The 57671-nt window shown below is 69.0% G+C and carries 51 protein-coding genes, 2 tRNA genes and 3 pseudogenes (1 of these 56 running past the window's edge); 32 read left to right on the forward strand and 24 right to left on the reverse strand.

The genetic code is table 11. From position 1 onward, the window contains the following. Positions 1-618, forward strand: a 618-nt coding sequence (locus GEV28_RS02285; protein ID WP_291408054.1) for a serine hydrolase, incomplete at its 5' end; no start/stop codon positions are given. A 119-nt stretch (positions 619-737) separates the two neighbouring features. On the opposite strand, the gene GEV28_RS02290 is transcribed toward GEV28_RS02285, so the two are convergent. Further along, entirely contained in the window at positions 738-1025 is a 288-nt protein-coding gene (locus tag GEV28_RS02290; protein ID WP_291408056.1) for a helix-turn-helix transcriptional regulator, read from the reverse strand. A gap of 646 nt (positions 1026-1671) precedes the next feature. On the opposite strand from GEV28_RS02290, the gene GEV28_RS02295 reads away from it, so the two are divergent. The 3 genes from GEV28_RS02295 to GEV28_RS02305 all read left to right on the forward strand — a co-directional run bounded on the left by GEV28_RS02295 (position 1672) and on the right by GEV28_RS02305 (position 6448). Continuing rightward, the gene (locus GEV28_RS02295) at positions 1672-3252 is read left to right on the forward strand and encodes an ABC transporter ATP-binding protein (protein WP_291408057.1); all 1581 of its coding nucleotides are present in this window, start codon (positions 1672-1674) and stop codon (positions 3250-3252) included. Beyond that, positions 3245-4996 (forward strand): ABC transporter ATP-binding protein, encoded by a 1752-nt coding sequence (locus tag GEV28_RS02300; RefSeq protein WP_291408059.1) that lies wholly within the window; start codon positions 3245-3247, stop codon positions 4994-4996. Before GEV28_RS02295 ends, GEV28_RS02300 begins: the two co-directional genes overlap by 8 nt. 693 nt (positions 4997-5689) lie before the next feature. Continuing rightward, a complete protein-coding gene (locus GEV28_RS02305; protein ID WP_291408061.1) occupies positions 5690-6448 on the forward strand; it encodes a nucleotidyl transferase AbiEii/AbiGii toxin family protein in 759 nt (252 codons plus the stop codon). A gap of 84 nt (positions 6449-6532) precedes the next feature. On the opposite strand, the gene GEV28_RS02310 is transcribed toward GEV28_RS02305, so the two are convergent. Beyond that, entirely contained in the window at positions 6533-6892 is a 360-nt protein-coding gene (locus tag GEV28_RS02310; protein ID WP_291408063.1) for a VOC family protein, read from the reverse strand. A gap of 52 nt (positions 6893-6944) precedes the next feature. Here GEV28_RS02310 and GEV28_RS02315 point away from each other — a divergent pair, with 52 nt between their 5' ends. Further along, positions 6945-7529, forward strand: coding sequence for a TetR/AcrR family transcriptional regulator (locus GEV28_RS02315; RefSeq protein ID WP_291408065.1), 585 nt, complete (start codon positions 6945-6947; stop codon positions 7527-7529). Between the two features lie 414 nt (positions 7530-7943). Further along, positions 7944-8069: pseudogene (locus GEV28_RS02320) on the forward strand (response regulator transcription factor); the annotation flags it as partial. A 10-nt stretch (positions 8070-8079) separates the two neighbouring features. Here GEV28_RS02320 and GEV28_RS02325 read toward each other — a convergent pair. Beyond that, the gene (locus GEV28_RS02325; protein ID WP_291408067.1) at positions 8080-8880 is read right to left on the reverse strand and encodes an SDR family oxidoreductase; all 801 of its coding nucleotides are present in this window, start codon (positions 8878-8880) and stop codon (positions 8080-8082) included. After that, on the reverse strand, positions 8877-9929 hold the full coding sequence (locus tag GEV28_RS02330) for an MFS transporter (RefSeq protein ID WP_291408069.1): 1053 nt from the start codon (positions 9927-9929) through the stop codon (positions 8877-8879). The genes GEV28_RS02325 and GEV28_RS02330 overlap by 4 nt, the downstream gene beginning before the upstream one ends. Before the next feature lie 109 nt (positions 9930-10038). Between GEV28_RS02330 and GEV28_RS02335 the strand changes: the two genes are divergently transcribed. After that, positions 10039-11049 carry a peptidylprolyl isomerase gene (locus GEV28_RS02335; RefSeq protein WP_291408071.1) on the forward strand — a complete coding sequence of 337 codons (1011 nt, stop codon included), beginning with the start codon at positions 10039-10041 and terminating at the stop codon, positions 11047-11049. A 97-nt stretch (positions 11050-11146) separates the two neighbouring features. On the opposite strand, the gene GEV28_RS02340 is transcribed toward GEV28_RS02335, so the two are convergent. Continuing rightward, positions 11147-12385, reverse strand: a complete 1239-nt coding sequence (locus GEV28_RS02340; RefSeq protein WP_291408073.1) for a VCBS repeat-containing protein — start codon at positions 12383-12385, stop codon at positions 11147-11149. Between the two features lie 176 nt (positions 12386-12561). On the opposite strand from GEV28_RS02340, the gene GEV28_RS02345 reads away from it, so the two are divergent. Next, positions 12562-13287: an SDR family oxidoreductase gene (locus GEV28_RS02345; RefSeq protein WP_291408075.1), complete on the forward strand. Its 726-nt coding sequence runs from the start codon at positions 12562-12564 to the stop codon at positions 13285-13287. Continuing rightward, positions 13284-14348, forward strand: a complete 1065-nt coding sequence (locus tag GEV28_RS02350; protein WP_291408076.1) for an S-adenosylmethionine:tRNA ribosyltransferase-isomerase — start codon at positions 13284-13286, stop codon at positions 14346-14348. Before GEV28_RS02345 ends, GEV28_RS02350 begins: the two co-directional genes overlap by 4 nt. 197 nt (positions 14349-14545) lie before the next feature. On the opposite strand, the gene GEV28_RS02355 is transcribed toward GEV28_RS02350, so the two are convergent. The 3 genes from GEV28_RS02355 to GEV28_RS02365 form a co-directional block, all read right to left on the reverse strand. After that, entirely contained in the window at positions 14546-15181 is a 636-nt protein-coding gene (locus tag GEV28_RS02355; RefSeq protein ID WP_291408078.1) for a GyrI-like domain-containing protein, read from the reverse strand. After that, positions 15165-15698, reverse strand: a complete 534-nt coding sequence (locus GEV28_RS02360; RefSeq protein ID WP_291408080.1) for a PadR family transcriptional regulator — start codon at positions 15696-15698, stop codon at positions 15165-15167. Before GEV28_RS02360 ends, GEV28_RS02355 begins: the two co-directional genes overlap by 17 nt. Positions 15699-15911: 213 nt before the next feature. Then, on the reverse strand, positions 15912-16355 hold the full coding sequence (locus tag GEV28_RS02365) for a helix-turn-helix domain-containing protein (protein ID WP_291408082.1): 444 nt from the start codon (positions 16353-16355) through the stop codon (positions 15912-15914). Between GEV28_RS02365 and GEV28_RS02370 the strand changes: the two genes are divergently transcribed. The 4 genes from GEV28_RS02370 (at position 16354) to ppk2 (ending at position 19666) form a co-directional block, all read left to right on the forward strand. Next, positions 16354-16917, forward strand: a complete 564-nt coding sequence (locus tag GEV28_RS02370; protein ID WP_291408083.1) for a dihydrofolate reductase family protein — start codon at positions 16354-16356, stop codon at positions 16915-16917. The genes GEV28_RS02365 and GEV28_RS02370 overlap by 2 nt on opposite strands. Positions 16918-17193: 276 nt before the next feature. Next, positions 17194-17763: a hypothetical protein gene (locus GEV28_RS02375; protein ID WP_291408085.1), complete on the forward strand. Its 570-nt coding sequence runs from the start codon at positions 17194-17196 to the stop codon at positions 17761-17763. Positions 17764-17874: 111 nt separating this feature from the next. After that, positions 17875-18963: an EamA family transporter gene (locus tag GEV28_RS02380; protein ID WP_291408199.1), complete on the forward strand. Its 1089-nt coding sequence runs from the start codon at positions 17875-17877 to the stop codon at positions 18961-18963. Continuing rightward, positions 18935-19666 (forward strand): polyphosphate kinase 2, encoded by a 732-nt coding sequence (gene ppk2 / locus GEV28_RS02385; protein ID WP_291408201.1) that lies wholly within the window; start codon positions 18935-18937, stop codon positions 19664-19666. Before GEV28_RS02380 ends, ppk2 begins: the two co-directional genes overlap by 29 nt. On the opposite strand, the gene GEV28_RS02390 is transcribed toward ppk2, so the two are convergent. Next, complete coding sequence (locus GEV28_RS02390) at positions 19663-20598, reverse strand: helix-turn-helix domain-containing protein (RefSeq protein ID WP_291408087.1); 936 nt, start codon at positions 20596-20598, stop codon at positions 19663-19665. The two genes, ppk2 and GEV28_RS02390, sit on opposite strands and share 4 nt — an antisense overlap. 97 nt (positions 20599-20695) lie before the next feature. Here GEV28_RS02390 and GEV28_RS02395 point away from each other — a divergent pair, with 97 nt between their 5' ends. Then, on the forward strand, positions 20696-21727 hold the full coding sequence (locus tag GEV28_RS02395; protein WP_291408089.1) for a saccharopine dehydrogenase NADP-binding domain-containing protein: 1032 nt from the start codon (positions 20696-20698) through the stop codon (positions 21725-21727). A gap of 321 nt (positions 21728-22048) precedes the next feature. Here the strand turns inward: GEV28_RS02395 and GEV28_RS02400 are convergent, their stop codons facing one another. Continuing rightward, on the reverse strand, positions 22049-22456 hold the full coding sequence (locus GEV28_RS02400) for a helix-turn-helix domain-containing protein (protein WP_291408090.1): 408 nt from the start codon (positions 22454-22456) through the stop codon (positions 22049-22051). Between the two features lie 27 nt (positions 22457-22483). Here GEV28_RS02400 and GEV28_RS02405 point away from each other — a divergent pair, with 27 nt between their 5' ends. The 4 genes from GEV28_RS02405 (at position 22484) to GEV28_RS02420 (ending at position 26451) form a co-directional block, all read left to right on the forward strand. Next, positions 22484-23104, forward strand: a complete 621-nt coding sequence (locus GEV28_RS02405; RefSeq protein WP_291408092.1) for a hypothetical protein — start codon at positions 22484-22486, stop codon at positions 23102-23104. Between the two features lie 947 nt (positions 23105-24051). After that, a complete protein-coding gene (locus GEV28_RS02410) occupies positions 24052-25002 on the forward strand; it encodes a Fic/DOC family N-terminal domain-containing protein (RefSeq protein WP_291408094.1) in 951 nt (316 codons plus the stop codon). Between the two features lie 361 nt (positions 25003-25363). Beyond that, a complete protein-coding gene (locus GEV28_RS02415) occupies positions 25364-25849 on the forward strand; it encodes a hypothetical protein (RefSeq protein ID WP_291408096.1) in 486 nt (161 codons plus the stop codon). Positions 25850-26040: 191 nt separating this feature from the next. Then, positions 26041-26451, forward strand: coding sequence for a nuclear transport factor 2 family protein (locus GEV28_RS02420; RefSeq protein WP_291408098.1), 411 nt, complete (start codon positions 26041-26043; stop codon positions 26449-26451). Positions 26452-26778: 327 nt separating this feature from the next. On the opposite strand, the gene GEV28_RS02425 is transcribed toward GEV28_RS02420, so the two are convergent. The 5 genes from GEV28_RS02425 to GEV28_RS02445 all read right to left on the reverse strand — a co-directional run bounded on the left by GEV28_RS02425 (position 26779) and on the right by GEV28_RS02445 (position 30292). Further along, complete coding sequence (locus GEV28_RS02425; protein ID WP_291408100.1) at positions 26779-27675, reverse strand: nucleotidyl transferase AbiEii/AbiGii toxin family protein; 897 nt, start codon at positions 27673-27675, stop codon at positions 26779-26781. A gap of 15 nt (positions 27676-27690) precedes the next feature. Continuing rightward, the gene (locus GEV28_RS02430; protein ID WP_291408102.1) at positions 27691-28353 is read right to left on the reverse strand and encodes a type IV toxin-antitoxin system AbiEi family antitoxin domain-containing protein; all 663 of its coding nucleotides are present in this window, start codon (positions 28351-28353) and stop codon (positions 27691-27693) included. Between the two features lie 305 nt (positions 28354-28658). Continuing rightward, positions 28659-29132 carry a helicase-associated domain-containing protein gene (locus GEV28_RS02435; RefSeq protein WP_291408104.1) on the reverse strand — a complete coding sequence of 158 codons (474 nt, stop codon included), beginning with the start codon at positions 29130-29132 and terminating at the stop codon, positions 28659-28661. A gap of 83 nt (positions 29133-29215) precedes the next feature. Further along, positions 29216-29989, reverse strand: a complete 774-nt coding sequence (locus GEV28_RS02440) for a hypothetical protein (RefSeq protein ID WP_291408106.1) — start codon at positions 29987-29989, stop codon at positions 29216-29218. After that, on the reverse strand, positions 29990-30292 hold the full coding sequence (locus GEV28_RS02445; RefSeq protein ID WP_291408108.1) for a calcium-binding protein: 303 nt from the start codon (positions 30290-30292) through the stop codon (positions 29990-29992). It abuts the gene before it with no gap. A 423-nt stretch (positions 30293-30715) separates the two neighbouring features. On the opposite strand from GEV28_RS02445, the pseudogene GEV28_RS42090 reads away from it, so the two are divergent. Beyond that, positions 30716-30967, forward strand: a pseudogene (locus tag GEV28_RS42090) (tyrosine-type recombinase/integrase); the annotation flags it as partial. Between the two features lie 145 nt (positions 30968-31112). On the opposite strand, the gene GEV28_RS02450 reads toward GEV28_RS42090, so the two are convergent. Further along, positions 31113-31185, reverse strand: a tRNA-Lys gene (locus tag GEV28_RS02450). A gap of 103 nt (positions 31186-31288) precedes the next feature. Between GEV28_RS02450 and GEV28_RS02455 the strand changes: the two genes are divergently transcribed. Both GEV28_RS02455 and GEV28_RS02460 read left to right on the forward strand, forming a co-directional pair. Continuing rightward, on the forward strand, positions 31289-32512 hold the full coding sequence (locus GEV28_RS02455) for an MFS transporter (protein ID WP_291408110.1): 1224 nt from the start codon (positions 31289-31291) through the stop codon (positions 32510-32512). Between the two features lie 192 nt (positions 32513-32704). Next, positions 32705-34072, forward strand: coding sequence for a diguanylate cyclase (locus GEV28_RS02460; protein ID WP_291408112.1), 1368 nt, complete (start codon positions 32705-32707; stop codon positions 34070-34072). Positions 34073-34245: 173 nt separating this feature from the next. Here the strand turns inward: GEV28_RS02460 and GEV28_RS02465 are convergent, their stop codons facing one another. Both GEV28_RS02465 and GEV28_RS02470 read right to left on the reverse strand, forming a co-directional pair. After that, positions 34246-35688: an FAD-binding protein gene (locus GEV28_RS02465; protein ID WP_291408114.1), complete on the reverse strand. Its 1443-nt coding sequence runs from the start codon at positions 35686-35688 to the stop codon at positions 34246-34248. Between the two features lie 190 nt (positions 35689-35878). Then, positions 35879-37345 (reverse strand): carboxypeptidase-like regulatory domain-containing protein, encoded by a 1467-nt coding sequence (locus GEV28_RS02470; protein ID WP_291408116.1) that lies wholly within the window; start codon positions 37343-37345, stop codon positions 35879-35881. Positions 37346-37646: 301 nt separating this feature from the next. Between GEV28_RS02470 and GEV28_RS02475 the strand changes: the two genes are divergently transcribed. Then, a complete protein-coding gene (locus GEV28_RS02475; protein ID WP_291408118.1) occupies positions 37647-38081 on the forward strand; it encodes a helix-turn-helix transcriptional regulator in 435 nt (144 codons plus the stop codon). Positions 38082-38084: 3 nt separating this feature from the next. On the opposite strand, the gene GEV28_RS02480 is transcribed toward GEV28_RS02475, so the two are convergent. From GEV28_RS02480 to GEV28_RS02490, 3 genes are all read right to left on the reverse strand, one after another. After that, entirely contained in the window at positions 38085-39221 is a 1137-nt protein-coding gene (locus GEV28_RS02480) for a hypothetical protein (protein WP_291408119.1), read from the reverse strand. Next, a complete protein-coding gene (locus tag GEV28_RS02485; RefSeq protein WP_291408203.1) occupies positions 39218-39763 on the reverse strand; it encodes a sigma-70 family RNA polymerase sigma factor in 546 nt (181 codons plus the stop codon). Before GEV28_RS02485 ends, GEV28_RS02480 begins: the two co-directional genes overlap by 4 nt. A 149-nt stretch (positions 39764-39912) precedes the next feature. Then, positions 39913-41247 carry a hypothetical protein gene (locus GEV28_RS02490; protein ID WP_291408121.1) on the reverse strand — a complete coding sequence of 445 codons (1335 nt, stop codon included), beginning with the start codon at positions 41245-41247 and terminating at the stop codon, positions 39913-39915. Positions 41248-41348: 101 nt separating this feature from the next. On the opposite strand from GEV28_RS02490, the gene GEV28_RS02495 reads away from it, so the two are divergent. Further along, positions 41349-42002 (forward strand): TetR/AcrR family transcriptional regulator C-terminal domain-containing protein, encoded by a 654-nt coding sequence (locus GEV28_RS02495; protein ID WP_291408123.1) that lies wholly within the window; start codon positions 41349-41351, stop codon positions 42000-42002. Between the two features lie 536 nt (positions 42003-42538). Here GEV28_RS02495 and GEV28_RS02500 read toward each other — a convergent pair. Next, positions 42539-44260: a bifunctional metallophosphatase/5'-nucleotidase gene (locus tag GEV28_RS02500; protein ID WP_291408125.1), complete on the reverse strand. Its 1722-nt coding sequence runs from the start codon at positions 44258-44260 to the stop codon at positions 42539-42541. A gap of 138 nt (positions 44261-44398) precedes the next feature. On the opposite strand from GEV28_RS02500, the gene GEV28_RS02505 reads away from it, so the two are divergent. From GEV28_RS02505 to GEV28_RS02520, 4 genes and pseudogenes are all read left to right on the forward strand, one after another. Beyond that, positions 44399-44830 carry a MarR family transcriptional regulator gene (locus tag GEV28_RS02505; RefSeq protein ID WP_291408205.1) on the forward strand — a complete coding sequence of 144 codons (432 nt, stop codon included), beginning with the start codon at positions 44399-44401 and terminating at the stop codon, positions 44828-44830. Positions 44831-44849: 19 nt separating this feature from the next. Next, a tRNA-Ser gene (locus tag GEV28_RS02510) sits at positions 44850-44934 on the forward strand. Between the two features lie 793 nt (positions 44935-45727). Next, positions 45728-45919: pseudogene (locus GEV28_RS02515) on the forward strand (dihydrofolate reductase); the annotation flags it as partial. A gap of 199 nt (positions 45920-46118) precedes the next feature. After that, a complete protein-coding gene (locus GEV28_RS02520) occupies positions 46119-46976 on the forward strand; it encodes a S1 family peptidase (protein WP_291408127.1) in 858 nt (285 codons plus the stop codon). Positions 46977-47934: 958 nt separating this feature from the next. Here the strand turns inward: GEV28_RS02520 and GEV28_RS02525 are convergent. After that, positions 47935-49455, reverse strand: a complete 1521-nt coding sequence (locus GEV28_RS02525; protein ID WP_291408129.1) for a M28 family metallopeptidase — start codon at positions 49453-49455, stop codon at positions 47935-47937. A gap of 149 nt (positions 49456-49604) precedes the next feature. Here GEV28_RS02525 and GEV28_RS02530 point away from each other — a divergent pair, with 149 nt between their 5' ends. Then, positions 49605-50585, forward strand: a complete 981-nt coding sequence (locus tag GEV28_RS02530) for an NAD(P)H-quinone oxidoreductase (RefSeq protein WP_291408131.1) — start codon at positions 49605-49607, stop codon at positions 50583-50585. Between the two features lie 38 nt (positions 50586-50623). Here the strand turns inward: GEV28_RS02530 and GEV28_RS02535 are convergent, their stop codons facing one another. Continuing rightward, a complete protein-coding gene (locus GEV28_RS02535; RefSeq protein ID WP_291408133.1) occupies positions 50624-51832 on the reverse strand; it encodes a cysteine desulfurase-like protein in 1209 nt (402 codons plus the stop codon). Between the two features lie 161 nt (positions 51833-51993). Between GEV28_RS02535 and GEV28_RS02540 the strand changes: the two genes are divergently transcribed. The 4 genes from GEV28_RS02540 to GEV28_RS02555 form a co-directional block, all read left to right on the forward strand. Further along, on the forward strand, positions 51994-52560 hold the full coding sequence (locus tag GEV28_RS02540) for a bacterial proteasome activator family protein (RefSeq protein ID WP_291408208.1): 567 nt from the start codon (positions 51994-51996) through the stop codon (positions 52558-52560). 334 nt (positions 52561-52894) lie between these two features. Next, on the forward strand, positions 52895-56422 hold the full coding sequence (locus GEV28_RS02545; RefSeq protein ID WP_291408135.1) for a beta-ketoacyl synthase N-terminal-like domain-containing protein: 3528 nt from the start codon (positions 52895-52897) through the stop codon (positions 56420-56422). Beyond that, a complete protein-coding gene (locus GEV28_RS02550) occupies positions 56419-57174 on the forward strand; it encodes an alpha/beta fold hydrolase (RefSeq protein WP_291408137.1) in 756 nt (251 codons plus the stop codon). Before GEV28_RS02545 ends, GEV28_RS02550 begins: the two co-directional genes overlap by 4 nt. Beyond that, positions 57164-57671, forward strand: the beginning of a protein-coding gene (locus GEV28_RS02555; protein WP_291408140.1) for a lantibiotic dehydratase. 1823 nt of this gene lie beyond the right edge of the window; the window shows 508 of its 2331 coding nt (coding positions 1-508); it begins with the start codon at positions 57164-57166; the stop codon falls past the right edge of the window. The genes GEV28_RS02550 and GEV28_RS02555 overlap by 11 nt, the downstream gene beginning before the upstream one ends.

Below are 57671 nucleotides of genomic sequence, written 5' to 3' on the forward strand. Positions count from 1 at the left end.
CTCGTGACCGCCGAGGACTATCTTGCGGTCCTCGACGGGTTCCCGACCAAGTTCGCGCCCGGCGAGAAGTTCTCGTACTGCAATGGCGGCTACGTCGTGCTCGCGCTGATCGCCGAGCGGGTGAGCGGCACGCCCTACCACCAGCTTGTCGAGGAACACGTCTGCGCGCCCGCAGGAATGCGCGACTCCGCGTTCCTGCGCTCGGACGAGCTGCCGGAGCGGACAGCGATGGGATACCTGTCCATGGACGGCGTCTCCCGGACGAACGTGCTCCACCTTCCGGTCCGAGGCTGCGGGGACGGTGGAATCTCTGCCACAGTGGCGGACTTCACGTCGTTCTGGCCTGCGCTGTTCGGCGGACGAATCGTGTCACCGAAGTGGGTAGCGGAGATGGTGCGGCCGCGCAGCGACGTGCCCGAGGAAGAGATGCGTTACGGCCTCGGTTTCTGGCTCCACGAGTCCGGCGACTCGGTGAGGCTGGTGGGAGGCGACGCCGGCATCTCGTTCATCAGCGTGCAAGATCCGACCTCGAAGCTCACCTACACCGTGATCTCCAACACGTCAGACGGCGCTTGGCCGATCGCCCGCTACCTCAGCGAGCTCTACGCGGCGGGCTGAAGTGCGCTCGGCGTCATGGATCAAGTGTTCCGGGCACCGCCACTCTGATCAGCCCTGCCACGAGAGGTTCCCAGCCGTCAGCGCGATGAAGCGGGTCACCTCAGCGGGCCTACTTTCCCCTAGGTCGCTCGCTCGACCAGGCGAACGTCCGCTGCGAGTGCATGGGCGATGCGCTGGAGCGTGCGAGCTGTCGGGCTCGTAGAACCTCGCTCGATGCGGCTGATGTCACCTTGATCCATGCCGCAGCGTTCAGCAAGCTCGGCCTGCGTGAGGCCATGCCTCTCCCGAAGTTCGATAACCTGAACGGCGACGTCGTACGCCTGCTCGAAGAGCGCACGCTGCTGCCGGGCCTCGGGCGAGAGCCGAGCACGCCGCTCGGCGGTGACTTCGTCATAGCTACGCGCCATCACAGTCCTCCACCTGTGTCATTATGGGGAGTTCCCCATGTCAAGTCAACCTCGTCGCAGTCGTCGTGCGGATGCCGTGCGGCACGTCCTCGAGCACTACGACCGAATCGCCGCGGCCGTCGCCGAACAGCCCGATCGGCTGGTGCTCACCACGGCGAACCGCACCGGGGAAACACGATCACGACGCCGAATGGTGTCGTCCTGATCGACTGGGACACCACACTGATCGCCGCACCCGAGCGGGATCTGTGGGCGCTCGTCGGCGAAGACCCGCGACTATCGATGACTACGCGACAAGAACCGGCGTCCAGCCGCGCGCGAACGCGCTCGAGTTGTACCGGCTGCGCTGGGACCTCACCGAGATCGCGATCTACGTCGGCGACTTCCGGCGCCCGCACCGAGAATCGGCGGACACCCGAGTTGCCTGGTCGGGACTCACGCACTCCCTCGACCCGGCCCGATGGCCAGCAATCCGCTGAACCACCAGTCGGGCCCGTCGACGGCCAGCAGCTAGGGTGCAGGAGTGGCCGACGCACCCCAGGACTCGGGCGCTCCTGAGAGTCGCAGTCCCGGGCGGTACCTGTGGTGGCTGGTCGCCAGACAGCGTCGGCGGGTAGCGGCGGGCGCCCTGCTGGGTAGCGCGTGGATGGTCGGGCTGACGCTACCGCCCTTCCTGCTGGCCCGCGCGATCGACGACGGCCTCGCGCCTGGGGACTCGTCCGCACTGGCGGGCTGGACGGCCGCGCTGCTGGGGATCGGGATCGTGAACGCGTGGCTGGCGATCATGCGGCATCGCACCATGTCGAAGATCCGGATGGAGGCCACCTTCCGCACGGTCGACGTCGTCGTCCAACACTCGGTCCGGCTGGGCGCCGCACTGCGCCGCCAGATCACGGCGGGGGAAATCGTCACGATCGGGATCACTGACGTCCAGCGGATCAGCCAGACGCTGACAATCACCGGCCCGGGGGTCGGCGCGGTCCTAGCGTATGTCCTGGTGGCCGCGCTGTTGCTGTCCGTCTCGCTCGTGCTGGCGGCCGTCGTACTGGTGGGCGTGCCGCTCCTGGCGGTGCTGGTCGGCCCCTTGCTGGGGCGGTTGCACGGCGTGGAGACGACGTACCGGGAGCACCAGGCCGGGCTCGCCACTCGATTGGGCGACATCGTTGGCGGGCTGCGCGTGCTGGGCGGCCTCGGTGGCAAGGACGTCTTCGCCGAGCGGTACCAACGCGGGTCGCAGACGCTGCGGGCGGAGGGCTACCGGGTCGGGGCGGTCACGAGTTGGATCAGCGCCCTCGGCGTCGGGCTGCCGGTGTTATTCCTCGCGGCCGTGACCTGGCTAGCGGCTCGGATGGCCGCACAGGGCGACATCACTGTGGGCGAACTGGTGGCGGTCTACGGCTACGTGGCGGTCCTCGTGGTGCCGGTGTCGTCCTTCATCGAGGGCGGCTACGACCTCAGCCGTGGCCTGGTGTCGGCCCGGCGGGTCGTCCGGCTACTCGCCCTCGAGCCTGACGGCACGCACCGGGAAGCGACGGCGAACGCGCCCGAGGCGCCGTCGGCGTTGCACGATCCGGCCTCCGGTGTACGGGTCGAGCCCGGCACGCTGACCGCACTCGTCAGCGCTCGGACGGCCGAGTTGGCCGCCGTCATCGACCGGCTCGGCGGGTTCGCCGCGTCAGCGGCACGGTGGGGGGACGTGCGCATCGACGACATTTCCACCGAAGCGGTCCGCAACCGCATCCTGGTGGCAGATACCGAGGCCGACCTGTTCACCGGCACGCTGCGCGACGTGGTCGCCGGCCGGCGGGAGCCGGACGACGAGGCCATCACCAGCGCCGTCCACGCAGCCATGGCGGAGGACGTCGTGCTCGGGCTGCCGGACGGACTCGACTCGATCGTCGACGCACAGGGCCGCAACCTCTCCGGCGGGCAGCGCCAGCGCGTCCGCTTCGCCCGCGCGCTGCTGGCCGACCCCGAGGTGCTGCTGGCGGTCGAACCGACATCCTCGCTCGACGCGCACACCGAAGCGGCCGTCGCGGATCGGCTGCGGGCCACTCGATCTAGCCGGACGACGGTCGTGACCACCACCTCACCCCTGCTGCTCCGCCAGGCCGACACCGTGTTCTACCTGGTCGACGGCAAGGTCGACGGCGCCGGAAGTCACCGTGACCTGCTCCGCGATCGGCCCGGCTACCGCTCACTCGTCTCGCGGGGCTCCGATGACTGAGCGCGGGCAGCTGCCGATCGCTGAACCGGCCGAGGTGCGCCGAGCAGCCGTCCGACTGATCCGCCGGGACGGCCGCGTCTTTGCCGCCTTGATCGCGCTGAACGCTCTGGCCGCCGGCGCCGGGCTGATCGGTCCGTGGCTGCTCGGCCGCATCATCGACGAGGTTAGGGCAGGCGGAGGGGTCGATGTCGTCGACCGGTTGGCGCTGGCCATCTTGATCTCGGCCCTGGCCCAGCTCGCCCTGACCCGCTACGCGCGGAATGTCGGTCACCGATTCGGTGAGCGGACGGCGGCACGCGTCCGCGAGCAGTTCGTCGAGCGGGCGCTGGCGCTGCGCAATTCCGTCGTCGAGCGCGCCGGTACCGGTGACCTGACGGCGCGGGGAACCGCCGACGTCGAGCGGGTCGCCGTCACACTGCGCGATGCCGGCCCCGACGTGTTCATCGCCGGAGTCCAGGCGCTCCTGATCGTCGGCGCGATCTTCGTCCTGGACCCCGTATTGGGCGCGTGCGGACTGGTGGGCCTCGTCGGCATCGGGTTCGCCTTCCGCTGGTACCTGCGCCGCGCGCGCACTGCTTACCTCGCCGCCGAAGCGGCAACCTCGGCACTCGCCGAGCAGGTCGCCGCCACGGCGGCAGGGGCGCGGACGGTCGAGGCGTTCGGACTGCAGCGGCGCCGCATCGCGGAGTGCCGGCAGGCGATCGAGCGATCCCGCCGCACCCGGCTACGGACGCTGTTCCTGCGCAGCGTGCTCTTCCCGGCCGTCGACGTCTGGTACGTCATCCCCGTAGTCGGTGTGCTGCTCATCGGCGGAGTGCTGCTCGACCAGGGCGCGGTAAGCCTGGGCACGGTGGTCACGGCGGCCCTGTATCTGCGCCAGCTGTCGCAGCCGCTGGACACGATCCTGCTGTGGATCGAGCAGCTACAGAGCAGCGGAGCCTCGTTCGCCCGCGTGGAAGGTTTGGCGCAGGTAGTGCAAACGGCACCGGCCGCACGTTCGGGTCACGCACCTGACGACGGCCGGATCGTCGTCGCCGGCACGCGGTTCGCGTACGACGGCGGACCGGACGTCCTGCGCGGAATCGACCTGGCGGTCCGGCCGGGCGAACGGCTGGCCGTCGTCGGACCGTCCGGCGCCGGCAAGACCACCTTGAGCCGGCTGATCGCGGGCATCGACGAGCCACGCACCGGCACGGTGACGGTCGGTGGGGTGCCGGTCGCCGAGCTGGCACCCGAGCAGCTGCGGCGGCACGTCGTCCTGGTCACTCAGGAGCACCACGTGTTCCTCGGCACCGTCCGGGACAACCTGCTGATCGCCGCGCCGGCAGCCGACGACGAAATACGGGCCGCTCTCACCGCCGTCGAGGCCGACTGGTTCCACGAGCTGCCGCACGGCCTGGACACCGAACTGGGCGACGGGGCGCTGTCCTTGGACGGTGCACAGGCTCAGCAGCTGGCGTTGGCTCGCGTCGTGCTGGCCGATCCGCACACGGTGATCCTCGACGAGGCCACCGCCCTACTCGATCCGCAGACCGCGCGCCATACCGAGCGTGCGCTAGCCGCCATTCTCGACGGACGGACGGTGATCGCCATCGCGCACCGGCTGCACACCGCCGAGGACGCCGACCGCGTCGCGGTGATGGAGGACGGCCGGCTCAGCGAGCTCGGAACCCACGATGAACTACTCGCTGCGGACGGCGCTTACGCCGCATTGTGGCGCTCCTGGCACGGTTCCGGCGTGTAGAAACAGTACTTTTTTGGTACTGTTCCTGCATGCCTGGGAAGTACTGGGACGCAGTGATGGACGTAGCTGTCGAGCAGGGCGGCTACGTCACACCAGCGCTTGTACCGACAGTGCCGGCAGTCGAGCTGCGCAAGATGGTGTCCCGCGGGACTCTCGAGCAGGCAGCCCACGGCGTCTACCGAGTGCCGGTCCTGCCGCGTGAGCGATTTGACGAGTTCATCTTGGCCCGCCTGTGGGCGCGCGGTCGAGGAGTCATCTCACATGACTCCGCACTCCTCGTGCACGACCTGTGCGATATCAATCCCACGCGCGTCCACATCACGATCCCTAAGTCCTATCGGATCAGCCGAGCTGGCGGGGATCTCTACAAGATTCATCGCGCCGACCTTGCCGTGACCGAGGTACTACCAATCGACGCTGTCGTGGCGACAACAATTCACCGGACATTGTCGGACTCGATCGGTACAGTGCCCACGTCCTTAGCTCGGCAAGCGATCCACACTGCTGCCGAGCGCGGGGCAATCCCGGGCCGAGAACGCGACAGGCTGCTCGGCCAGCTGACCAGGGGAGCACGAAGTGAACCGCCCGACAGGCGCCAAGTAGTTCCAACGCTTGCTGCAGCGCCACGCCGCTGAGATCGGACAACTCCCCCAGCGGGTGCTACACCTTGTTCGGGTTGGCGTGATGTGCGCGATGCTGGACGCCGTCCGCCACGACGACGGCGGGCATTTGTTCATTGTCAAGGGTGGTACAGCGATGCAGCTGCGCCTGGGCATCCGTGCACGTGCCACAACCGACCTCGATGTGATCTTCCGGGGCAGGATGAATGCTTGGCTGGAGCGATTTGATGATGCGACTGCCAGTCACGCCTGGCACGGATTCACCGTCGAGCGCAAGGCCCCACCAACCGAGATCGATGTTCCCGGACTCGGCTACCAGCCTTGGCGGGTCGCGTTGCAGATCCGCTACGAAGGCCGCGACTTCGGATCGACCAGTCTCGAGGTCGCAATCGACGAACCCACTGGCGCACACCATGAGCTTGTGGAGCCGGAAGGGATCGTGCTTGCCAAGTTCGCCATCGACCCGCCTCGCTTGGTGCCCTGCCTCGACGCTCCCTATCAGATCGCACAGAAGCTGCACGCATGCACCGAGCCGCTTCCTGATGGCAATGATCGGGTTCGCGACCTGATCGACATCTGGCTCCTTGAGGGTCTTCTCACGTCTGAAGATCTACCGGTCGTTCGCGCCGCGGCCCTCGACACATTCGCGCGACGCGCCAAACATGCCTGGCCGCCGAGCGTGACACCGTCGCACTCGTGGGCGCGCGACTACCCGCTGCTCGTACGCGAACACCCGGACGCGCCTGCAGATCTCGGGGACGCCGTTGACTACCTCGTGGATCTCATCGACCGGATAAACCAAGCCGACCCGGTCAACCGGCGAGCGTCATGAGCGCGGATTCGGGGGTCGTCGCCCGTCTCGCTCAGTCAGGTGACCCGCGAGCTCGTTACGGAGTACGTGCCGATGCTGACGGTGCTAGGCGTGGTCGGCCGACTCCGTGCCCTGGTCGAAGACATGGATGGTGTTGCCCGCCGGGTCGGTGAACGCGGCCGAGCGACCGTCCGGCACGGCGATGACCTCGCCCACCCAGGTGAAGTCGGGATGCTCCTTGACGAAGGCGTCGACGTCAGGAACCTCGCAGAACATGCCGGACTTCCACCTCGGATGGTCATCGGGCGGGACGTCGAGCATGAGCTGAATGGGGGATCCCGGAAGGTCGAAGGCGACCGTCGAGTCGCCTTCCCGCCATGATTCGGCCAGGCCCAACTCGTCCCGATAGAACGCGAGCGCGGCTGGAAGGTCGTCGACTGCCTGGTACATGAACATTAGCTTCATGGTTCGACCATAATTGGATTACGGAATCCCGTCAATCAGTTACGCTGGCAGGATGCGGCAGTGGGTCCCGGTTCCCGGCTCGACCAAAGCACGGCTGATCGAAGCAGCGTTGCACCATTTCGAGCAGTCCGGGTACGACGCGTGCAACGTTGCGGACCTGGCCGCCAAGGCCGGCGTGACCACGGGGTCGCTTTATCACCACTTCGGCTCCAAGCTCGGGCTCTACACCGTTGCCCGCGACGACGTCGAGAAACGGATCACCGATCGCATGGAAGGCGCCGCGGCGACCACCGGCGGCGACGGAGCAGCGGCCGTACACGCGGCGTTGCTGGTCGCGTACGGGGCCGCGGTCCGGTTCAACGCGTGCCGACTGTTGGGCGAGCCGCCTCCAGTTGACGGCATTGACCCGGTCGCGGACACGGTACGTTCCTTGCTGCCCGAACGACTCGCCGTGGCCCCAGCTGTCCTTGCCGCGGCGTGGCGCGCCGCGCTGCTGAGCGTGGCGGACGGCGCCACGAACGAGTCGGCGCTGGCGGCGCTGCAGTTTCTGCTGGGTGGGGTCAGTTCGCCTGTCGACCCAACCAGTTCTGCGGTGACGACGCGCCCGCGGCTCGCTGGTAAGGACCCGGTGACCTAGGCCGGCGCGAGCGGGACCGGCGGCTGCATGCCGAGTCGATCGTGTGACTCAGTCGACGCAGGCCACGCTCTGCGCCCTGATGCCGCCGAGGCGACCCTCGGCGATTCCGCTGACCCGCACCCGCTCCCTGCAGGTTCTCCAGCTCGCTGGTCAGCTCGGCAACCACGAACTCCGCCTCGAAAGCGCCGGAGTCTGCCGAGGCGACCCCACGAACTCTGCGGCGCTGGTCCGGTCAGCCGGTGGTGTGTGTTGGGACGCTGGGCACCTGCGTGCAGCCGTGCACGCAAATGAGAGGTGTTCTCGTTTGCACGCGTAGGTGCGTGCAGGTCCCCAGCGTCCCAACACACCCTTGACCGGGCGCCCTATGCGTGGATTTGCCGGACGCCATCGAATCCGCCGGGCTAGAAGGCGCCGTACGTCTCCGAGGCCACCGTGAAGGTGCACGTCGGCCGCATCCTGGCCAAGCTCGGCCTCCGCGACCGGGCGCAGGTGGTCGTCTTTGCCTACGAGAACGGCGTCATCCGCCCCGGTGAGGACTAGCCATCTTTCGTCACATCGAGTCGCAGGCGAACTCTGCGAAGGTGCGCGGCTGACGGCCGATCACATCCGCAAAGTCGGTGGTGGTGAGGTCGCCCCACCCGGCCGAGAAAGCCGCCGCGTACTCCGCACCCATGGATGCGAGCCACTCGTCCAGCCCGCCCTGCACCATCGCTTCGTAAGCCTGCTCAGGCGTGAGCGGATGATAGGTCGCGCCCACCTCCGCCGCGGCGTCGTGGAGCGAGATGCTGGCGGGCCCGGTCAGGGTGTAGGTCCGCCCGGCGTGCGGAGCGGGATCGGCCAGGACGTGTGCGGCGAACTCGGCGATGTCGCCCACGTCGATCAACCCCACCCGGGCATCGCCGTTCGCGCCATAAAGGACGCCGTCGTTGACGGCGCCGATCATGTTCTGCATGAATGACGCGGGCTTGATGATCGTCCAGTCGATGCCGGACCCGGCGAGCTCTGCATCGGACAATGCATGGAGGCGCCCGTTGCGCGTTGGCGCGTCGTAGGCGGCGCCGATGGCAGACATGCGGACGACGTGCTCCACCCTGGCCTGCTTGGCGGCCCAGACGGCGTTCATACTCTGGTGGGGCGCTTGAGGTCCCATCGCGGTCAGCAGCCAGAGCACGTCCACGCCTTCGAACGCGGACGTCAGAGATGCGGGGTCGTCCAGATCGCCTATCGCGACCGGCACGCCCTCAGGAGCTTTGGCCGGGTCACGCACCAGGGCGCGGACGTCCTGGGAATCGAGGGACCGCAGCAGAGTGCTGGAAACGTTGCCGTTGGCACCGGTGATCAAGATAGTCATGAGAGAGCTCCTTCCGAAGAGCTGATCAGTGAGTCGATGTCCAGCCGCTCATCGTCGGGTAGCTGGACATTTGTGCGTCGACGAGCTCTCGCGGTTGGCTCGGTCCGCATGTCCAGCCGAGCGTTGACGAGGATCAGCACCACGACCGCTCCGACGGCGAGGATGCCGGCGGCCCAGGCAGTAGCCACGGTGTAGCCATGGACCACTCCGGCCAGCTCCGTCCCGTGGCTCTGCGGGTGCGCGGCCAGATACGCGGCGGTGCTGGTGGCCGCGAGGGTGTTCAGCACGGCAACACCTACCGATGCCCCGACCTGCTCGGAGGCATTGAAGACCGCACTGGCGACCCCGGTTTCGCGCTCGGCGACGCCGAAGGTGGCCAGGTTCGCCGCGACTGGCGACATCGTCCCAAGTCCGAGGCCGACCAGTACCAGCGCGGGCAGCACATCGCCGGTGTAGCCGCTGTCGATGCCGAGCTGGGTCAGCCAGTCCATGCCGGCGGCCGCGAGCAGCACGCCAGCGGCCAGGGGCAGACCAGATCGTAGGCGGGTCATCACCCGGCCGACGAGCGTGGAAGCGAGCAGCACAGCCGCGGCGAAGGGTAGGAAGGCGACGCCGGTGCGCAGCGCGGTGTAGCCGGCGACAGTTTGCAGGTAGAACGACACGAGCAGGAACATCCCGAACATGCCGATCATGACCAGCCCGAAGGCGAGGTAGGCTCCCCCACGGCTTCGGTGAGCCACGATCCGTAACGGCAGCAGCGGGTCCGGCATCCGTGCTTGAGTGAGCACGAACATCAGCAACAGAGCGACGCCGGTGACGAGCATGCCCGCGGTCAGCGGTGCGGTCCAGCCGTGGGTGGTGGCCATGCTGAACCCGTACACCAGCGCCACCAGCCCTGCGGTGATCAGCACCGCGCCGAGCACATCCACCCGCCCGCGTTCTCGGCCTCGACTCTCCGTCAGCACGAACACCGCACCGACGGCGGCCGCCAGGGCGAGCGGGGTGTTGACGTAAAGCGCCCAGCGCCAGCTCAGGTACTCGGTGAGCACCCTTCGCCAAGTCGGATCACCGCGGCGACAACGAGGGGTGGCGTGCGCCGCCTGAGATCGACGCCGTCTACAGTGGTGAGTCACTGTCTGCCATTGCTTGGATCTTCGCATGCTCCCAAAGCGCCTTGCCCATACCGCCCTCGCCTGCGTACCCCTCCTTGTGTTCGCCGCCTGCAGCGGCGACGACCCGTCCACGGCGGCCACCGTGAACGGCACCGAAATTCCGGCCAGCGCCGTCGCGGATTTGGCCGCCGTCATAGCCGAAGACCCGCAGTATGACGAGCTGGACGGCGATGACGACCAGATTCAACAACAGATCAACGCCGACGCGCTGAACCAGCTGATCTTCGCGGCGGTTCTTCAGGATGGCGCCGCCGAGCTGGACATCGAGATCACCGACGAGGACATCGCCGACACCATCGCCGAGGTCGTGCCTCAGTTCGGCGGCGACGAAGAAGACATGTACGAGCAGCTAGAAGAGCAGGGCCTCGCCCGCGACGAAGTCGACCGCCAGCTCGAGCTGTTCGCCATCGAGAACGCTGTCACCTCGGAGCTCAGCCCGGAGATCTCCGACATCGCCACCGCGTACGAAGACGGCGTTCCGGCCCGGCACATCTTGGTGGCCGACACAGATGCGGCGACCGAGGCGATGAACCGGATCGGCGGCGGCGAGGACTTCGCCGAGGTCGCTGCCGAGACCTCGACTGACGGCTCGGCGGCCCAGGGCGGTGATCTTGGCTTCATCCAGCCGGGCACGACCGTCCCGGAGTTCGAGGACGCGCTCTTCGGCGCCGATGAAGGCGAGCTGGTCGGTCCGATCGAAAGCGACTTCGGCTTCCACGTGATCGAACGCTTGGAGAAGCCGGCGCTCGAGGACGTGCAGGACGAGATCCGGACCTCCCTCGAGCAGGCAACGGCGCAAGAGGGCCAGGCGGCTTACCAGGAATTCATCACCGGTCAAATGCAGGAAGCCGAGATCGAGATCGACCCCGAATTCGGCGAATGGGACGCTGAAATCGGCCAGGTCGTTCCGGATGACCCGATCGAGCCGGAGTTGCCCGACGACCTGGACGACGCCGACCTCGACGACCTTGACCTCGATGAGGGTACTGACGAGTAGCCGCTTCAATTCGGAAAAGCATGAAGAAGCGGCCCTCCGGGAGGGGAGGGCCGCCCTTCGGGCAGACCCACTTCGTTGGGGGTCGGCCGATGTCGTGCTACGGCGTGGTGTTCAGCACTGAGGTGACCGAGTCGTGGTTCTTGTTGTTGGAGATGATCAGATCGGGCCTGCCGTCCGCGTTGAAGTCGCCGGCGGCGATACCGAACGTGAACGGTGAGCTGACGACGGGAACGTACCTGCGCACGTCCTGCAGGGTGCCATCGCCGTTGCCGACGAACACCGCCACCCGGCCCGTGCCTGGGAACGTTTCGTTCCAGGTGTTGGCGGCCGCTACATCCAGATGTCCGTTGCCGTTCAGGTCCACCAGGGTCAGGCGGAACGAGCGCAGGAAATGGTCGGTATAGGTGGTGGGTGCGGAGAAGGTGCCGCGGCCGGTTCCCTGGAGGATGTTGACGTAGTAGAGCCGGCTAACGGTCACCAGGTCCACCTTGCCGTCACCGTTGAGATCGCCGACCGCCACGTCCAGGGGATCAACTCCGCCGGGGAAGGTCCGGGCGGTGCCGAAGGCGCCCTGACCGTCGGCGAGGACGAGGGCCACCTCACCGGACTTGATGCCGACCAGGTCGGCGAATAAGTCACCGTTGACGTCCGCGACCCGCCTAAGGATCACGCCGTCAGCGGATTCGACAGCTCGGGGGTCGGTGAAGGTGCCGTCACCGGTGTTCAGCAGGACGACACTCGTGTACTGGAGCGGACTGAGCTGCTCAATCCCAACAACCAGGTCAGGTACGCCGTCGTTGTCGACATCAGCGGGAATAGGACTGGCGGTGTTCCAAGAGTCCGCGATGACGGGGCCGACCTCGATGTCGTCCGGCGACGCGAAGGCGCCATCACCGGCACCGAACAGCACGCTGACCTTGGGAGCCTCGCCGTATGCCTGCCGAGAGACGGCTATATCGAGGTTGCCGTCATCGTTGAGGTCCGCCGTGGCCACCTGCCTGGTCGTCCCGTTCCCGACCTCGTGGAGCACGGCATCCTGGAAGGTGCCATCAGCATTACTGAGTATGGTCTGCAATCCCGGGATCGTGCCCACCGCGGTGTCGTCGTGGCCGTCCCCGTTGAAATCGCCAGTGGCGATCGCCTCGGGGCCTACACCGGAGAGTCCGGGTTTGACCAGCGCATGGTCCTGATAGTCGAAGCTGGGCACTGGACTGCCCTGGTGGTCTGCCGAAGCTGGGGTCGCCGCACCGGCGAACACCGCGGTGGCGAGTCCGAGCGCGGCCAGAGACGAGCCGAGCAGCCGTCTCGAAGTCGATGACGATAGGTGTGTGTCCACGATGGTTCCTTTCTGGGAGATGGACCCTACGCATGCTCCCAAGCGGCCCCGCGTGCCGTGCCGCGGCGAAATGTCAGGACGGTGACATACCTGATCAGGCAATCCTTCGGCCTTCAACGGAATCGTGGCCCGTGGGACTTGACCTCAAGCTAGCTTGAGGTTGCACCGTTGGACGCATGACACCGACTGACGCTCGAAACGCACTCATCACCGGCGGATCTCGGGGGCTGGGATACGCCTTGGCCGCGGAACTGGTCCGGCAAGGATGGCGGGTGGTCATCGACGCCCGCGACAGCTCGCGACTCGCCGCCGCCAGCGCCGCCATCACCGGCCCGGGCACCGTCATTCCGATCGCAGGCGACGTGGCCGACCCCGCGCATCGCGCCGCGCTGGCCGGTGCCGTGACAGACCTCGGCGGCTTGGACCTGCTGGTCAACAACGCGAGCATCCTGGGTCCGAGCCCGCAGCCGACACTCGCCGACTACCCGCTCGACGTGCTGGCCGAGGTGTACGCCACCAACACCATCGCACCACTCGCGCTGATCCAGCTCGTCCTACCCCAGCTCACGCCACGCAAGAGCCAGGTGGTCAACATCACCTCTGACGCCGCCGTCGAGCCGTACGAGGGCTGGGGCGGCTACGGCTCGTCCAAGGCCGCGCTGGACCAGATCACCAACATCCTCGCCGCGGAGCAGCCGGAGTTACGGGTATACGCCGTCGACCCAGGGGATATGGCCACCGACCTGCATCAGCAGGCGTTCCCCGGCGAGGACATCAGTGACCGCGCGGCGCCCGAATCCGTGGTGCCGGCGCTGCTGCGGCTGATCGCAGACGACCTGCCGAGCGGACGCTACCGAGCCGCTGACCTGGCCGAGCGCGACGAGCCCGCGGTGGCGCGATGACGACAAACACCATGACGACAAGCACGCTGCCGGCGACATCGTTCACGTTGCCACCGGGCCATGAGGCCACCGAACCACCCGAGCGGCGCGGAGTGACGCGCGACGGCGTCCGGCTCCTGGTGGCCAGGCCCGGCCAGGTGGAGCATCGGCACTTCCGCGACCTGGCCGAGTTCCTGGAGCCCGGGGATCTCGTCGTGGTCAACACGTCCGCCACACTGCCCGCCGCCTTCGACGCCGTCCGGGCAACCGGCGAGCGAGTCCCGGTGCACCTCTCGACCGTCCTGGACGACGACACGTGGGTGGTCGAGGTGCGCCGACGCGACGGCCACGGACCCGACGACCGAGCAACACGCGGGCAACTTCTCCACCTTCCGGGCGGCGTCCAACTCGATCTCATCGATGCCTATCCCGACGCCAGCGCCACCACGTCCAGATTGTGGCGGGCGGACGTCACCCCGCCCACGGACGCCGCCCGCTACCTGTCGGGACACGGACGTCCGATCACCTACGACTACCTGCGCGGCCAGTACTCACTTGCGGACTACCAGACCGTCTACGCCACCGAGCCGGGCAGCGCCGAGATGCCGAGCGCGGGGCGGCCGTTCACCGAGACCTTGCTCGTGCGGCTGATGGCGCGCGGCGTGACCGTCGCACCGATCATCTTGCATGCCGGGGTGTCGAGCCCGGAAGCGCACGAGCCGCCGCTGCCGGAACGGTTCCACGTCCCGGAGGTGACCGCCCGGCTCGTCAACAGCGCGCACGCCGCGGGGAAGCGCGTCATTGCGGTGGGGACGACGGTGGTCCGCGCGCTCGAGTCGGCGGCGACTGCGGACGGCGACGCACAGCCCAGCCGCGGTTGGACCAGCCTGGTGCTGGGGCCAGATCGGGCGGCGCGCATCGTAGGCGGACTCGTCACCGGGCTCCATGACCCGGCGGCAAGTCATCTGCTCCTGCTGGAGGCGATCGCCGGGCCCGACCTGATTCAGGCTGCGTACGAGGCGGCCGTCGATCGCGGCTACCTGTGGCACGAGTTCGGCGACTCCACGCTGCTGCTGCCCTGACGCGAGGCCGCCGAGTTCGCCACGATGACCCCACACGCTTGCGCAGCCAGCGACGGCCCCGCAGAACTCATCATGATCTTCGACCGCGACGGCCAACGCGCCCACGTCCATCACGAATCCGTCCGCTAGTTGTAGCCGGCCATGACGGAGGAGTGTCGGCCGACGGTGGCCCCGTCGAGCTGGGCTCGACCGAGGGTCTACGCGCTGGATGCTGCGGCACGCGCGATGGGTTGGCGGAGGATGGTGCGCTGCTTCTCGGGTGCGACCCTGCGGAAGTCGTTGAGGTAGATCTCGTGATGCTTGCCGACGATGCGCAACCCTTGGCTGGGGATGAACTCATCATGCAATCGCGCGAGTAGGTCGGTTTCGTCGTCGAAGGAGCCGACGTGCAGCGTCTGCACGCATCGCCCCTCGGACAGCGTCTCCAAGCGGACGTCGTCGAGACACTCCGGCCGGTTCTTGGCCCCGGCATGTTCGATGGCGGCTGTGAACATGGGCCTGTCGATCCAGTCCGGGACCATGAGCATCAGCGTCCAGTCCCATCGTGACTTGTCCCGCTCCGTCGTGAACGTGTCCATGTCCTTGGCCCACCACAGTCCTTCCAAGGGCGGGACGACGTAGTCGCGTCCGAGGTCTTGCTTGCTGGCGAACTTCAGCGTGTACGCCACTGGGTAGAGCGCTTCGACCGCCTGGGCGAAGGCGGGTGAGGTGTTGGGGTCGCCGTGGCCGTCGATCATGAGGTACTGCATGCCGGGCACATCCACGATCCGGAACCGGCCGCGCTGCGCCTGATAGCTGTCGAGGGTCTTCTTGAAGTCAGTCTTGCCTGTCATCGGGAACCTGGACTCGGGTGGAGAGCCACTGCCTTTCTGTCTCTAGGAGACTCAGGGAGTACGAGAACACCTCACGCGCCGGTCGCGGGAGGGGGGCCTGTGCCTGCTGTGCCGCCTGAACCGCGGCGATCCGGGCTTCGATCTGCGCCAGCCGGGCGCGCAGCGCCCGCGCATACTCCTGCTCGGAGAACAGAGGCAGGTTGGCGAGGCCGACCAGCAGCGGGTGCGGGACCGGTTGCGGCGTGGCGATGAGAACCAGGGCGGTGCGCGTCGCGACCTCCCTGCCTTCCGGGGTGGCGTGGAACACACGGCGGGACTTCGCTGTAGCGGGAGCCTCAGGCACGTGGACCAGGCCACGCTTCTCCAGCTTGGCGAGCAGGTAGTAGATCGAGGAGAACCCGATGTCGGTCCACTGCCGGATACCGCGTCGCTCGATGACCTGCTCCAAGTCATAGCCGTGCTGAGGACGCTCGATGACGAGCCCAAGAACGGTCAACTCGGCAAGCGTGAGCTCCACGCCCCTATTCTAGCAGTAGAATAGAGCCGTGGAGCTCACGCGCAGGTCGTTGCAAGAGGTGTGTGACGGACTCGGCCGCTGCGGATCGGATGAGCGGCAGGGCGGAGAACGGTCGATGCGGCGCGACTCCGGCAGCTCCCAAAGCGGACAGCGGTCACCGTGCGCTTCACGATGCGTCGGCAGTATGGCGGCGTCGTAGGCGGACTGGAGTTGTTAGCTTGGCCGGGGCTCTTCGGGGTTCGGGCGTGGGATGCCGAGGTGCAGCTCGTCCATCATCGCTTCAACGAGTTCGGGCCCGCCGTCGCGCAGCAGCTCGGCGCGTACCCGTAGCCGCTGGGTGCCGTCACGGTGCGCGAGCCCCCAGGTACCGAGGGCGACCATGACGGGCAGCACCTGGATGCCGGCCTCGGTGAGGGAGTACATCGCCCGTTGTCCACGCTTGTCGTCCGCCCGGGTGAGCAGGCCCGCGACGGTGAGCTGTTTGAGGCGGCTGCTGAGGATGTTGCTGGCGATCCCCTCCTCGGATCCGGAGAGCAGCTCGCGGAAGTAGCGCCGATTGCCGAACATCATGTCGCGCAGGACGAGCACCGCCCACGGATCGCCGAGCACCTCCCCTGCGGCGTTGATCGCGCAGCCCGAACGAGGAGTGGTGATCATGCGGAAGCTGATTGCGTGGGCGTTCATGTACTCGCTCGACGGCCTTCTCGCCGACGACGGCACCGAGTACTGGCAGTACTGCTTCGGCCTGCCCGCCGACCCGGCGGCCACGAAGCAGAAGATCGACCTCTACCAGAGCGCGTACGCGCACATCATGGGCCGCACCACCTACGAGGCCATGTCCGTGGCCATACCGTCGGCCCCCGACCACCCGTTCACCCCCATCCTGAACGCCGCGCGCGAGGTCGTCTTCTCCCGGACTCTGAGGACGGCCGAGTGGGCCAACACCACCATCGCCGCTGGTGACACGACAGAAGAGATCGACAAGCTCAGGCGAGGCGGCGACGGCCACATCGTGGTCTGGGGCGGCGTTGGCTTGTGGCGGTCGCTCATGCGGCTCGACGTGATCGACGAGTTCCGCCTGGACTTGCACCTCTACGTTGCGGGCGAGGGTACCCGGCTGTTCAACGACGACGTCCCCAAGTCCTACCGGCTCGACCTGGTCTCCAGCACCGAGTTCAGCAACGGGACCATCGGGCTGCACTACCGCCGGCACCGCTGAACCGGCGGCCGACATGCACGACAAGCGAGCGCCACTACCTGTCCGAGGGGTCCATGGCACGGGCGGCCAGCCCATGCTCTGGTCCTATGCGGACAGCGAATAGGGCCTGAAAGGTGGGTTCCCATGGCTGGCTGCTTACCACCTCTGACGAGCGTGCGCAGCGCACAATCGGCCATGCTGAGGCGACAGACGATCCGTCCGATAGGGTCACCACGGCTCGTGAACGATTCCCAGGCCCGTCGAGGCCTCGCTTTCGACCGCTGTTGGAGAAGATGCATGCGACCGACCCTGACAATCGTCATTCTGTTCACAGCGACGACGCTCGCCGGATGCGCGTCAGCCACAACCGATGCGGGCACTGTGGCGTCCTCAACACCCACGACCACGGCGGTCAGCCCAAGCGAGGCCACCCGCACCGCAACGCGTGGGGCCACCCCCACCCCGACGATCACACCGCTCACGCTGTCCCGGGAGCAGGCTGCGGAGCGCTACCTGGCCATCATCCGGCCGTACAACGTAGCACTGGAGAAGCTCGAGCAGGCGATCAATAGCGGCGAACCCCTCGCAACGCAAACCGCGCTGGCCGCCGAGACCGCCGAGGAGCTCGAAACCGAGATCGGCCAACTCCGGGGTACCGCCTGGCCACCCGAGGTTCGCACCCAGGTAGACGGACTCGTCGCGGCCTCTGAAAACGCCGTAGACCACTGGTCTGAGGCGGCCAGCGCGCAGACGCGCGATGATCTGATCCAGGCTGTTCTCGCCGCCGCCGAGTTCGACGGGACCGACGCTGCGAGCACTATTCGCGAACTTCTGGACCTCGACTCCTACGACGAACGTGACTACTAGCGAGGTCAGCCTCGGATCGTGTGTTGTCCACCATGTGAACGCGGCGACATGATCGTAGCTAGTAAACACTAATGTCGAATCGTGGAGACCGCAGCTCTGCGCCGGGGCTACGTGTATGTGACGCTCGCGGCCGCTCTTTTCGCCGTGAACGCGTCTGTGTCGAAGGTCGTACTCGAAGCCGGTGTCGAGCCGGCCACACTCGCGGCGCTGCGCAGCACGGGGGCCGCGCTGGGGCTAGGTGTGATCCTTCTCGCGGTCGCGCCGCGGCGCCTGCGGGTAACCCTGCGTGAGCTGCCGGCTCTCGCATTGCTCGGGGTGGCCGGTGCCGCGATGGTCCAGTGGCTGTACTTCGTGGCGATCCAGCGGATCCCGATCGGCATCGCGCTGTTGCTCGAGTTCACCGCTCCGGTGTTCGTCGCGCTCTACGTCCGGGTGGTGCGGCGTCAGGACGTCCGACGCCGGACCTGGCTGGCCATCGGCGTCGCTCTCGGCGGGCTGGCCATGGTCGCCCAGGTCTGGACGGACACCGGCCTCGACCCGATCGGTGTGGTGGCGGGTCTTGGCGCCGCCGCGAGCGTGGCGACGTACTTCCTGGTCGGCAGCCACACGGCGGCTGCCCGCGACACCGGATCACTGACCTTCTACATGTTCTTCTTCGGCGCGCTGTTCTGGACCGTGACCCAACCGTGGTGGACCGTCGACCTCTCGATGCTCGCGTCCTCGGCGCCCCTGCTCGGCACACTGGACGCCTACTCCGTTCCGGCCTGGGCGGGAGTGGTCTGGATCGTCGTGCTCGGCACGCTCGCGCCCTATGCGCTGAACCTCGCCGCTCTTGGGCGCATCAGCCCGACGGCCGTCGGCGTGGTCGGCATGTCCGAGCCGGTGGGCGCCGGGCTGGTCGCCTGGGCCTGGCTCGGCCAGGCGCTGACCGCGATTCAGGTCGCGGGCGGTCTGATCGTCCTTGTCGGCATCGCACTCGTCCAGCGCGCCGCCGCACCGGCGCCCGTCTCCGCGAAAGCCGGCCGGATTCGCGGGAAGATGGGACCGGAGGTGGATGACCGTGGCCAAGAAGAACAACCCCTCGAAAGCACCCAGCAAGGACGGCACGAAGCCCCAGCGCGTGCCTCGGGCGGTGTACGAGAAAGAGCTGCTCCGCCTGCAGGCGGAGCTCGTGACGATGCAGGAGTGGGTCCGGGCTGAGGGCGCCCGCATGGTCGTCGTCTTCGAAGGACGTGACGCGGCGGGCAAGGGCAGCGCTATCAAGCGGGTGACCCAGTACCTCAACCCACGCGTGGCACGGATCGTCGCGCTGCCGGCTCCGACCGAGCGGGAGCGTCACCAGTGGTACTTCCAGCGCTACATCGAGCAGCTGCCCTCGGCCGGCGAGATCGTGCTGTTCGACAGGAGCTGGTACAACCGCGCGGGCGTCGAGCGGGTGATGGGATTCTGCACGAAGGAGGAGTACACCCGGTTCCTGCGCCAATGCCCCATCCTCGAGCGGCTCCTCATCGAGGACGGGATCCTGCTGCGCAAGTACTGGTTCTCCGTTAGCGACGCGGAGCAGGAGCAGCGGTTCCAGAGCCGGCTCGAGGACCCGATGCGCAGATGGAAGCTGTCGCCGATGGACCTGGAGTCGATCACCCGGTGGGAGAGCTACTCGCGCGCCAAGGACGACATGCTCGTCCATACGGACATCCCCGAGGCACCGTGGTACGTGGTCGAGAGCGATGACAAGCGCCGGGCCCGGATCAACATGATTGCTCACCTGATCTCCACCATTCCGTTCCACGAGGTCCAGCGCCCGCCGTTGAGGCTGCCGCCCCGGCCGCCGTCACCTGGATACGAGCGGCCACCGAAGGAGATGCAGACCTACGTGCCCGACCACGCGGCCTCTCTTGCCTAGCTGCGGAAGGTGCGGCGGTAGGTGTCAGGTGGCACGCCAACGGTGCGGTTGAAGTGTCGGCGCAGCGTTGTGGCGGTGCCCATGCCGGCAGCCGCCGCGATGGCGTCGACGCTGTCGTCGGTGGTCTCCAGCAGCTCCTGGGCGCGGCGGATCCGCTGGGTCAGCAGCCATTGCAGCGGGGCGGTGCCGGTCACCGACCTGAAATGGCGACCCAGGTTGCGCGAGCTCATGTTCGCGCGGCGGGCCAGATCCTCCACGGTCAGCGGATGGTCCAGCCGTTCGATCACCCAGGGGAACAGCTCGGCGAGTGGGTGGTTGTCCTGGGCGGGCACCGGAGTAGTGACGAACTGCGCCTGGCCGCCGGCCCGGTGCGGCGGCACGACCAGGCGGCGGGCGACCGTGTTGGCGATCGCCGAGCCGTGGTCGAAGCGGACCAGATGCAGGCACAGGTCCATCGCGGCGGCCTTTCCGGCGGAGGTGAGCACGCTGCCGTTGTCGACGTAGAGCACGTCCGGGTCGACCTCCACCCGGGGATAGCGGGCGGCCAGTGCCTCGGTGTGGGCCCAGTGCGTGGTCGCACGCCGCCCGTCCAGCAGACCGGCGGCGGCCAGCACGAACGCGCCCGTGCAAAGGGAGACCACCCGCGCGCCCGCCTCGTGGGCCGTGCGCACGGCGTCGACCAGGTCGGCGGGCGGGTCCTCGTCGACATCGGCCAACGCGGGAACGATCACCGTGTCGACGCGCGCCAGTTGGTCGAGCCCGCAGTCCGGCTCCAGCCGGAACCGGCCGACCCGCACGGCGCCCGAGCCGCAGACGGCAACGTCGTACCAGGGGTCGACCACACCGGACAGGTCGGCGCCGAAGACCTCGTACGCCATGGCCAACTCGAAGTACAGCATCCCGTCGGTGACGGTCAGCGCAACAGTGCTCATGTCCGAAATTGTACGCATCGTGGCGTTCCGGACACTGGCGCTGGGTGGCTGTCGTCGTCAGGCTGTCCAGAGTGGATCATTCGAGCACGGAGGAGAATTGAGGGGTCACACGGTGGCGGTGTTCGGTGCCTACGGGCACACCGGGCGGTTTGTGGTGGCAGAGTTGCGCGAGCGCGGGTTTGTCCCGCTTCTCTCCGGCCGCGACGCGGACAAGTTGCAGGCGCTGGCGGCGTCCCATCCGGGGCTCGATGTTCGGTCGGCGTCGGTCGACGACCCGGCCTCGCTCGACCGCGCGCTGGACGGCGCGGCGGCCGTGATCAACTGTGCCGGGCCCTTCGCCGCGACCGCCGCCCCGGTGATCGAGGCGGCACTGCGCGCTGGCATCCCGTATGTGGATGTGTCGGCCGAGATCGAGGCCAACATCGACACGTTCACGCACTTCGCGGACCACGCCCGCGCAGCACGCACCGTGGTGGTTCCCGCGATGGCCTTCTATGGCGGCCTCGGCGACCTGTTGGCCACCACGGCGATGGGCGACTGGACGGCGGCCGACGAGGCGCACATCGCGTACGGGCTGAGCAGTTGGCACCCCACGGCCGGGACCCGCGCCGCGAGCAAGGTCTCCCGGCAGCGGCGGAACGGCCGGCGCGTCCGCTACACCAACGGGCGGCTGGAGTACCGCGACGACGCCCCGCCGACCCTGGAGTGGCCCTTTCCTGCCCCGATGGGCACCCGGACCGTCATCGGCGAGTTCACGATGGCTGACGTCGTCACCATCCCCAGCCACCTGTCTGTCCCTGAGGTGCGCACGTACATGACGGCCGACGCGGCCAAGGACGTGGCGGCTCCGGACACATCGACACCGACCGCGGTCGACGAGCGCGGTCGGTCCTCGCAGACCTTCCTCGTCGACGTCCTCGTGCGCTCCGGCGGCACGGAACGACGCGCTGTTGCGAGCGGCCAGGACATCTACGCCGTCAGCGCGCCGCTCGCGGTGGAAGCGGTCCACCGCATTCTCACCGGACAGACCAGGACGACCGGCGTCGCCTCCGCCGGCGAGATCTTCGACGCACCCGACTTCCTCCAGGCGCTGTCCGCGCACATCTCGCTCGAACCGCGCCGCGAGTGACCACCCGGCCACCACACCAAGAGTTCGAGTTGAGCCACAATTCACGCCGCCCGATCGGAAGCCCCTTCAAACCGCACAACCGCAGGTCATCTGGACTGCAGGGGCTACCAATGCCTCGGTGTGGTGGACCCAACGTGTCGGCATAAGAACCGGGAAGTGCTGGTGGACGGGCCGGAGGTCAGTCTTCGGCCGCTCCGGGCTCGCCGAGCACGTGCGTAAGCCGGTTCTGCGGTGTCAGGATGCGGCCGGCACGGATCGCGGTTGGGAACTGGCGTCACTCACCTGCGCTCCTGTGTCTGTCGCGCAAGCACATTGTGGGGCCTACGCGACCGAGTGGGCACAGCCCATCGCCTCGTCGGCGGCGGTCTCACTGTGGGTGCGCTGCAGGTGAGCCTCGCCCCATACCCGGACGCTCTCCACCACTGGCAGGACCGTGGTTCCGTAGGGCGTGAGCCGGTAGATGACGGGTGCCGGGACCGGTCCGGTCACCACGCGCTCGACGAGCCCGTCGGCCTCGAGCTCACGTAGCTGCTCGGCCAACACCTTGGGCGTGATCGGCGCACCCCGACGGCGCAGGCCGGCGAAGTGGGACTCGCCATGGGCGAGCCAGTACAACAGGGTCAGCTTCCACTTCCCACCGATCGCGGCGAACGCCGCGGCTATCGGGCAGCCGGGCAGAGGATTGGGGCGCGCCGGGGACAGGTTACTTGCAGGTGCCTTCTTGTTCATGGTTGTGCTCCGTCGGATAGTCGAATCGTGAACATCCGCACGCTGCTCACCGTGCCACACGGACGAATTCTGGTCGCGTTCCTCGCTGTCCTCACGCTGACCGCGTCGGAGTCGGCGTCGGCGTCGGGCGACACCTCGACGGCGCCCTCCACATCTCCGGCCGGTGTCGAGGACGGCCAACGGGACTTTGACTGGGAAATCGGCGCCTGGCACACGGAGGTTCGAGTGCTCGCCGATCCGCTGTCGGAAACCGAGGACGAATGGCTCCGCTTCGAGGGCACGTCCGTCGTGCGCCCGCTGCTGGACCGGCGGGCGAACGTCGTCGAGCTCGAGGTCGCCGGACCGAACGGACGGATCGAGGGTCTCAACATGCGGCTCTACGAGCCACATGCGAGGCGCTGGAGCCTGACCTTCGTCAACATCCGCAACGGACTGCTCACCCCATCGGTGTATGGCGGGTTCCATGACGGGGTCGGTGAGTTCTACGGCGACGACCAACTCGGCGGACGCCCGATCAAGGTGCGCTTCCTCATCTACCGGCAGGGGCCGGACCGGGCCAAGTTCGAGCAGGCGTTCTCACAGGACGGCGGCGTGACCTGGGAGACGAACTGGATCGCCGTCGACCGCCGCATCGACCCCCATGGCTGAGAGCTGGAGCCTCACGGACACGGGCCGATCGAACCCCTTACAACGGCGAGAGGTCCGCACGGACACGGTGGATGATCGCCCCTGAGACGGAGTGCAGGTACAGGCTTGGTGATCGAGGCTTCGTGATCATCAGGAGTACCCGTGCCCGCACGGCGCCGTGGCTGACCAACTCCTGGTGGGCCAATCCGCCGCGCGGCTACCATTTCGCCCGGTCTTCGATCCGGCCAGCCTCGGTCACCGTCAACCCGTCCACGCAATGCAACCACGCCGAGTCTGCAACCAACCGCACCGTGGGGATGTGGGGCTCAGCCCCCCAACATCCGCAACCGGACCACGCTGGGTCGGGGACCAACCGCACCGTCGGGTCTGCGGGGGTCGCCCCCGCAGATTAATGACGACCGACCCGGCGAAGGTGCGGAACGCACCGAGCAGGGGTCAGCCGAGGTCGTGGGCCGTCTGGGGCTCGAACCCAGAACCTACGGTTTCATGATCGCTCGATGTGATCTTCTGCCATCGTCCATCGATATGCGGCGTGACCTGCATATACCCAGTCCGGGGAGGGCTCGTCACAGGCGGTCAGATGTTGTTGTCTGCGGTTGTTTCCGTGGGGTAAACGTGGGATCTGATCATGGCTGGATTCAGTTCCTGGGTGCCCGATCTTCCCCAAGCCCAACCCCTGATCACTTGGGACGTCGCCCGCCAGAGTCAAGACAGCTTGGCGCGCCACCTCACGCCCCAAGTATGAGCGGACTCTGTTGGATCGATCAGCCTAAGGTCCAAGTTAAAGCCGGGATCACTTGGTACGACACGGTCATGGACGCCAGCAGGTACCGGAGCAGCGAGTTCGGAGAGCCCGCGCAGGACTACGCCAGCGGCCGCAAGAGCGTTTATACGTACTTCTTGCCGAAAAGCTACCGAGGTCGATTGATCTGGATCAGGAGACGATCTTGGCACTGTCGGAAGCCGACGCGGCCATCGGGTATCTCCAAGGTCTAGGCAAGCTGATCCGCGACCCCGATCTCTTGATCGGGCCATTCCTGACGCGCGAAGCTGTAGCAAGTTCTCGAATAGAAGGAACTCGAGCTTCTCTCTCAGATGTCCTGAAAGCAGGAGAGGAAGAGGGAGAGGGAGAGGACCGGTCCGACGATATCGGTGAGGTTGTGCGGTATCTGCATGCAAGTCGCCGCGGCCTAGAACTCATTAAGAGCCTGCCGATTACGCAGCGGTTGATAACCGAAGTGCACAAGTGTCTGCTGACGGGCGTTCGTGGAGAAGAACGCCAGCCGGGCGAATTGCGAAGATCACCTGTATGGATTGGCGCAGGGACTCACACTCTCGAAACTGCTCAGTATGTCGCTCCTGCGCCGAATCATCTTGGGGAGCTTCTCACGGACTGGGAGCGTTTTGTCAATACGCCAAGTCGCATCCCGGTGTTAGTGCGCTGCGCGTTGATGCATTATCAGTTTGAGACCATCCATCCCTTTTTGGATGAAAATGGGCGAATTGGTCGCTTACTGGTAGGCCTTATGCTCATTAGCGAAGGACGGCTGACCACGCCACTGCTGTACCTTTCAGGATATCTGGAGAGCCATCGTTCAGAGTACTACGAACGACTGCAGGCGATACGTGAGCGAGGGGAGATGCAGGAATGGATAAAATTCTTCCTGCGAGCTATAAAAGAACAAGCTAGCGATGCTGCTGCGCGCGCGATCAAGCTTGTCGAACTCCGAGAGATGTATCTGGACCAGTCAAAAAGCGACCCATCTCGAATATCTGCAATTGTACCGCTAATATTCCGCAACCCCTTCATATCCGTTCCCGTGGTCATGCGGGCAACAAAAGTTAGTGATCAGGGGCACGTAATCTCCTGGCTAAAGCTGAGGGATTCGGATGGGTAAAAAAGGCGGGGAAGAGAGGTCGCGGGGGTCGCACGTTGTGGTTGGCTGAGGAAATTTACATAATCCTTGATGAGCCAACGTCGTATAGCTCGAACGCCTGATCCCTTGCAAGGAGGGCTTCCTGCCATCCCTGGCGTAGCCCGATCGTGCCGGGTCAAGGGGCTCCTGAGTGCTGTCCGGCGCGTTGGGCCGGGTGTGCCCCTTGACGCGGTGCGATAGCTCTGTGGAGGTCGGCGGGATGGCAGGTTGTCCCTGAACGAACCGTAGCGTTGCCGCGGCCCGGAGAGGGCCTCGCAGCGCACTGGGAAGATTTCGGCGAGGACGCCGGGCTGATCAACATGAGGGCAACGTCATCCGCGCCGTGGGCCGCGGCAAGATCCTCAACCGTGGGAAGACCACCAACGCTGTGCGGCCGTTCCCACTGCCGGACTGGTGCGTGACCATGCTCGTGAACAGGCGAGCGGCACTGGGCGCGGCATCCGGTCCGACCTTCCCGAGTTCGACGGGAACGATCCGCGAGGCAAGCAACGTCCGCAACCGGGCCTGGAACCCGTTCAAGCGGCGCGCGGGCTTCGGGTGGGTCATCTTCCGGACCTTCCGGAAGACGGTCGCAACGCTGCTCGACGACGCCGGGCTGACCGCCCGGCAGATCGCCGACGTGCTCGGCCACGCCCGGCCGTCGATGACCCAGGACGTCTACATGGGCCGGCAGACCGTGCGCCGTACCGCGGCCGATGCGCTGCATGCGGCGCTCAACGAGGAGGCCTCGTACGTTGGGGTTTCCCGGGGGTTTGATCAAGGCTCATCCAGGGACAGCCTCGACTACCTGGCAATTTGGTGGACCTAACGTGTCGGCACAAGAACGGGAGGTGCTGACCGAGGGACCGGCGATCACGGTTCGTCCGGTCAGTACGCGTCGGGGCGCGCGGTGACCGCGATGCAGTTCCGGTGGGCGTTCCGCTCTCAGCGGATCCGCCAAGAGCGGAACGCCGCGACGCTGCGCGTAACTGCCCAACACAGTGAGGAACATGTCGAACAATGACCACACCGAAAGCCTCCGCGCGGCGTCTCCAGGCCGCGCAGCTCACCTCCGACATCGACGCACTGACCGAGTTGATCGACGACGAAGCCCGCTTCACCGGACCGGACGGAAACCTCTATTCCAAATGGGACGACCTGCGCGCGCACGAGAGCGGCCAACAGGTGATCAGCCGTGTCGAGGAGGAGGACCTCAGGGTTCTCGCCACCACGCACGTCGGCGTCACCTGGTTCCTCGGCACCCTGGAAGGCACCGTCGGCGGTCAACCGCTGGTCGCCCGGATGCGCTACACCCGGACCTGGACCCACGACGGCCAGTCCGGTTGGAAGATCATCGCAGCCCACGCCACGTTCCTCACCGACCAGCTTCGCGAAACCGGCGGCGACGCCAGCGGCCGGGAAACCAACTGAACGAAACTCACCGCGCCCGACCAGGTCATCCCGATCTCCCGCACCCAGCCCAGCAACAACAGCCGGCGGGGACACGACGCCGCCGAACCCGGCCACCCAACCCGGTTCGCGCGCTGACCACTTGTGGGCCGCCTGGGCTCGAACCCAGAACCTACGGATTAAAAGCCCACGTCCCCGGGTGGGCAGTAGCGACAGATGACGGCGCGTGCCCATTGGTGCAGGTCAGTGCACATGCGCAGTAGTTGGAAGTGTCGCGCGGCGCCGGGCACTGCCGGGTTCGCACGAAGCAGCGGAGCCCGGCAGGAGCGCGGTTCGGCGCGTCGTGGATCAGGTATCCCACTGGCAGGTGTTGGGATTCCAGGTTGCCGTTATTGGTCCGGCGAAGACGGGATCGAGCAGCCGGTGGGCGAGGTCGATTGCCTCCTCGAACGGTGGTGCCTGACCGGGCACGTCGTCGGCCCGTCTTGCGTACCCGGTCCTCCACGCCTCGATATCCGGGACGTCGAACCGTGACGGCAGGGTCAGGCCACGGTGCGCCACGCCGGTGAGCAACGCCGTCCCCAGCGCGGGGCCGGGTATGGACTGGGTGCGGGCGATGATCGCGATGTCGACCAGGTCTTTGACTCGGCTACTCACCCGTACGGTGCCGTCTGCTCGGCTGTGCAGTTCGATGATCGCGCAGACCTTGTCGGCCACATGATCGGCCATGGGGAACACGCGGTAGGGCGGTCGGATGAGTCCATCCACGTCGATCGGGGTAAGTGGTGGCACGGTGTCCGGCTTCCCGCTCATCGCGGTGCCGACGACGATATCCACGTGGAAGGCCGCGTAGCGAGAGCCGAGAAAGGCATCGAGATGCACGCGCCGCCCTTTGGCCTCCTCTTGAAGTGCGGAAGTCTTGGTGACTTCGAAACGGAAGTGGTCTCCAAGATCGCGATCGATGGCATCGAGAAATGCCTCTACGGCCCGGTCCGTGCCCGCTGCCTGTTGGGCGTAGTAAAGATCGATGTCCTTGCTGTGTCGAGCGATGCCTTCCAGCCGGGCCAACAGGGCGCCGGCTCCCTTGAGCACCCAGCCCGCGGAGTCAGGTCCGGTGAAACAGCGGGCGAGTACTCGGTCGTAGGCGAACTGTCGTTGCAACTCGTCGATACTCAGCCGCGGGTCGGCCTTCACCAGCGCCGAGAACCGATCCTTGAGGGCCGCGCGGAAGGCTCTCGGTGTCACGTATGGAAAGGACACTCACACCTCCCGTTCAGCGGATGTCTCGACTCCGAGCAGCCTGGCGCCGAGTTCGCGCCCACCGCCAGCTCCGTACGCCACCGCGTGGGGCGCCACCAACACCGCCATCTGCTCGGGGTTCAGCAGTTCGCCGCGTACAGCGTCCTGGCAGATTCGCGCGACCGCCGACTCGTCCTCGCTATCGGCCAGGAGGTCAGCGATAACCCGGGGGGCGGTGCAGACGGGCAGCCCGTCGGCGACACGCCAGTCGCCGCGTGGGAGCTGTCGACGAACGCGCAACCGAAGATCGGGTCGGCGGGGTTGGCGGCGTCGCGAAACGTAGAACTCGTGCACGGTCGGCAGCAGGTCGCCCAGGCGCAGCGCGGCGGCGGCCGATCGGTGACTGGCGATAGCGTCGGGGTTGCGCAGACGTTGGGTTGCGGGCTGGGCGCCGCCGAGTTGCAGCCAGGCCGCGCGCAGCGGGTCGAGCTCAGGATCCGGCGGGCTGCCCGCAAGACGGTAAACCCGGGCCGCTCCCTCGACCTGCTCGAGCGTGCCATCCGCGACGAGTCGAGCAAGGTCGACACGTGTGATGCCGAGCAGACGGGCCTGGGCGGCGGTCACCATTCCCCACTGCTCAGGGGTGACCTCGCTCAGCGCCGATAGCGCCACTCTTCGCGACATGCTGCGATCGTATCACTATTGATACGTTCGCAGCATGCTCGCCGGCGTCGAGGAAGGTGCCGCCTACCTGGTGGTGCGGAGAAGCTCGGCGACACGGTCGAGATGCTGGGGGTCGGTTCGCGGTCGAAGAAAGGCTTCGTGTGGCGGTGCAGCAGTTTCTCCCCGTCGCAAGACCACCGCCGAGGTACACGACTACCACGACGCCGACACCGGCGTCCTAGCCTCGTCCTTGGCCAAACGCGCACCCGGCTACATCAGCCTCGGCTTCCCCGGCCCCCGCCGATCAGCATCACGCCGCTGACCCCTCACCCCGCGGAGTGACCCGGCAGGACGTAACCCAGCTTCCGCAGCGCCGCACGGAACTTCAGCTCGTGATCGAGCGGGACCGCGAGATGACGCTCACCGATCGGCCGGCACAGGGCACGCAGCACACGGTCGCGGGCGATGAGCGCGGCCAGCGCCGCGTCCGCACACTCGATCACTCGGGCGTGCCCGAGGTCGGTCAGCTGCCCGGCCCGGCGGGTGACATCGGCGATGAGGGTCTCCAGCGAGTTGGGCAGCTCGTTCTCGGCCTGCCGGGCCAGGAAAGCAGTGAACTCGGTGAGGTCGCGTCCGCTGTCGAGCGCGGCCAGCAGGCTCGCCGCGGAGACCGTCCACACCCGGTCCGCATTGTGTTCGGCATACGCCGACAACAGCAGCTCGTCGCCTGGCGCGAGGGTGCCGGTGACGACCACGTCGAGGTTGGGCAGCACCTTCAACGCCGAGGTTTGCTCGGCCACTGGCGGCTGGTAGGTGTCGGTCAGGCCAAGCGCGAAGCAGCCCACGGCATTGAGCCGGACGGCCTGCAGACCGTCGTAGCGACTCAGCGCGTCCAGATCGTCCCACCCCAGTTGTCCTGGAAGTCCTCCCGCTCGCCCGCGGGATGCACGTACTCGAGGTCGACCAGTCCCAGCGTGCCCGCGTACTCGAACAGCACCGCCAGCGTGTAGCGGCCCTCCAGGATCTCCCACCGGTGGAAGCCGTCATAACCAAGGCTGCCGTACTGCGGGTCGACGAGGTACAACTTCCACAACGCCATGTCGTTACGCGCGATCGTGGGGCTCAGGCCTCCCCGCCGCATCGTCGTGAACAGGGCGTCCACGCCCATCCACTCGCCGGGCGGGCAACTCGCCAACGCCCTGGCGACGACCTGCCGGCGCGGCTTGGCGGCGCTGAGCACATTCTTGATCCGTTGGCCCTTGATCTCCTCGATCCGGCTGAACTCGTCGATCACCGCGTGGGTCAGCCACCGCTGCCACAACGCCCGAACGACCTCAGCCAGCGGCATGCGCAACGCGGTACGGCCCTTCGGGGTCAGCCGCAGCCGCCCGCCATCGATCCTGGCCAGCCCACCGGCCTGGACCAGCAACGGCCACGCGAACGAGGCGATCGGCTCCTCGGCGTAGAAGTCGCCGTGCACCAAACGCGAGCTCACCATGCGGATGGTCGCCGCCGACGGACGGCCGGTCTTCTCACTGCACCGCACCTGACCCGCCGCACACAGCTCCAGCACCCCGCGCAGGTTGAGCTGACTCTCCTGTCCGGTCAGCCGCACCCGGTGCTCCCCAGCTCCACCCAGCGGGCTCGCGTCGCTCATCTACTTCGCCCACGCGCGGAAGGCCTCGATCCACTCCGCACCCTCGGGCGGTGGCGTCGGCAACGGCAGATCAAGGACCGGAATCCGCTGCCGCGCCCGGCCCCGCACGCACACCGCCACGACGTGCTCATCACCGGTCAGATCGATCTTCGCGACGGAGACGTCGACCCCCAGCACGCTGGTCCGAAACGGCACCGCAAGGTGCTCGTCAAGCATCGTGTAGAAGCCCGTCACGCACTCGCTGTCGTTGTAGCAGTCAACAGTCGCCTCCGCGACCATGGCATCCAGCGCCTCGCGACCCAATGACCTCACCGGGTCGAGGCTAGCGGACCCCTCGGTGCCTGATCGCCATCTGGTCTGGCTGGCGTGGTCACCGTCACCGCCGAGGCTGGACAGAACGGCTTGTCTCGAAATGACAATGCGATGTCGTCACGCGGATGCGTGTACAAGCGCTGTGGTTGTGTCGATCCAGCCACCAGAACGCGGCTGGATCGACACTGTCCACAGTTGACACGAGTCGGCCACGGCAGCTGGTACCTGAACATCGAACTGCCACCGGGCCCGGACGGCCTGCGGCGCCGACTGCGGCGAGGCGTACCGCACTCGCGCGCAGGCCAAGCGAGCGCTGATTGACCTGCGCCAACCCGCGGCTGATCCCAAGCGCGAGTGTGGACAGAGCCACGGGTCGCGCACTGGCGAGCTACCGGTGATCACCCTGTCGTGGCCGTGTGGACCGCCACCCAGACCGCGCAGTTCCTCGACCATGTTCGCGAGCACCGCCTCTACCCGATGTTCCGGCTGATCGCCCTCGTCGGGCTACGCCGCGGCGAGGCATGCGGGCTGCGCTGGTGCGACATCGACCTCGACCGCCGCACGCTGACCATCACCCACCAACTGCAGCACCACCACCTCGGACTGGCGCTCTGCCCACCGAAGACCCGACACAGTGCCCGACTGGTTGCGCTCGACCACAGGCCATGCTCGGCCGCCCAACAACCGCGGATCCCAGAACCCCGCACACCTGAAGACGTCGGACCCAAATCGGACCCACACAAGATCGCGAGGCCCACCAGGAGATCAAACCGCGGATCCACAGTGCACGTCAGCGCATATAACGATCTTGTGGGCCGCCTGGGGCTCGAACCCAGAACCTACGGATTAAAAGTCCGCAGCTCTACCAATTGAGCTAACGGCCCCACGCGCGGCCCATGGTACCGAGGGCCCCGTCGGGCGTGTCCGGTATGGGCAATGTTGGCGAAGCAGGCCTCGGTTTCGGCGGGCGCGGCTAGAGTCCCCCGGGTGAGTGAGGGCGGCAGGCCGCCGGGGGTCTTCTCGGTCGGCGAGTTCAGGGTGCTCTGGGCCGCTGCCGCGCAGTCGATCATCGGGGATCAGCTCGCTCGGGTCGCGCTCTCGATCCTCGTCTATCAGCGGACCGGGTCGGCCGGGTGGACCGCGGCCATGTATGCGCTCACGCAGCTTCCCGCGCTCCTCTCGGGGGTCCTGCTGAGTGGGCTCGCCGACCGGCTGCCTCGTCGGGCCGTCATGGTCGGGTGCGATCTCGCTCGGGCCGGGCTCGTCGGCGTCATGGCGCTGCCCGGCGCACCACTCCCGCTGCTCGCCGTGCTGCTCGTCCTCGTCCAACTCGCTGACGCGCCCTTCGCCGCCGCTCAAGGCGCCACACTGCCGCACGTCCTGCCTGGTGAGCGCTTCGAGCGGGGGCAGCGGGCGCTGCTGATCACCCACCAGGCGGGGCTCCTCGCCGGGTTCGCGGTCGGCGGGCTGTTGGTCGCCTGGGTCGGCACGCACGCCGCGCTCGCCATCGACGCGGGGACGTTCCTGCTCTCGGCCGCGCTGATCCGGGCCGGCGTCCAGGCGCGGCCGGTCAGCGGTGCGGCCCCCGGAAAGGTGGCGCTGCAAGTGCGCGGCGGCGCCCGGCTCATCTGGGCCGACCGCCGGCTCCGCTCGCTCGTCGGGCTGGCGTGGCTCGCGGGGTTCGCCGTCGTCCCGGAAGGGCTGGCCGCGCCGTTCGCGGCCGAGGTCGGGGTCGGGGTCGCCGCCGTGGGATGGCTGCTCGCCGCCGATCCGGCGGGCATGGTCGTGGGTGCGTGGCTCCTGGGCAAGCTCTCGACCGAGCGGCGACTGCAGCTGCTCGGACCACTCGCCATCGGCACCGTCGTGCCGCTCGGCTGCTACCTGCTGGCCCCTTCGCTCGGGTTCGCGCTGGCGTTGCTAGCGATCTCCGGCGCCTGTTCGGCCTACCAGGTCACCGCCGGCGCCACCTTCGTCCAGCTGGTGCCCGACCACCAACGCGGCCAAGCGCTCGGGCTCGCCCGATCCGGTCTGGTCGCCGCCCAGGGCATAGGCGTGGCCGCCGGGGGTTTGCTCGCCGAGCTGCTCGACGGGCCCAGCACGGCCATCGCGGCCGCGGGGCTCGTCGGGTTGGTGTTCGCGGTCAACGCGACCGCGGCGTGGGCCCGGGTCGGCGCGCGCCGCGTGGCCGCCGCACTGACCGCTGACAACTGAGAGTGGTTCACCAGATCTTGTCGCGCATCGTGGGTCACCTCCTTGGCGTAGTTCTCAACGATGATGACTTGTGCGCGGTGACGGTCCAGCCCGGGGCCGTGGTGGATCGTTTCAGGGGCTGGCACCAGCCCCCATCGGCGGCTACTGTCCGTCCCAGGTGAGCTACCGCACGAGGCGACTCCGGGAGCACGTTTGGGTGATGGTGCCGCCCCTCGACGTCGTGGCCTGATCGCGATCATCAGGGGCTGGAAGGTGTGGGGCCTGCCTTCGCGTGCCCTGGGCTACGTCCTCCTGGTGGACGCCGTCGCGCTGGTGATCGCCGTCTGGACGGCCGTCCGCGAGCCAGGCACCCGCGACCAGTGGCTGCTCACCGCCGTCCTGGCCGCCTGCGCCGCGGTCCACCTGCACCTCAGCAACGCCGTCGAGCGCATCCGTCGCGACCACAGCCACACTCCGCACGTCGACCTCTGTGGCATCTGGACGTTTGCCGGCGCGCTGGTGCTCCCGCCGTTGCCGGTCACCCTGCTGGTGATCGGCATCTATGTGCACCGCTGGTGGCTCGTCGGCCGCTGGGACGCGGGCCGCCCGCCGCACCGGACGGTGTTCACGATCGCGATGATGACGCTCGCTGCGCTGGCCGTTGTCTGGCTGGTCAACGCGACCGGGCTCACCGACCGGATAGCCGGCCGCGAACCGCTGACCTGGCTCGACGGCCTGCTCGTGGTCGCCGCGACCGGTGTCCAGTGGACGGTCAACACCGTGCTGGTCGGCGTCGTGATCCTGCTGACCGTGAAGCTCAAGCGGGCGTGGGAGGCGGTGGGCAGCGGCGCGGACAACCTCCTGGAGGCCGGCCAGCTCGTGCTCGGCGTGTTCGTCGCGCTCGCGGCGGTGCGCCTGCCGTGGCTCGCGGTGCTGATGGTCGTGCCGGTCGTCGCGCTGCACCGGACCGTCCTCCTGCACCAGTTGCAGCTCGCCGCGCGGACCGACGACAAGACCGGCCTGCTCAACGCGACCGCGTGGCACCAGCAGGCGAAGGCCGAGCTGATGCGCGCCCGCCAGGAGCAGGAGGGGTCGCTGGGGTTGTTCATGCTCGACCTCGACCTGTTCTCCGAGGTCAACAACCGATACGGGCACCTCGCGGGTGACGCCGTGCTACGCCGCGTCGCGCACCTGCTGACGACCTCGATCCGCCGCGGCGACGCGGTGGGCCGGTTCGGTGGCGAGGAGTTCGCGGTGCTGCTGCCGAACGTGGACCGGGCCGAGGCGCTGGCCGTGGCAGAGCGGATCCGCCGGCGCATGCACCAGGTCCAGGTCGTGGACGGCAACGGCGGGATCATCGACGGGCTGAGCGTGTCCATCGGCGTCGCGATCTACCCGGAGGTCGCCGAGGACACAGTGGACGGTCTGCTGTCGGCCGCCGACTCGGCGCTGTACGGAGCGAAGCACAACGGCCGCGACCAGGTCCGCTTCGCCGAGGAGCACCGCGCCCTGCCGTGGCTGCCGACGACCCGCCGCCCGCTGAGGCTGGACGAGGCATCGGACAGTGTCGACCGCGGCTGACCGCGAACCCGCGTCGAGCGCGGCGGAAAATCACGCGCGCGCGTGCGGAACACAAGTCCCGAACGCCCCCACCCTCTCCGGGGGCACCCCTCGGAGTCAGTCTATCGAGCAATGCCGACGAGAACAGGGCTCGCGGCGGAGCTGTGGACAACTTCGTCGGTTGTGGACACCTGTCAGGGGTTGCGGAAGATGCCCTGTCCCGGCGTGAGGACGTGGTTCGGGTCGAAGCGGCGTTTCTGGAGCAGGACCTCCGCGTAGCGCGGGCCGTAGTGGGCGCGCCAGTCGGCGGGGGTCAGCGGGATCGCGCCGACCGGGTAGTGGGTGCCGCCCACCGCACGGGCCTCGTCGTACAGCGCTCGGTTCACGCCGAGGAGGCGTTGCACGTCCGCGTCGTTCGGGGGGCTCACCGTCCGCAGGATCGCCAGCAGGAAGACCACCTCGCTGTCCGGCAGCATCACCAGCGGGCGGGTGATCTCCTCGCGTGCCACGGGGTACAGCAGGACCACGCCGCCCGCGTCGGCCGGGGCCAGGTCGGCCAAGACGTCCGTCACATAGACATCGGTTGCCGCGTCCGGCAGGAACACGTTGATCCACGGCCCGGGCAGGCGCAGCGGCTTGAGCTGCTCGACCAGGGCGTAGATCCGGTTGAGCCAGTCGAAGTACGGCACCTCGGAGATCTGCGAGGACGCGGGGTCCAGACCCGCCAGCAGCGCCGCGTCGTCCGGAGTGGACGGTGGGGTGTAGTACGCGACGCCCTCGAGCATGTACTGCCAGCCGCCCCCCTCGGCGGGGATCAGCTGGCCCTCGAGGTAGCTGAATCGACGATCGGCGAGCGCGGTGCGCTGAGCGGCGGTCATCGACGCCAGGTCCGGGTAGAACAGGTTGAACACCCGCGCGTTCGTCTCGGCGGGCACCAACCGGACGGTGGCCCGCACGATGATCGCGAACTGGCCGAGCCCGCCGAGCACCGTGCGGAACAGCTCCCGGCGCTCGGTCGGCGAGCAGCGCAGCAGCCGGCCGTCGCCGGTGACGACCTCCAGTGCCAGCACGTTGTCGACCTGCAGACCGAAGTGCGAGGTGGCGCCGCCGATCCCGCCGACGGACAGCGTGCCGCCGACCGAGAGGCCGAGATAGTCGGTGGCGACCGGCGGGGTCAGGCCCTGAGCGAGGGTCGCCTGGATCAGGTCGAGCCACTGCACGCCCGCGTCCACGACCGCTCGGTCGGCGTCGACGCGGTGGATCGTGGCCAGCGTCCGCGAGTCGATCACGACGCCGCCGGCCACCTGCGCCTGGCCGAACGTCGAGTGGCCCTGGCCGCGCATCGCGACCTGCAGCTCGTGCGTGTTGGCGAAGCGGACCATCGTGACGATGTCGCGTACCGAGCCGGGCCGCAGCACCGCGACCGGGTTGCGGTGGACGATGTGCCCGTAGTCGTCAGCGGCCTCGGCCCGCGACTCCGGGTCGACGACCAGCTCGCCGTCGAGACCGGGAACGGTGATCCCGCCCGGACTGGCGTCCGCGGACGTGACCCAGCCGAGCCCTGCCGGGTCGAACGCGACCACCGCCGCCGCGGCGGTCCCGGTCAGAAACGCACGACGACCGAGCCGAGTATCCATTTGCGACCCTCCGAGTAGGCGCAGGCACCATAGCTCACGATCATCGCTCGCGGCTGCTCCATCTGCCGTTGCCGCATATGACAAATGGGCGGAGGCGCAGGTCAGCGGCCACCATGGACAGCCGCCCCGCGCAGGGGTGGCCCGGCGCCGTCGGTACGGCACCGGGCCACGCCCGCACCCCCAGTGACGGTCAGGTGGCGCGTCGCGTTCGGGCGAGCAGCAGAGCGGCGCCGGTGACGACGAGGACCAGCCCGGCGACGAACAGCTCGACCACCTCCAAGCCCGTGTCGGCCAGGTGGCCGGTCCGGGTGGCCGGCAGGACGACGCCCTGTGGCGCGGGGTCCCGCACCTCCTCGACCGGCGGCCGGCTCGGGTCGGCCACGAAGCCCGGCACGACCAGCACCTGCGGCTCCGGGTCGATGGCGCCCTGCCGACCGACCCAGTAGCGCCGGTCCGGCTCGACCAGCTTCCACGGGCCCGTGACCCGCATCCGGTACGCGCTGTTCGGCACGTGCCTGAAGTGGTAGTTGCCGCCGGCGTCCGAGGTCGCGGTGCCCACGACCCGGCCCGTCCGGTAGTTGGCCAGGTGCAGCTCCACGCCGGCCACCGGCGCTGTGGAGTCGTCGGCCCGCACCCTCAGCACGCGACCCGTCAGGTCCCCGAACCGCCCGGGCACGTCGGCCTCGGCATACGCCTCCGCGCTTCGTTCGAGCTCCTCGTCCGTGTCGCCCGTGACGAACCCGCAGCTGGCCACCACGGTGCCGTAGTCCAGGGCGGCCTCCGGCACCGTGTCGGTGACGGTGAACACCCGCGTCCGGCCGGCCGGCACGCCGACCCCCTGCCCGCGGTAGATGGCGAGGTCGCCCCATTCCCCCGAGTCCAGCTGGTTCTCGTTGCCGATCCGGTTGCACCACGCCACGACGCCGTTCAGATCGGTCGAGCCGGGATTGGTCAGCGTGATGCGCACCTCGATCGAGTCACCGACCCGGTAGGTGTCCCGGTCGAACGCCATCTCGGCCCGCAGCACCGCCTCGGGGACCAGGGTCGCCCGCACGTCGACCTCGGTGCCCTCCTCCATTACCTCGACGAACCCGAGGAAGTCGAACCTCCAGTCCGGGAGATCGGCCGGATCGTGCCAGAACTCGTGCCGGCCGGTCTGGAGGTGCCGGAAGACGAACCGCCCCTGGGCGTCGGTCCGCGTGCGGGGTGACGTCGACATGCCACCGTCCAGCACGAGCTCGATGCCGCGGAAGCCCTCGCCCGGATCGGGCACACCGTTGTTGTTCCGGTCGCCGTAAGCGATCCCGGAGAGATCGCCGTAGCGCAGGCCCACCGGGCTCTCCACGACGAGATCCGTGTTCTCGTCGTCGGGATCCCACTGGAGCATCGTCCGCACGTTCAGCTCGACGCGAGCGACCGTCGCCTTCTCCGGCTCCGCGAACGATGCTCGCCCCTCGGCCGTGACCGCGAGCTCCTCGCCCGGCGCAAGCGCCGCGCCGGACTCCAGTGCGCCCCACGCCTCGGACATGAAGTAGACGTCGCCGTAGACCTGGACCCGCAGCTCGTGGATGGGGTTCACGCCGACGTTGGCGACAGTGATCGTGAGGTTCATCGGCTCGCCGATGCCGTAGGACGGCCTGTCGTACGACGCCGTCACGGTCCAGTCGACCCGCGAGTCGTCCGGGGGCTCGTCGGCTGCGGCGGCCGGGGGCGGCGAGGAAGCCGAGCAGCGTCATCACGATGAGAAGTGCACTGTGACAGGCAACCTTTGAGCGTCTCACGGAGTTTCTCCCAGGAACGAGTCCTCGCGCTGCCGCGAGGAGCACCAGTGTGCCAACGAGCCGCGGGCAGTAACACGAACAACGGCCCGCAGTTTCGGGGCCGAAGAAGGGGTGTGAGGAATGCGCCGGTTGCGCGTCATCTCCGGTGAGGAGCCAATTCCGGACTGGAGGACGGGGATGGGCAACATCGAGGTGGGGACCGGGTTCGCGTTTCTGGTGCAGCGGTGGCGGCACGCCGCACGGCTCACGCAGGAGGAGCTGGCGGCGCGCTCCGGGTTGTCACCGCGGGGGATCCAGAACCTGGAGAGCGGCCGGGTGACCCGGCCGCGGCGGGACTCGGTACGGCTGCTTGCCGACGCGCTCGGGCTGTGCGAGGAGACGCGGGCGGAGTTCGAGCGGGCGGCGCGGGCGCCGGCCGGCCACCGGGGGGTCACGGACAGCGGGCGGCTCGCCGACGGTCTTCGCGAGCTCGCCGCGCTGTCCACACAGGACGGTCGACGGGTGGACCTTCGCGGTCTGGACCACGCCGCCGACCCGTTGGACGTGCTGGACCGCCTGCTGCACGCCCTCCGTCCGAACACGGCCGACGCGGCCCGTCCGGTGGCGGTCTGATCGTCACGGGCCAACGGGACCCCCGGTCGCGCGACTGGTGTTGCCGGTCCACTCGTAGCCGGGGGCCTGCGCGTTCCACCCGGTACTGGGTGAGTCGCTGCGGAACACGTTGCGCCGCACCCTGATGTCCCGTGACCACGGCTCGCTCGGCGCGGCGACGGTGCCGAGGTCGCCGTCCTCGATGGTCACGTCGGTGATCGGGCCGTCGAGGTCGTTGAGCGTGATCGTGGTGACGGTGTTGTGCCGCAGCACCAGCCGGGTGGCACCGGCCGCGGCCTGGAGGCTGCCGAAGTAGGTGTCGACGACGGTGGTGCCGCTGGTGGCGGCGATCGAGTCGGTGACACAGCGCCGCAGGGTGAGCCCGCCGGCCTCCTGCACGACGGTGCCGGTGAGGTCGCTCAGCTCGATCGTCAGCCCGGACGCCCTCGACGTCTGCCGCACCGCGGTGCCGTTCCGGCCGTAGACCTGGACCCGGCGCAGCGTCACGTTCGGCGCGTCGACCACGACCGCGCCGTTCACCCGCAGGTTGCTGACCATCGTGCCCGGGGTCGTCACGTGCAGGTCGCCTTCGTGGTCGGTCATGGCGGTGTCGAGCGGGACGCCTGCGTTGGTGGGGCTGGGGAACCCGACCATCGGTGGCGGCTCGGCCTCGCCGCGCGGTCCGCCGTTCGGGTTGGGCGGTTGCTGACCATCCGGGGTGTCGGCGCCGTCGTTGCCGCCGGAGCCCGGCTTCGCGCCCGAGGCCGGTGGCCGGTCGGAGGTGGCCGGTGGCCTGTCGGTCGGCGCGGTGCTCGACGGCTGCCGGTCGGTGCTCGTCGGCCGGTCGGGGCCGTCGATGATCATCGGCGGGTTCGCCGGCGGGTCGTCGGTCAGGAGCTGGTTCGCGATCACCACGCCGCCGAGGCCGACGACCACCGCGATGCCGGCCGCGACCACCGCCATGGAACGCATGCGGGGCTTGGGCGGCTGGCGCAGCCAGCGCTCGGGCAGCGGCGTGACCACCTGGCCGCCGGACCCGATCTCGGACCCGGTGGCCGCCGGCTCGACGGTCGGTTCCCGCCACCGGCCCACCGACGCCGGCGCCTCGATCTCCTCGAACAGTGCCCGGAGCTCCCGCTCGTCGAGCGGCTTCGGGCTCATCGCGACACCTCCAGGTGCCGGCGCAGCTTGACGAGCGCGCGCCTCGTGGCCATGGTCGCGGCGTGCTCGGAGATGCCGAGCACCTCGCCGACCTCGGCGTAGGGCAGGCCGGCGGCGATGCGCAGGCCGATGATCGTGCGGTCCTTGTCGGACAGGTTCCGCATGGCCGCCAGCGCCCGCGTCACCTCGTCCCGGAACACGACCTCACCCTCCACGTTCACCGTCGGATCGGCCTCGGACTGGACGCCGAAGAACCGGCTCAGCAGCGCCGACCTCCTGGTGTGCCGGCGCCGGTGGTCAATCACCGCGTTGCGCGCGATGCGCAACAACCAGGGCAGCACGGTCGCCGCGGTCAGGTCGGCCGCCGCGTAGGCCCGGTACGCGGCGGTGAACACGTCCGCGGCCAGGTCCTCCGCGTCCGACCGGTTGCTCACCTGGGACAGGCAGTACCGGAACACCCGAGCCGCATGGCTCTCGTACACCTCGTCGAACGGCGGGCACGGCGGTGTCGTCTCCTCGGGGACGGGCACGCCGGACGTCACGCTCAACGTCTCACCTGCCGCGAACCGGGAGACCACCGCTCACTCACCGTTCTGCGGCTCCGCACAGAGGCCGCACGGGGAAGAACGCGCGAGCTCACCGAACCTCACACACACTTTCGAGCGACCGTGGGAGGCGGAGACTAACAGCCTCAGGTAACGAAAACGGGCGTCCCGGTGAGCGATGTGCGCAGCTCACCGGCCTCCACCGAGACCGGGTGCGACGTGCCGAACGCGTCCACCGCCCGGGCGTCGTCCGCGGCCCACGAGAGGCGGACCTCGACCGGCGGCTGGTCCTCGCCGTCGAAGGCGTCGAGGTAGTCCCGGAGGACGACGAGCGGCGGCCGGCCATCGCGTTCGACGTCGACGACGTAGCCGTCCCGCCGGGTCACCACGCTCACGCCGCGGAGCTGCTCTGCGAGCAGCGCGAAGGTGTCCGCGGCGGGGTTCCTGCCGGTGAGCCGCCCGTCCTCGGCGTAGCGGAGCAGGACGAGCTTGCCGAACAGGAGGTGCGTCATCTGGTAGGGCTCCGGCAGTACCGGGACCTCGGGCGCGAGGTTCCAGTAGTTGGTGAGCCGGATACCGGCGGCGAGCGCGAGCAGGTTGCGGGTGACGACCTGGCAGCAGTTGATCCGGTCGCGCTTGGCGGCGAGGTCGGGCGGGCAGTCGTCGAGGAACATGCGCAGCCGGTCCGGGAGCTCGGTGGCGTGGTCGTAGAGGCTGCGCATCGCGCGACGCTCGGGGGTGTCCTGGCCCTCGCGCTCCTTGAGCTCGTCGACGCTCTGGGTGCTCTGCCGCGTGGCCTGCTCGGCGAACGCGGCCGTCATGGTCTGCCGCAGGATCGGCTCCAGCTCGGGGAACTCGAACAGGACCGGGCCGCCGTACTCGCCGGCCACGACCTCCTTCTCGTAGCCGTGCTCGCGCATCATCTTCCGCACGTCGTCCACATAGGACGGGATGTCCTCCGGGCGGCCGTAGAGGTGGACGTCGAAGGCGTCGCGCCCCTTGTCGAGCAGGTGGTGGAAGAACCGGCGCGGCTCGCCGGCCGGCTCGCCGGCCAGGACGTCGTAGCCGCAGCCACCGAGGACGACCTTCGCGTGCGCGTCCGCGGACGTGACCGCGGCGTGGAGCTCGGTGAGCTGGGCGACGTACTCCTCGGCGGTGCCGGCCCAGAGGAGGCCGCCGTTGCTGGGCTCGTTGTCGCACTGCCAGAACGCGACGCGGCCGGCGCAGTGCTCGACGAGCCTGGTCACGAACTCGCGGTAGCGCGCGCGGTCCTTGGCCGGGGACGGCGGCAGGAAGTCCGTCGGCACCCGGGTGGCCCAGGACGAGCTGGAGCACACGGTGAGCCAGAGCTCGGTCCCGTCGAGCTGGTCGAGGAGCGCGTCGACGACGCGGAAGTCGAACTCGCCGGGCCGCGGCTCGACCTGGCTCCAGTAGACGTAGGCGCGCACCAGGCCGGCACCGAGTGCCCTGGCCTGCGGCACGAACTCGTCGGGCGCACCGAAGAGCCCGCAACTGATCCCCGCACGATTCCCATTCGCATGTTTACTACATATACCACAGCTATACGTCGTATACTTGCCGTGTGTCGATCTGGTCCGATCCCCCGCAACGCCACCAGGCGCTCGACCGAGGCGCGATCGTCGCCGCGGCCGTCGCCATCGCCGACGAGTCCGGCGCGGCCGCGGTGACGATGAAGGCGGTGGCCGACCGCCTCGGCGGCTACACACCGATGGCCCTGTACCGCCACGTGCGCAACAAGACCGGGCTGATCGACCTGATGCTGGACGCGGCGACCGCCGAGATCCCGCTGGCGCCCGGCGACTGGCGCCCGGCGTTGCACCGCCTGGCCATGGCGACCCGGGCGATGATCAAGCGGCACCCCTGGTACGCGGAGCTCGTGCACACCAGGCCGCCGGCGGGCCCGCACCAGATGGCGCACCTGGAGCTCATGCTGACCGCCCTCACCGCGGCCGGCGCCACCCTGGCCGAAGCCATGACCCACGCCGCGATGATCACGAGGCACATCTACGGCAGCGGCCTGCAGGAGGCGACCGAGGCGCGCTCCGAGCCGGCCGAGCAGTACACCGCGATGACCGAGATGCGTCGGCTGGCCGAAGGTGACCATCCCAACCTGGCCGCATGGCTGGCGCACCCGAGCGGCCCGTCCCCGGACGACCAGTTCGAGCTGGTGCTGGGCTTCCTCCTGGACGGCATCGCCACCCGGCTGCCGAGCTGACGCAGGTACACAAAAACACCTGGGTGCGGCGCCTTCGCGGCTGCCGCACCCAGGTTGTCGGAGTTCGTGTAGTGGTCGCCGTCCTCAGACTGGCGTGGATCTCCACCGGGCACCTCTCGAGAGTTGCCCGACGTGGGAATCAACATCGTCGAGGTGCGCTGGAGGTGCGTTGCGCGCACGAGCGCACCCGAACCCTGATGCTGCTCCGCGATCGCGACCGGGACGAGCTCTCTCGGCTCAGCCGCGGGGTGACAGCGAACGGCGGTCCACTACGCCCTTGTCCTGCAGTGCCACGGCATCACCTGCCCTTTCTCGGCGGGCCCTTGCGACCTGTCGGGTCGGCCGGCCGTATGTCCAGAATGCACCCGTGACAACGCCGTTACAACCCCGGCCGACCGACCCGACCTGATGAAATCCACCGTCACTGTCCGAAGCGGACCGTTCGACGTCTGGTTGGGACGGTCCATCCGGTTGGGGCACAAAGAAGAGCGCCGCCGCCGCCCGGTCGGGCGACAGCGGCGCTCTGCGTAGACGACCTACGGTGCCACGGTGATGCGATCGGCAGGCGGCGGCGCCAGGTTCGGGTTGGCGGTCAGGTACGCGGTGAACGCGTCCAGGTCCACCGGCCCGCCGGCGAGGTCGGTGCCGTTGGTGAGCTCGGAGAAGCCGTCCCCGCCCGCGGCGAGGAAGTTGTTCACCGAGATCCGGTAGGAGCCGTTCGGGTCCAGCGGCTCGCCCGCGACCGTGATGTCGGAGACCTTCGAGCCGATCGCCGCCGACCGGGACCAGGTGTAGTGCAGCGACGAGGAGATCTGCAGGATCCGCACCGTCACCGAGCCGTCCGGCTGGGGCTGCCACTGCTGCTCGAGCACCGCCTTCAGCTGCGCGCCGGTCAGCGTGACCGTCTGCATGATGTTGCTGAACGGCTGCACCGCGAACGCCTCGCCGTAGGTCACCACACCGTCGCCCTCACCCGCCGACGAGCCGGCGAAGGTGAGGTCGGTGCGGATGCCACCGGGGTTGGTGACTGCGATGACCGGGCTGTTGGCCTGCGTCGCGGCCAGCTGCGCGTCGGCGATCACGTCGCCGAGCGGTGACTCGCCGGACTCCGGCGCCGCGCGGACGAGGTCGGCGGTGATCGTGCCGACCTGGGCGTTGGCGATCGGCGCCGACTTGGTGGTCGCCTCGTCGACGAGCGCCTGCGCGGCCGGGTCCGGGGTGACCGTGCGGGTGACGATCTCGTTGTGCGCCACGGTCTGGTCGCGCACGACGTCCCGGCTGCGCTTGTCGATCTTCAGGTCCACAACGGACAGCAGCCGCCCGAACGACGCGCCCTGGATGAGCGTGCGCGGGTTGCCGGCCGGGTCGTCGACCGAGCAGTTGTACTGCTGGTGGCTGTGCCCGGTGAAGATCACGTCGACCGAGGCGGACGCCTGCCGGGCAATCGTGGTGGCCGCGCCGGGCACGGTCCGGCAGTCGTCCGGACCGCCGCCCTCGGTGTTGTCACCCTGGTGCATCAGCACGACCTGGGTCTTGATGCCGAGCCGGTCGAGCAGCCGCGAGGAGCGGTTGATGGCCTCGACCTCGTCGCCGAACTTCAGGCCCTCGATGGCCTCCGGGGTGACGACGAGCGGCAGGTCCTCGAGCGTGACGCCGATGATGCCGATCGGCACGCCGCCGGAGACCTGGATCGTGAACGGCAGCGCGGCGGGCAGGCCGTTGTCGAAGTAGACGTTCGCGCCGAGGAAGGGGAACCTCGCCCCCTTGTACTTGTCGTGGAACTGGCAGCCGTCGGTCGGGTGGCAGCCGCCGAACTGCATGCGCAGCAGCTCGCGGTAGCCCTCGTCGAACTCGTGGTTGCCGACGGTGGACGCATTGACGCCCAGGCTGTTGAGCAGCTCAATGGTCGGCTCGTCGTGGAAGAGCGCGGAGTTCAGCGGCGAGGCGCCGACGTTGTCTCCTGCAGACATCACGAGCGAGTTCTTCGCCTCGGCCTCGAGCCGCTTGACGTGCGTGGCGAGGTAGGCCGCGCCGCCCGCGTCGACCGTCGAGCCGTCCGGCAGGGTGACCCGCCCGGACGAGCCGGCGGGCGGCGTGAGGTTGCCGTGGAAGTCGTTGAGCGTGATGAGCCGTACATCGGTGGTGCCGCTGGGTTTCGCGGCGGCGCTCGCCGTGCCGGCGCCGGTGAGCCCGGCGATGGCGACCGCGGCAACCGTGACCGCGGCGGTGCGGCGCGCGAAGCGTGTGAATGCCCTCATGATCCTCCGTCCAGGCGCCCGGTACCCCGCGGGCGCGGCCAGAGTCTGCACGCACCGCACGGCGATTGCCAGACCCGATCTACCCTTATCGGCGTGACCCGGGCGGAGAAAGAACCGCGATGGCTTGACCAGAGCGAGATGCGGGCCTGGCGCGCCTACGTGATCGGCAGCGAATTGTTGCGGAAGCAACTCAACCGCGAGCTCCAGGAGCGTCACAGAACGACTCTGGCCGACTACGAAGTGCTCGTCCGGCTGTCCGAAGGAGACGGTCGCCGCATGCGCATGGCCGCGCTGGCGGCGGAGGTGGCGTCGTCGAAGAGCCGGCTGTCCCACCAGATCAGCCGGCTCGAGTCGGCGGGCCTGGTCCGGCGAGCCGACTGCGGCGACGACGCCCGGGGCGTGTTCGCCGAGCTGACGGACGAGGGCATGGAGCGCCTCCGCGCGGCGGCCCCGACGCACGTGGACGGCGTCCGGGACCACCTCGTCGACCTGATGACCCCCGAGGAGCAGGCCGTGCTGACCACGGTGTTCGAACGAGTCCTGGAACACCTGGGCGACCTGGAGGCGTAGGCCGCTACCCTGCAGGCAGGGAGGCGTGGCAGAGCGGCCGAATGCACCTGTCTTGAAAACAGGAGACCTTCACGGGTCCGGGGGTTCAAATCCCTCCGCCTCCGCAGCTGTGACCAGGCAAAACGTTGGCAGAGTAGCCTCTGTCAACCGTGCCGTGCGACCTGCAGTCTCAATCACCGTCTCATTCGAGGGCCACGACACGTCTTGCTCAGCCGCAGTGACTACGCACGTGCTGCCTGCCGCCGCCCAGTGCAGTCCTCGTACCTCGATCGGCCCGGTCCCATCGGAGTTTGCGACATGTGTCTGGATCGCCGCGCATGGGTAGGCTGAGCTAGTGTCGCGTGATCCTGATCCCTTGCGATCCGCTGTGGATCCACGTGGTCCCTGGCAAGGCGGCGGAAAGTCCTCGTACCGGGTCGTACTCGGGCTTTTCGCCAACGCAGCCACGGGCCGCGTGGGCCGCAGCGGGCGTAAGGAGATCGGGATCACGTGACACTAGGGACCTAGCCTGGGTCTTTCGCGCGATGCGATGTAAAACTGGTCTTGAATGGAGGAAGTGCCTGGCCTGTAAGGGAAAATGGTGTTTGCGAAGACATCAAGTTCCACGAACAGGGAAGCACTCCCTTGGTGCAGGATAGTCACGGATTGAGATCAGCGCGGATGGTACGGGGTTGGTGCCACGGGCCGGGGTAGCGCTGCTGCGGGAGTTGACGATCAGCACCGGATTGGGAACCGGGTTGGTCTACGGCGCATCTCGACACCGACAGAGGGCTTCCCGTACACCTGCCGGGGCGGGTGCTGGCGGATCTGGCGGTGATGATCGCCGACGGCGGCGATGCGTTGGCGCACCTGGCGACCCTGCGGGATCAGGACAACTGTTCGGTCCGGTCGCCAGCGGTCGACGAGATCACCCTGCTCGTCTGCCCCGTGGTCATCGGCCAGGGCACACGGCTGTTCCCCGACACCGGCCCGGACGCAGCGCTCGACCTGGTCGACTCACGATCCACCCCGAAGGGGGTAACGATCCAGGTCTACCGGCCCACCGGCCGCCCGCAGTACGAAACAGCCACGCCGACCCCAAGCACGTGACGTAGGTGCCGCACCAGCCGCCTCCCCACAGCAGGCCGTTAACACGTCCTGACGGATCATTCCCCTGCCGCCGCCAGGGCGAACCGGCCACGGAATACTTGTCCGACGTGGCTCCCGCCTGTTATGCAGATACTGCAGAGTCCTTCCCCTCTGGGCGGTGCGCGATCCGCACCGCCCGCCCCTGCAGAAGGTGGAGATCATGCGAACAGTCAGACCAGCCGTCGTCGTTGCCGCGTTAGCCGCCGCCGCGTCGGCCCTCATCCCCATCACGGCCGTCGCGGCCCCGGCACCCACCCAGTTACACGGCTCGCAGCTCATCGCGCAGCTCGACCGGGGCGTACCGGGTACGGCATGGGCGGTCGACCCGGCGACCAACCAAGTCGTCGTCACCGCCGACAGCTCGGTGCGCGGCGCCGCGCTAACCGGGCTGGAGGCAGCGGTCGCCGACTCCGCGGGCGCGGCGCGGCTGGAGCGCGCCTCGGGCACCTTTCAGCCAATGATCTCCGGCGGAGACGCCATCTACGGCGGGCAGTACCGCTGCTCGCTCGGGTTCAACGTGCGCAGCGGCAACACCTACTACTTCCTCACCGCCGGGCACTGCGGCAAGGTGGCCTCGTCGTGGTACTCCGATGCCAACCACAACACGCTGCTCGGCCCGACCGAGGCCTTCAGCTTCCCCGGTAACGACTACGCCCTCGTCAGGTACACCAACACCTCCGTCACGATCTCCGGCACCGCCGGCGGCCAGGACATCGCCAGCGCCGCCAACGCCTACGTCGGTGAGTCGGTCACCCGCCGCGGCAGCACGACCGGCGTGCACAGCGGAACGGTCACCGGGCTCAACGTCACCGTGCACTACGTGGGCGGCGGAACGGTCCGCGGCCTGATCCAGACCGACGTGTGCGCGGAGCCCGGCGACAGCGGCGGCCCGCTGTACGACGACTCGGTCGCGATCGGGCTCACCTCCGGCGGCAGCGGTGACTGCCGGTCCGGCGGAACCACGTTCTTCCAGCCGGTGACCGAGGCACTGCAGAAGTACGGCGTGTCGGTGTTCTGACCGTTCCGGCACCACGGCATCGCGCGGCCCACCGGTTCACCCGGTGGGCCGCGCCATCATGGCCCGAGCGCCCGCACGGCCTCCCAACCGAGGATGTCCGGGCCGGCCGGCGGGCGGCCGACCCGGACACCGGGATCAGGCGAGGTCGAACCGGTCGAGGTTCATGACCTTGTCCCACGCAGCCACGAAGTCGTGCACGAACTTCTCCCGCGCGTCGTCGCACGCGTAGACCTCGGCGACGGCACGGCCGACGTGCGCTCGCTTGGGAGCGCGAGTCTGCCTTCCCTCGCGATGGTGTCTCGCGACCTTGCACAGGTCCCAGTCAAGATGTCGGGGGCGCGGGTGAGCAGAAGGCAGCGCGACGGGGTCTCAATCAGGGTCTCATTCAGGTAGATTCGAGCACGGTCGGCAACTTCCGCGCTATCGCACCGACCAGGAGATATGTCCTCGTGGGGACGCTCCTGAACGGCGCTGCCGTTGACACTTAGATCTTGAAAACAGGAGTCCTTCACGGGACCGGGGGTTCAAATCCCTCCGCCTCCGCAGGTCCGCTTCGCCGACCAGGCGAAATGTCGGGGCGCAGGGCCACGCCTAGAGCTGCTGGTCACAGCGTGGGAGAGGCCCGGACCATGGCCGAACCGTGACGGCTCACACTTGCAGAGGGCGTTGGATCCCACCGATGTGATTGACATCCGAGAGGGTCGGAGTTCGTTTTGTGGACCGTCGGCGTCCCCCCACGCCCACGTCGCCGTGTCGTCCCCCCACGTCGCCGTGTCGTCCCCCCACGTCGCCGTGTCGCCCGGTGGCGATCTCTATAGTCACAGTCTCCCCCGGTTCCTCCACCGGATCCGGGGTTCAAATTCCTCCGCCCCGCATCGGGTTCGAACACCTTCCGCGGAGCGCAAGCGAAAGGACGCCTTACCCGAACGTCGGGTAAGGCGCCCTTTCGGTGTCGGAACTACAGGTCGCGGTCGTTGACCACGGTCGGGGCCACTCGCGTCTCCGCGGCGCGGGCCTTGGCCCGAGCCTTGCGCGGCGGCACGCCGTTGATGTCCTCGGTGCTGATGGCGTACGAGCCGAGTACGAAGGCCAGCGCGTCGGAGTTCCTGTCGAGCGCCACGCGGTCCACGTTGCCCAGGTTGTCGCAGGCCTGGTGGTAGCACGGGTCGAAGGCATCACCCACGACACCGCCCCACTTGGCGGCCTGTGCCTCTGTCTTCGGGACCTCGGCGCCGGTGAACAGGCCACCGGCCGGAATGCCCTGCAGGATGAACTCGCCGTAGTCGGAGCGGCCGTCGAAGTCGCGGCCCTCGGTCGGGACGCCGGTGACCTCGAAGTAGTTCTCGAACGCCGCCTCGATCTGCGCGGAGCCGTACGGGCCGGGGCCCGCGCCGACGCCATCGGAGTCGTCACCGTCGAAGATGAAGTAGCCCGCGTTCGGCGAGCCGATCATGTCGAAGTTCAGGTACAGCGCGATGTTGAGCTGCTCCTCGAAGTCGAGGTTCCGCACGTAGTACTCGGAGCCGACCAGGCCGAACTCCTCCGCGCTCCACCAGGCGAAGCGGACCGCGTTGTTGACCTTCGGCCTGCCGCCGAGCTGCAGCGCGGTCTCCAGCAGCGCCGAGCTGCCCGAGCCGTTGTCGTTGATGCCGGGGCCCGCGGGGACGCTGTCCAGGTGCGCACCGGCCATCACGACGTTCTCGTGCCGCCCGGTCTGGGTCTCGGCGATGACGTTGTAGCTGGTGCGGTCCTCGGTCACGCCGCTCACCGCGAGGGTCACCGTGGCGCCCTCCTGCATGGCGAGGGTGGCGCCGTCGGCCTGGGAGATGCCACCGGCCGGGGCGCTGCCCGGCAGCGGCCCGCCCAGGTTGCCGCCCAGCGCGCCCGGGACGTTGTTGTAGATGAGGACGCCCACCGCGCCGACCTCGCCGGCGACGGTGGCCTTCTGCCCGAAGGTGCACGTACCCCGGCTGACCAGGACGATCGCGCCTTCGGCGGCCAGGCCGTCGTAGTCCGTGGCCTCGCAGCCCGGCGTGTCGTCCGCCGGGACGACCACGAGCGGTCCGGTGACACCGCCCTCAGGGGTGTCCTCGCTGTAGCTCATCCGGTTGAACGGCACTGCGGCGCCGTCCACGGTGAGCGACTGGCTGAGGGTCTCGTCGTAGACGAAGGGGAACTCCTGCCGGGTGACGATGTACCCGGCGTCCTCGAGCTTGGTCGCGACGTACTCCGCGGAGGCCTCGTGGCCGGGCGAGCTCGCGGCGCGGGTGCCACCGTTGCGGTCGGCGAGGCGCTGCAGCGCGATCAGGTGCCGGTTGGTACCCGTGATGTTGACCTTCTTGACCAGTTGGCGGGCCAGCGCGGGACCATCGGGAATGGTCTGCGGGGCGGCCGACGCGGGTACCGCGGTCAGGCCTAGACCGGCCGCTAACGCGACCATCGCGGCCCCGACGCGGAGTGTCGTCTTGGGGGACGGCATGTAGAGCTTCCTCTCCTCAGGCGAACGCCGGTGCTCGATCGGCCCCGATTCCTCGATCGCCGCATCCGGCGAGCACACCCTTGTCGGAACTTCCTGGCAGGTCAAGACCCATATACGGACTGTTATTCACGGCGATTACCGTTCCAGCCATGCACGCGATCACGATCAGCGAGCCCGGCGAACCGGACGTACTGACCTGGACGGCGCAGCCCGATCCGCGGCCGGCCCCGGGTGAGGTGCTCCTGGAGGTCGCGGCGGCCGCGGTGAACCGGGCCGACCTGCTGCAACGGCAGGGCCACTACCCGCCACCCAAGGGGGTGAGCGAGGTACCCGGCCTGGAGTGTTCCGGCACGGTCGCGGCGCTGGGCGAGGGCGTGACCGACCTGCACGTGGGTGACGCGGTGTGCGCGCTGCTGGCAGGCGGCGGGTACGCGGAGAAGGTCGTGGTGCCGGCCGGCCAGGTGCTGCCGGTGCCGAGCGGGGTCGACCTCGTGACCGCGGCATCGTTGCCGGAGGTCGCCTGCACGGTGTGGTCCAACGTGGTGCTGACCGCGGGCCTGGTCGCCGGCGAGACGTTCCTCGTGCACGGCGGCGCGGGTGGCATCGGCACGCACGCGATCCAGGTCGCCAAGGCGCTCGGCGCGCGCGTCGCGGTCACCGCGGGGTCGGCGGCGCGGCTGGAACGGTGTGCCGAGCTCGGCGCGGACGTGCTGATCGACTACCGCGAGCAGGACTTCGTCGACGAGGTCCGCGCGGCCACCGACGGCCGGGGCGCGGACGTCATCCTGGACAACATGGGCGCGAAGTACCTGCCGCGCAACATCTCGGCGCTGGCCCGCAACGGGCGGCTGGTGGTCATCGGCATGCAGGGCGGGGTCAAGGGCGAGCTGAACCTGGGTGCGTTGCTGGCGAAGTGCGCGTCGGTGACCGCGACGACGCTGCGGCACCGGCCGCTGGAGGAGAAGGCGGCGATCGTCGGGGAGGTGGCCACCCAGCTGTGGCCGCTGGTGGAGGCGGGCACCGTGCGGCCCATCGTCCACGAGGTCATGCCGATCGAGCGGGCCGGGGACGCGCACCGGGCCATGGAAGACGGCGGTGTCTTCGGCAAGATCGTGCTGAGGATGCCCTGAGCGGGGGACTCGCCGGTCCTCAGCGTTGGACTCGCGGGTCAGGTTAGGGAGGAGAGCGCGGCTACGGCTTCTACCAGGGCGTCGACCTCGGCCGACGTCGTGTAGTGGGCCAGGCCGATCCGGACCGCGCCGCCGACCTCGGCCACGCCCAGCGCGCCGAACACACCGCTCGGCCCGTCGTCGGCGAAGGCGCAGATGCCCCGGTCGGCCAGGTGCACGATGGCCCGCGACGCCTTGACGTCGGCGGCGGTGAAGGCCAGGGCCGGGATCCGGCGCATCGCGTCGCCGATCACCGTGACGTGCAGCAGTCCGCGCAGCTCGGAGATCAGCTTGCCCAGCATCCCCGCCTGGTAGGACTTCGCCGACCCGATCGAGGTCTGCAGCCGCTCCCGCCTGCTCCCCGACGCCGCGTCGTCCAGCCCGGCCAGGTAGTCGATGGACGCCACCAGCCCGGCGAGCAGCGGGTAGGCGTGCTGGCCGAGCTCCATCCGCGCGGGACCGCTCTGGTTCGGCCCGAGCGAGCAGGCCGGCAGCCGCTCCAGCAGCGACGGGTCCGCGAACGCCAGCGCGCCGACGGTCGGCCCGCCCCACGCGGTGGCGGACACGGCGACGACGTCGGCACCCATCGCGCGGATGTCCATCGGCACGAACGGCGCCGAGGACGACGCGTCGACCACGACGAGGGCGTTCGCGTCGTGTGCCAGGGTGGTGATCTTCGACAGGTCGGGCCGGGTGCCCACCACGCCGGACGCGGCGGTGACCGCGACGACCTTCGTGCGGTGCGAGATCAGGCTCTCGTACTGCCACGCCGGCAGCTCGCACGTCTCGATGTCGATCTCCGCCCAGCGGACGGTCGCGCCGGCACGTTGCGCGACACCCAGCCACGGCGCGATGTTCTGCTGGTGGTCGAGGCGCGAGACGATCACCTCGTCGGCGATCACCCAGCCGCTGCCCATCGCCTCGGCGAGCCGCTGCAGGAGCACCGCGGGGTTGGGGCCGAGCACCACGCCGGCCGGGTCGCAGCCCACCAGGTCGGCGACCGCGCGGCGGGCCGCGTCGACGATCGCCTCCGCCCGCTGCGAGGCCGGGAACACCCCGCCAGGACCGGAAACCGGGGCTCGAAGGGCGGTCGACACCGCTGTCGCGACCTGCTCGGGTACCTGCATCCCGGCCGGGGCATCCAGGTGAATCCAGCCATCACCCAACGCGGGAAACTGTCCCCGAATCGCAGCGACGTCGAACGCCATGAGCCACACCGTACGGACGCGGGCCGTGGTCGCGCCTCCGGGGGCATCCCAGGAGTTTGCGGCGCCGGACTGCGGCTACCCTCGGTGGCGTGACGTCGACGCCCAACCCGTGGGCAACCCCCGCTCACCCCGGCGCTACGCACTTGTCGATCTGGCCCAGGATGGAGCAGATGAACGACCCGGAGCAGGACCACGACGGCGGCAGGCCCGAGCAGCCCCAGCACGTGATGGTGTTGGGTCCGGACGGCTCGCCGCTCGGCACCGCGCGGATCCCGGACGGCGACGGCCCGGCCAACGCGGAGGCCGTCGGTGACATGGTCGAGCAGCCGGCCAAGGTCATGCGTATCGGCACGATGATCAAGCAGCTCCTCGAGGAGGTCCGCGCGGCCCCGCTGGACGACGCCAGCCGCAGCCGGCTGCGCGAGATCCACAAGCGGTCGATCGCCGAGCTCGAGGACGGTCTCGCGCCCGAGCTCCGCGAGGAGCTGGAGCGGCTGTCGCTCCCGTTCACCGAGGAGAACACGCCGTCGGACGCCGAGCTGCGAATCGCGCAGGCTCAGCTCGTCGGCTGGCTCGAAGGCCTCTTCCACGGCATCCAGACCGCGCTCTTCGCCCAGCAGATGGCCGCGCGGGTGCAGCTCGAGCAGATGCGCCGGGGCCTCCCGCCGGGCGCGGGCGGCGACGCTCCCGAGGGACCCGGGATCCGCGGCACCGGCCAGTACCTCTGACTGAAACAAACCCACAAGCCCGTCGGCGTGAACGCCGGCGGGCTCTCTTGTCCGTTACGGCGCGCGAATAGTTGCGCCGTCAAGGTGAATCAGGATGTGCCAATTCACTGACAGTAATTGACCAACTCGCTATTGTTGATGGACACATTCGGCTTTTTGACGCTGTTCGGGGCATATTGTTGCGCCGAACAGCAGATCAGCAGAAGATCGTTCGGTCCAACTGTCCGCCAAGAGCGCACATCGGGCGTCACCGCGACTTAGCCTGTCCGGACTCTTACATGTGATGCCTGAGGAGCACTTTGTCCTGCCGGTTTTGTCGCGATCTCCGCCTGCGATGACTCCCCTTTCCACCATCCGTCGCTTCGCTGAGGTCGCGGAGCGCTGCCCCGAGCGTCGGGCCGTTGCGGACGTCACGGTGAACGGCGGCCCCGGCCTGACGTACGCGGACCTGGCGGCAGTCGCGGGTGGGCGGTCGAGGGCCATCGCGGCTTCGGGCGTGGCACCCGGCAGCCGGGTCGGGCTGGTGACCGAGCACGGCGCCGAGACGATCGCCGGCATCCTCGGTGTGCTGGGCGCGGGCTGCGCCTACGTGCCGCTCGACCCGACCTTCCCGGTGCGGCGACTGTCTTACCAGGTCGGTGCCGCGGATGTCACGGTCGTGCTGGCCAACCGGGTGCACGCCGAACTCGCGCACGAGCTGTGCGACACCGTGCTGATCGCCGACGAGCTGCCGCCCGCCGGGCTCGAACCCGTCGAGACCGGCCTCGACACCGTCGCGTACGTGCTCTTCACGTCCGGCTCGACCGGCCGGCCCAAGGCGGTCGCGCAGACCGACCGCAACCTCCAGCACGTGGTGGACAACCAGATCACGAGCCTGTCCGTCACCCCGGCCGACCGGCTGAGCCTGCTCGCCTCGTTCGGCTTCGACGCCGCGATCCCCGACCTCTACCCCGCGCTGCTGACCGGCGCGGCGGTCGTCCCGATCGACGTCGGCGCCCACGGGCTCGCGCACACCGCGGCCACGTTGGCCCGCCACGCGGTGACGATCTTCCACTCGACGCCGACGGTGTACCGGTACCTGCTCGACGCACTCGGCCCGGGCCGGTTGGACAGCGTCCGCACGGTGCTGCTCGGCGGCGAGCAGTCGACGTACGCCGACGTGCTCCGCGGTCGGGAGAAGTTCGGGCCGGACTGTGTGTTCGTCAACGGCTACGGCGCCACCGAGGTCACCTTCGCCGCGCAGTACCAGGTTCCGGCGTCCGAAGTGGACCCCGAGGCGGCCGGCCCGCTGCCGGTCGGCACCGCGCTGCCCGGCTACGAGCTGGTGCTGCTCGGCGGGACCAAGGAGATCGTGGTCCGCGGCCGGCACCTGGTCGGCGGCTACGCCGCCGAGGACACCGACGGGGACCGCGAGGCGTTCGGTGTCGACGCGGACGGCGTGCGCCAGTACCGCACCGGCGATCTCGGACAGTCCCTGCCGGACGGTCGGCTCGTCTGCCTCGGCCGGCTGGACCGCCAGGTGAACGTGCGCGGGTTCCGCGTCGAGCCGACCGAGGTGGAGGCCGCCCTGCTGTCCCGGCCCGGGGTCGCCGCCGCACGGGCGGTCGTGCGCGACGAGGACCTCCTGGGCTACGTCGTGGGCGCGGGCCTCGACGGGCGGGAGCTTCGCGCCGCGGTCGCCGGCTCGCTGCCCGGCTACGCCGTGCCCCGCGCGGTCGTCGTGCTCGACGAGCTCCCGCTGACCGTCACCGGCAAGCTGGACGAGCTGGCGCTGCCCGACCCGCCCCGCCCGGCCGCCACCGGCCACCAGCTCGGCCCGGCCGAGCAGCGGGTGCACGACATCTGGTGCGCGGTGCTGCGGACCGACCGGGTCGCGCCGACCGACAACTTCTTCGACGTCGGCGGCCACTCGCTGCTGCTCGGCCAGGTCCAGCAGCGCCTCGCCGCCGAGCTCGGCACCGACGTCGCGCTCATGACGCTCTTCGAGCACCCGACCGTCGCCGCGCAGGCCCGGCTCCTCGGCGGCACCGGCATACCCGAGCGCCGTCCGCGGCTCGTGCCGGGCGCGACCACCCAGCAGCCGGAGACCGAGTACACCGGCGACGAGATCGCGGTCGTCGGCATGGCGGGCCGGTTCCCTGGCGCGGCCGACGTCGACGCGTTCTGGTGGAACCTCTGCGCGGGCGTCGACGCGATCCACGACTACTCCGACGGCGAGCTCGCCTCGCTCGGCATCGGGCCGGCCTTGCGCGGCGACCCCCGGCACGTGCGGGCCGGCGGCAGGCTCGACGGTATCGCCGACTTCGACGCCGGGTTCTTCTCCTTCGGCGCCGACGAGGCCGCCCGCACCGACCCGCAGCACCGGCTGTTCCTGGAGACCGCCTGGGAGGCCATGGAGAACGCCGGCCGCGATCCGGCCGACGAGGAGACCTCGGTCGGGGTGTTCGCGGCGACCTCGGCGAACCGGTACTTCCTGTTCCACCTGTTCGGCAACCCGGCGGTGAGCGACGCGGACCCGGACGACTGGGAGGCCCAGCTGCTGGGCCGCCAGTTCGCCGACCACCTGCCCGGCCAGGTCGCCTACCGGCTGGGGCTGACCGGCCCGGCGCTCGCCGTGCAGACCGCCTGCTCCAGCTCGCTCGCCGCGGTGGCGCTGGCCGCGCAGAGCCTCGCCGACCACCGGTGCGACATCGCGCTCGCCGGCGGGGTCAGCGTGACCTGGCCGCGGTACCGGCACGTGCCGGGCGGGATGGCCTCGGCCGACGGGCGGTGCCGCGCGTTCGACGAGGCCGCGAGCGGCTCCGGGTTCAGCTCGGGCGTCGGGGTGGTGGCACTGCGCAGGCTCGCCGACGCGATCGAGGACCGCGACCACATCTACGCCGTGCTGCCCGGGTGGGGCATGACCAACGACGGCGCCGACCGTGCCGGGTTCGCCGTGCCGGGACCGGGCGGGCAGGCCGCCGCCGTCGCCGAGGCCCTGGCCGTCGCGGACATCCCGCCGGCCGAGGTCCGGTTCGTCGAGGCACACGGCAGCGGCACGCCGCTCGGCGACGCCATCGAGGTGGCCGCGCTCAACGAGGTCTTCGAGGGCACGGCCCCGCCGGAGTCCTGCGCACTCGGCTCGGTCAAGACCAACATCGGGCACCTGGACGCGGCCGCAGGCATCGCCGGGCTGATCAAGACCGTGCTGGCCGTGCGGGACGGGATCATCCCGCCCAACCTGCACTTCAGCCGCGCGCACCCGGAGATCGACCTCGGCGCCGGCCCGTTCTACGTGCCCACCAAGGTGCGCGACTGGCCGGACGCCGACCGCAGGGTGGCCGGGGTCAGCTCGTTCGGCATGGGTGGCACGAACGTGCACGTCCTGGTCGCCTCGGCGCCCGCGGCAGGCACCGCGCCTGCGGCAGGCACCGCGCCCGCGGCAGGCACCGTGCCTGCGGAAGACACCGTGCGCGCGCCCGACCCGGCCGAGGACGACGGCACCGAGCACGTCCTGCCGGTGTCCGCGCGCGACGCGCATGCCTTGCGGGAGGCGGTGTCCCGGCTACGCGGCCACCTCGCAACGCACCGGCCGGCGCTGGCCGATGTCGCGCACACGCTCACCGCCGGGCGCCGGCCGTTCGCCTGCCGGGCCGCGGTCGTGGCGTGCACCGTGGACGACGCCGTGCGTGCCCTGGACTCGCTCGTCCCGGGGGAGGTCGCCGGCGCGGGAGCCCTGCGCGCGACCGCCCGGCGCTGGGTGGACGGCGCCGCCGAGCTTCCCACCGACACAGCAGGCGGCCGGCGGATCCCGCTGCCGACCTACCCGTTCCAGCGCACCAGGTTCTGGATCGAGGCCCACGACCGAGGAGGTCAGCGGTGAACTGGTTCGTGTGCCCGCGGCCGCGGCCCGACGCGGCGGCGCAGCTGTTCTGTCTGCCGTACGCGGGAGCCGGGGCGAGCGCGTTCCACCGCTGGCTGACCACGATCGGCCCGGACCTCGAGGTCGCGGCCGTGCAGCTGCCCGGCCGGGAGAACCGGATCATCGAGGATCCCGACTTCGACATCGCCGACCTGGCCGAGGCGATCGCCGAGCGTGCCGACCGGCCCTACGCGCTCTACGGCCACTCGCTCGGCGGCCGGTACGCGTTCGAGGTGGTGCGCCACCTGCACCACGCCGGCGGCACGCTGCCGGTCACGCTCTACGTCGGCGCCTGCCGCGCGCCGCACATCCGTGCCGCCGGCCCGTTCGACGGGCTGTCGCGGCTGGCCGACGAGGAGCTGCTGCGGCGGGTCGTCGAGGGTGGTGGCCTGTCCGACGCGGTGCTCGCCGAGCCGGAGCTGGTGGAGCTGCTGCTCCCGGTGCTGCGTGCGGACTTCCAGAAGCTCGACGACTACGTGTTCGTGGCGCGGGAGCCCGTGCCGGTGCCGATCGTCGCGTTCGCCGGCCGGGACGACAAGGCCGTGCCACTCGCCGACATCCGGGCCTGGGATCGGCACGCGGGCGCCGGGCTGACCGTGCACGAGGTCGACGGCGACCACTTCTTCCTGCACCGGGACGGCACCGCGGTGCTCGAGCTGCTGCCGAAGGACCTGCTCGACGCGGCGAAGAGAGTCACCACCCATGACCGCTGACCATCGGCTGCCGCTGGGTGACACCGGCTGGTCGGTGTGGCGCGAGGCCCTGCTCCGATCCGCGGGCTTCCCCGCGAACGGACTGACCACGCTCTCCACCCCGGCGGCCGCCGCGAGTGCCGACGCGTCGCTGCGCGGCGAGCCGAACGACTTCGACGCCGCCTTCGACGCCGCGCTCGCCGTCAACGCCGCGCGGCTGTTGGAGATCGCGGCCGACCCGCTGGTCCGCGAGGCGGTCACCTGGCAGAACACCAACGCACTGTACGCACTGTCCGGCCTGGTCGGCGGCGGCCCGGAGGCGCCGCGCAACCAGCGGCGGCGGGAGCGGGAGACGGCGGTCGTCAAGTACTGGCAGCGGTACTGCGGCAAGAACGAGACGGTCGGCTTCTTCGGCCCGACCTGCTGGGTGCGCATCGACCCCGAGCTGGACCGCCCGGCCGTCACGACCGTGGGGCCCACGCTGACCCGGCGCCGCTGGGTCACCTTCGAGGCGTGGG

This window comes from Actinophytocola sp. (assembly GCF_009379765.1).
Taxonomy (GTDB): domain Bacteria; phylum Actinomycetota; class Actinomycetes; order Mycobacteriales; family Pseudonocardiaceae; genus Actinophytocola.

Excerpts from the sequence above, each read along its gene's own strand:
- GEV28_RS02290 (WP_291408056.1), bottom strand. The coding sequence starts at position 1,025 with ATGGCGCGTAGCTATGACGAAGTCACCGCCGAGCGGCGTGCTCGGCTC.
- GEV28_RS02295 (WP_291408057.1), top strand. The coding sequence starts at position 1,672 with ATGGTCGGGCTGACGCTACCGCCCTTCCTGCTGGCCCGCGCGATCGAC.
- GEV28_RS02300 (WP_291408059.1), top strand. The coding sequence starts at position 3,245 with ATGACTGAGCGCGGGCAGCTGCCGATCGCTGAACCGGCCGAGGTGCGC.
- GEV28_RS02305 (WP_291408061.1), top strand. The coding sequence starts at position 5,690 with ATGCTGGACGCCGTCCGCCACGACGACGGCGGGCATTTGTTCATTGTC.
- GEV28_RS02310 (WP_291408063.1), bottom strand. The coding sequence starts at position 6,892 with ATGAAGCTAATGTTCATGTACCAGGCAGTCGACGACCTTCCAGCCGCG.
- GEV28_RS02315 (WP_291408065.1), top strand. The coding sequence starts at position 6,945 with ATGCGGCAGTGGGTCCCGGTTCCCGGCTCGACCAAAGCACGGCTGATC.
- GEV28_RS02325 (WP_291408067.1), bottom strand. The coding sequence starts at position 8,880 with ATGACTATCTTGATCACCGGTGCCAACGGCAACGTTTCCAGCACTCTG.
- GEV28_RS02335 (WP_291408071.1), top strand. The coding sequence starts at position 10,039 with ATGCTCCCAAAGCGCCTTGCCCATACCGCCCTCGCCTGCGTACCCCTC.
- GEV28_RS02345 (WP_291408075.1), top strand. The coding sequence starts at position 12,562 with ATGACACCGACTGACGCTCGAAACGCACTCATCACCGGCGGATCTCGG.
- GEV28_RS02350 (WP_291408076.1), top strand. The coding sequence starts at position 13,284 with ATGACGACAAACACCATGACGACAAGCACGCTGCCGGCGACATCGTTC.
- GEV28_RS02355 (WP_291408078.1), bottom strand. The coding sequence starts at position 15,181 with ATGACAGGCAAGACTGACTTCAAGAAGACCCTCGACAGCTATCAGGCG.
- GEV28_RS02370 (WP_291408083.1), top strand. The coding sequence starts at position 16,354 with ATGCGGAAGCTGATTGCGTGGGCGTTCATGTACTCGCTCGACGGCCTT.
- GEV28_RS02365 (WP_291408082.1), bottom strand. The coding sequence starts at position 16,355 with ATGATCACCACTCCTCGTTCGGGCTGCGCGATCAACGCCGCAGGGGAG.
- GEV28_RS02375 (WP_291408085.1), top strand. The coding sequence starts at position 17,194 with ATGCGACCGACCCTGACAATCGTCATTCTGTTCACAGCGACGACGCTC.
- GEV28_RS02390 (WP_291408087.1), bottom strand. The coding sequence starts at position 20,598 with ATGAGCACTGTTGCGCTGACCGTCACCGACGGGATGCTGTACTTCGAG.
- GEV28_RS02400 (WP_291408090.1), bottom strand. The coding sequence starts at position 22,456 with ATGAACAAGAAGGCACCTGCAAGTAACCTGTCCCCGGCGCGCCCCAAT.
- GEV28_RS02420 (WP_291408098.1), top strand. The coding sequence starts at position 26,041 with ATGACCACACCGAAAGCCTCCGCGCGGCGTCTCCAGGCCGCGCAGCTC.
- GEV28_RS02430 (WP_291408102.1), bottom strand. The coding sequence starts at position 28,353 with ATGTCGCGAAGAGTGGCGCTATCGGCGCTGAGCGAGGTCACCCCTGAG.
- GEV28_RS02440 (WP_291408106.1), bottom strand. The coding sequence starts at position 29,989 with ATGAGCGACGCGAGCCCGCTGGGTGGAGCTGGGGAGCACCGGGTGCGG.
- GEV28_RS02465 (WP_291408114.1), bottom strand. The coding sequence starts at position 35,688 with ATGGATACTCGGCTCGGTCGTCGTGCGTTTCTGACCGGGACCGCCGCG.
- GEV28_RS02475 (WP_291408118.1), top strand. The coding sequence starts at position 37,647 with ATGGGCAACATCGAGGTGGGGACCGGGTTCGCGTTTCTGGTGCAGCGG.
- GEV28_RS02480 (WP_291408119.1), bottom strand. The coding sequence starts at position 39,221 with ATGAGCCCGAAGCCGCTCGACGAGCGGGAGCTCCGGGCACTGTTCGAG.
- GEV28_RS02500 (WP_291408125.1), bottom strand. The coding sequence starts at position 44,260 with ATGAGGGCATTCACACGCTTCGCGCGCCGCACCGCCGCGGTCACGGTT.
- GEV28_RS02505 (WP_291408205.1), top strand. The coding sequence starts at position 44,399 with ATGCGGGCCTGGCGCGCCTACGTGATCGGCAGCGAATTGTTGCGGAAG.
- GEV28_RS02520 (WP_291408127.1), top strand. The coding sequence starts at position 46,119 with ATGCGAACAGTCAGACCAGCCGTCGTCGTTGCCGCGTTAGCCGCCGCC.
- GEV28_RS02525 (WP_291408129.1), bottom strand. The coding sequence starts at position 49,455 with ATGCCGTCCCCCAAGACGACACTCCGCGTCGGGGCCGCGATGGTCGCG.
- GEV28_RS02530 (WP_291408131.1), top strand. The coding sequence starts at position 49,605 with ATGCACGCGATCACGATCAGCGAGCCCGGCGAACCGGACGTACTGACC.
- GEV28_RS02535 (WP_291408133.1), bottom strand. The coding sequence starts at position 51,832 with ATGGCGTTCGACGTCGCTGCGATTCGGGGACAGTTTCCCGCGTTGGGT.
- GEV28_RS02540 (WP_291408208.1), top strand. The coding sequence starts at position 51,994 with ATGGAGCAGATGAACGACCCGGAGCAGGACCACGACGGCGGCAGGCCC.
- GEV28_RS02545 (WP_291408135.1), top strand. The coding sequence starts at position 52,895 with ATGACTCCCCTTTCCACCATCCGTCGCTTCGCTGAGGTCGCGGAGCGC.